Source organism: Mesorhizobium sp. M0189 (assembly GCF_040322135.1).
Taxonomy (GTDB): Bacteria; Pseudomonadota; Alphaproteobacteria; order Rhizobiales; family Rhizobiaceae; genus Mesorhizobium.
Map to the genome: position 1 here is coordinate 114503 of NZ_JAMYSW010000009.1, position 55434 is coordinate 169936.

Annotated in this window: 55 protein-coding genes (1 of these 55 running past the window's edge); 28 read left to right on the top strand and 27 right to left on the bottom strand. The window is 63.1% G+C overall.

Annotated elements, in window-relative coordinates:
• The first annotated feature begins 171 nt into the window (after positions 1-171).
• From NKJ09_RS18235 to NKJ09_RS18245, 3 genes are all read left to right on the top strand, one after another.
• Positions 172-1836 carry a Na/Pi cotransporter family protein gene (locus NKJ09_RS18235; RefSeq protein ID WP_023719342.1) on the top strand — a complete coding sequence of 555 codons (1665 nt, stop codon included), beginning with the start codon at positions 172-174 and terminating at the stop codon, positions 1834-1836.
• A gap of 123 nt (positions 1837-1959) precedes the next feature.
• Positions 1960-2169, top strand: a complete 210-nt coding sequence (locus tag NKJ09_RS18240) for a DUF2061 domain-containing protein (protein WP_023678301.1) — start codon at positions 1960-1962, stop codon at positions 2167-2169.
• Positions 2170-2297: 128 nt separating this feature from the next.
• Positions 2298-3479, top strand: a complete 1182-nt coding sequence (locus tag NKJ09_RS18245) for an MFS transporter (protein ID WP_352494941.1) — start codon at positions 2298-2300, stop codon at positions 3477-3479.
• A gap of 2 nt (positions 3480-3481) precedes the next feature.
• On the opposite strand, the gene NKJ09_RS18250 is transcribed toward NKJ09_RS18245, so the two are convergent.
• The 3 genes from NKJ09_RS18250 to NKJ09_RS18260 all read right to left on the bottom strand — a co-directional run bounded on the left by NKJ09_RS18250 (position 3482) and on the right by NKJ09_RS18260 (position 5879).
• Positions 3482-4039, bottom strand: a complete 558-nt coding sequence (locus NKJ09_RS18250; RefSeq protein ID WP_023719344.1) for a GNAT family N-acetyltransferase — start codon at positions 4037-4039, stop codon at positions 3482-3484.
• 209 nt (positions 4040-4248) lie between these two features.
• Positions 4249-5298, bottom strand: coding sequence for an arginase family protein (locus NKJ09_RS18255; protein ID WP_352763219.1), 1050 nt, complete (start codon positions 5296-5298; stop codon positions 4249-4251).
• Positions 5299-5429: 131 nt separating this feature from the next.
• Entirely contained in the window at positions 5430-5879 is a 450-nt protein-coding gene (locus tag NKJ09_RS18260; RefSeq protein WP_023719346.1) for a GatB/YqeY domain-containing protein, read from the bottom strand.
• A 307-nt stretch (positions 5880-6186) separates the two neighbouring features.
• Here NKJ09_RS18260 and carA point away from each other — a divergent pair, with 307 nt between their 5' ends.
• The 3 genes from carA to NKJ09_RS18275 all read left to right on the top strand — a co-directional run bounded on the left by carA (position 6187) and on the right by NKJ09_RS18275 (position 8052).
• Complete coding sequence (carA, locus tag NKJ09_RS18265; protein WP_352494939.1) at positions 6187-7401, top strand: glutamine-hydrolyzing carbamoyl-phosphate synthase small subunit; 1215 nt, start codon at positions 6187-6189, stop codon at positions 7399-7401.
• A gap of 346 nt (positions 7402-7747) precedes the next feature.
• Complete coding sequence (locus NKJ09_RS18270) at positions 7748-7909, top strand: hypothetical protein (RefSeq protein ID WP_023719348.1); 162 nt, start codon at positions 7748-7750, stop codon at positions 7907-7909.
• Positions 7910-7929: 20 nt separating this feature from the next.
• Positions 7930-8052 (top strand): helix-turn-helix domain-containing protein, encoded by a 123-nt coding sequence (locus NKJ09_RS18275; RefSeq protein ID WP_352483216.1) that lies wholly within the window; start codon positions 7930-7932, stop codon positions 8050-8052.
• A 53-nt stretch (positions 8053-8105) separates the two neighbouring features.
• On the opposite strand, the gene NKJ09_RS18280 is transcribed toward NKJ09_RS18275, so the two are convergent.
• The 3 genes from NKJ09_RS18280 to ypfJ form a co-directional block, all read right to left on the bottom strand.
• The gene (locus NKJ09_RS18280) at positions 8106-9053 is read right to left on the bottom strand and encodes an alpha/beta fold hydrolase (protein WP_352763224.1); all 948 of its coding nucleotides are present in this window, start codon (positions 9051-9053) and stop codon (positions 8106-8108) included.
• A gap of 309 nt (positions 9054-9362) precedes the next feature.
• Positions 9363-10628, bottom strand: coding sequence for a TCR/Tet family MFS transporter (locus NKJ09_RS18285; RefSeq protein ID WP_023719350.1), 1266 nt, complete (start codon positions 10626-10628; stop codon positions 9363-9365).
• A 152-nt stretch (positions 10629-10780) separates the two neighbouring features.
• On the bottom strand, positions 10781-11701 hold the full coding sequence (gene ypfJ / locus NKJ09_RS18290) for a KPN_02809 family neutral zinc metallopeptidase (protein WP_023719351.1): 921 nt from the start codon (positions 11699-11701) through the stop codon (positions 10781-10783).
• Positions 11702-11907: 206 nt separating this feature from the next.
• On the opposite strand from ypfJ, the gene NKJ09_RS18295 reads away from it, so the two are divergent.
• Positions 11908-12855, top strand: a complete 948-nt coding sequence (locus NKJ09_RS18295) for a hypothetical protein (protein ID WP_352516005.1) — start codon at positions 11908-11910, stop codon at positions 12853-12855.
• A 160-nt stretch (positions 12856-13015) separates the two neighbouring features.
• Positions 13016-13954 carry a hypothetical protein gene (locus NKJ09_RS18300; protein ID WP_352763227.1) on the top strand — a complete coding sequence of 313 codons (939 nt, stop codon included), beginning with the start codon at positions 13016-13018 and terminating at the stop codon, positions 13952-13954.
• Between the two features lie 34 nt (positions 13955-13988).
• Here the strand turns inward: NKJ09_RS18300 and mntR are convergent, their stop codons facing one another.
• Positions 13989-14444 carry a manganese-binding transcriptional regulator MntR gene (mntR, locus tag NKJ09_RS18305; RefSeq protein WP_023678308.1) on the bottom strand — a complete coding sequence of 152 codons (456 nt, stop codon included), beginning with the start codon at positions 14442-14444 and terminating at the stop codon, positions 13989-13991.
• 236 nt (positions 14445-14680) lie between these two features.
• Between mntR and NKJ09_RS18310 the strand changes: the two genes are divergently transcribed.
• Together NKJ09_RS18310 and NKJ09_RS18315 are read left to right on the top strand one after the other, a co-directional pair.
• Positions 14681-16048 (top strand): Nramp family divalent metal transporter, encoded by a 1368-nt coding sequence (locus tag NKJ09_RS18310; RefSeq protein ID WP_352483177.1) that lies wholly within the window; start codon positions 14681-14683, stop codon positions 16046-16048.
• Positions 16049-16199: 151 nt separating this feature from the next.
• Entirely contained in the window at positions 16200-16853 is a 654-nt protein-coding gene (locus tag NKJ09_RS18315; protein WP_352494935.1) for a dihydrofolate reductase family protein, read from the top strand.
• Between the two features lie 55 nt (positions 16854-16908).
• Here the strand turns inward: NKJ09_RS18315 and NKJ09_RS18320 are convergent, their stop codons facing one another.
• Entirely contained in the window at positions 16909-17778 is an 870-nt protein-coding gene (locus tag NKJ09_RS18320) for a LysR family transcriptional regulator (RefSeq protein WP_023719355.1), read from the bottom strand.
• Positions 17779-17870: 92 nt separating this feature from the next.
• Between NKJ09_RS18320 and NKJ09_RS18325 the strand changes: the two genes are divergently transcribed.
• Positions 17871-18470 (top strand): LysE family translocator, encoded by a 600-nt coding sequence (locus NKJ09_RS18325; protein WP_352494934.1) that lies wholly within the window; start codon positions 17871-17873, stop codon positions 18468-18470.
• Between the two features lie 11 nt (positions 18471-18481).
• Here the strand turns inward: NKJ09_RS18325 and NKJ09_RS18330 are convergent, their stop codons facing one another.
• Positions 18482-19273, bottom strand: a complete 792-nt coding sequence (locus NKJ09_RS18330) for an SDR family NAD(P)-dependent oxidoreductase (protein ID WP_352494933.1) — start codon at positions 19271-19273, stop codon at positions 18482-18484.
• A 196-nt stretch (positions 19274-19469) separates the two neighbouring features.
• Here NKJ09_RS18330 and NKJ09_RS18335 point away from each other — a divergent pair, with 196 nt between their 5' ends.
• Complete coding sequence (locus tag NKJ09_RS18335) at positions 19470-19928, top strand: MarR family winged helix-turn-helix transcriptional regulator (RefSeq protein WP_352516007.1); 459 nt, start codon at positions 19470-19472, stop codon at positions 19926-19928.
• 38 nt (positions 19929-19966) lie between these two features.
• On the opposite strand, the gene NKJ09_RS18340 is transcribed toward NKJ09_RS18335, so the two are convergent.
• Complete coding sequence (locus tag NKJ09_RS18340; protein ID WP_023719359.1) at positions 19967-21145, bottom strand: MFS transporter; 1179 nt, start codon at positions 21143-21145, stop codon at positions 19967-19969.
• 182 nt (positions 21146-21327) lie between these two features.
• Between NKJ09_RS18340 and NKJ09_RS18345 the strand changes: the two genes are divergently transcribed.
• Together NKJ09_RS18345 and NKJ09_RS18350 are read left to right on the top strand one after the other, a co-directional pair.
• Entirely contained in the window at positions 21328-21684 is a 357-nt protein-coding gene (locus NKJ09_RS18345; protein WP_352763233.1) for an ArsR/SmtB family transcription factor, read from the top strand.
• 91 nt (positions 21685-21775) lie between these two features.
• Complete coding sequence (locus tag NKJ09_RS18350; RefSeq protein WP_352494931.1) at positions 21776-22522, top strand: metallophosphoesterase family protein; 747 nt, start codon at positions 21776-21778, stop codon at positions 22520-22522.
• Between the two features lie 116 nt (positions 22523-22638).
• On the opposite strand, the gene NKJ09_RS18355 is transcribed toward NKJ09_RS18350, so the two are convergent.
• On the bottom strand, positions 22639-25047 hold the full coding sequence (locus tag NKJ09_RS18355; RefSeq protein ID WP_352494930.1) for a DNA/RNA non-specific endonuclease: 2409 nt from the start codon (positions 25045-25047) through the stop codon (positions 22639-22641).
• Between the two features lie 47 nt (positions 25048-25094).
• Here NKJ09_RS18355 and NKJ09_RS18360 point away from each other — a divergent pair, with 47 nt between their 5' ends.
• Positions 25095-26198, top strand: coding sequence for an SH3 domain-containing protein (locus NKJ09_RS18360; RefSeq protein WP_352494929.1), 1104 nt, complete (start codon positions 25095-25097; stop codon positions 26196-26198).
• A gap of 264 nt (positions 26199-26462) precedes the next feature.
• Entirely contained in the window at positions 26463-29966 is a 3504-nt protein-coding gene (carB, locus tag NKJ09_RS18365; protein WP_352494928.1) for a carbamoyl-phosphate synthase large subunit, read from the top strand.
• 118 nt (positions 29967-30084) lie between these two features.
• Here the strand turns inward: carB and NKJ09_RS18370 are convergent, their stop codons facing one another.
• The 5 genes from NKJ09_RS18370 to NKJ09_RS18390 form a co-directional block, all read right to left on the bottom strand.
• Positions 30085-31239, bottom strand: coding sequence for a branched-chain amino acid ABC transporter substrate-binding protein (locus tag NKJ09_RS18370; RefSeq protein ID WP_051409674.1), 1155 nt, complete (start codon positions 31237-31239; stop codon positions 30085-30087).
• Positions 31240-31390: 151 nt separating this feature from the next.
• Complete coding sequence (locus NKJ09_RS18375) at positions 31391-31855, bottom strand: hypothetical protein (protein ID WP_023719365.1); 465 nt, start codon at positions 31853-31855, stop codon at positions 31391-31393.
• Positions 31856-32239, bottom strand: a complete 384-nt coding sequence (locus tag NKJ09_RS18380) for a DUF6152 family protein (protein ID WP_023719366.1) — start codon at positions 32237-32239, stop codon at positions 31856-31858. It lies immediately after the preceding gene.
• Between the two features lie 345 nt (positions 32240-32584).
• Complete coding sequence (locus NKJ09_RS18385; RefSeq protein WP_023719367.1) at positions 32585-33073, bottom strand: GNAT family N-acetyltransferase; 489 nt, start codon at positions 33071-33073, stop codon at positions 32585-32587.
• Complete coding sequence (locus NKJ09_RS18390; RefSeq protein WP_352516008.1) at positions 33066-33887, bottom strand: transglycosylase SLT domain-containing protein; 822 nt, start codon at positions 33885-33887, stop codon at positions 33066-33068. Before NKJ09_RS18390 ends, NKJ09_RS18385 begins: the two co-directional genes overlap by 8 nt.
• 162 nt (positions 33888-34049) lie before the next feature.
• On the opposite strand from NKJ09_RS18390, the gene NKJ09_RS18395 reads away from it, so the two are divergent.
• Positions 34050-34622, top strand: coding sequence for a methylated-DNA--[protein]-cysteine S-methyltransferase (locus NKJ09_RS18395; RefSeq protein WP_352494926.1), 573 nt, complete (start codon positions 34050-34052; stop codon positions 34620-34622).
• A 49-nt stretch (positions 34623-34671) separates the two neighbouring features.
• Here the strand turns inward: NKJ09_RS18395 and NKJ09_RS18400 are convergent, their stop codons facing one another.
• On the bottom strand, positions 34672-34998 hold the full coding sequence (locus NKJ09_RS18400) for a hypothetical protein (RefSeq protein ID WP_352763239.1): 327 nt from the start codon (positions 34996-34998) through the stop codon (positions 34672-34674).
• Between the two features lie 300 nt (positions 34999-35298).
• Here NKJ09_RS18400 and NKJ09_RS18405 point away from each other — a divergent pair, with 300 nt between their 5' ends.
• From NKJ09_RS18405 to NKJ09_RS18415, 3 genes are all read left to right on the top strand, one after another.
• Positions 35299-35511, top strand: coding sequence for a cold-shock protein (locus NKJ09_RS18405; protein ID WP_023678332.1), 213 nt, complete (start codon positions 35299-35301; stop codon positions 35509-35511).
• A gap of 277 nt (positions 35512-35788) precedes the next feature.
• Entirely contained in the window at positions 35789-35989 is a 201-nt protein-coding gene (locus NKJ09_RS18410) for a hypothetical protein (protein WP_352495012.1), read from the top strand.
• Positions 35986-36240 carry a ParE family toxin-like protein gene (locus NKJ09_RS18415; protein ID WP_352494925.1) on the top strand — a complete coding sequence of 85 codons (255 nt, stop codon included), beginning with the start codon at positions 35986-35988 and terminating at the stop codon, positions 36238-36240. Before NKJ09_RS18410 ends, NKJ09_RS18415 begins: the two co-directional genes overlap by 4 nt.
• Positions 36241-36326: 86 nt before the next feature.
• Here the strand turns inward: NKJ09_RS18415 and NKJ09_RS18420 are convergent, their stop codons facing one another.
• From NKJ09_RS18420 to NKJ09_RS18430, 3 genes are all read right to left on the bottom strand, one after another.
• Positions 36327-36935: a glutathione S-transferase family protein gene (locus NKJ09_RS18420; RefSeq protein ID WP_352494924.1), complete on the bottom strand. Its 609-nt coding sequence runs from the start codon at positions 36933-36935 to the stop codon at positions 36327-36329.
• A 124-nt stretch (positions 36936-37059) separates the two neighbouring features.
• Entirely contained in the window at positions 37060-37914 is an 855-nt protein-coding gene (locus tag NKJ09_RS18425) for an EAL domain-containing protein (protein WP_352494923.1), read from the bottom strand.
• Positions 37911-38804, bottom strand: a complete 894-nt coding sequence (locus NKJ09_RS18430; protein WP_023719375.1) for an EAL domain-containing protein — start codon at positions 38802-38804, stop codon at positions 37911-37913. The genes NKJ09_RS18425 and NKJ09_RS18430 overlap by 4 nt, the downstream gene beginning before the upstream one ends.
• 215 nt (positions 38805-39019) lie before the next feature.
• Between NKJ09_RS18430 and NKJ09_RS18435 the strand changes: the two genes are divergently transcribed.
• Positions 39020-40222 carry a pyridoxal phosphate-dependent aminotransferase gene (locus NKJ09_RS18435; protein ID WP_023719377.1) on the top strand — a complete coding sequence of 401 codons (1203 nt, stop codon included), beginning with the start codon at positions 39020-39022 and terminating at the stop codon, positions 40220-40222.
• Positions 40223-40228: 6 nt separating this feature from the next.
• Here NKJ09_RS18435 and NKJ09_RS18440 read toward each other — a convergent pair whose 3' ends face one another.
• Together NKJ09_RS18440 and NKJ09_RS18445 are read right to left on the bottom strand one after the other, a co-directional pair.
• Entirely contained in the window at positions 40229-40624 is a 396-nt protein-coding gene (locus NKJ09_RS18440; RefSeq protein WP_023719378.1) for a (R)-mandelonitrile lyase, read from the bottom strand.
• Positions 40625-40668: 44 nt separating this feature from the next.
• Positions 40669-41262 carry a methyltransferase family protein gene (locus NKJ09_RS18445; protein WP_245278596.1) on the bottom strand — a complete coding sequence of 198 codons (594 nt, stop codon included), beginning with the start codon at positions 41260-41262 and terminating at the stop codon, positions 40669-40671.
• 144 nt (positions 41263-41406) lie between these two features.
• On the opposite strand from NKJ09_RS18445, the gene NKJ09_RS18450 reads away from it, so the two are divergent.
• Positions 41407-42273, top strand: coding sequence for an alpha/beta fold hydrolase (locus NKJ09_RS18450; RefSeq protein ID WP_352763244.1), 867 nt, complete (start codon positions 41407-41409; stop codon positions 42271-42273).
• A gap of 159 nt (positions 42274-42432) precedes the next feature.
• Positions 42433-44484, top strand: a complete 2052-nt coding sequence (locus tag NKJ09_RS18455; RefSeq protein WP_352494921.1) for an elongation factor G — start codon at positions 42433-42435, stop codon at positions 44482-44484.
• Between the two features lie 760 nt (positions 44485-45244).
• Here NKJ09_RS18455 and NKJ09_RS18460 read toward each other — a convergent pair.
• Both NKJ09_RS18460 and trxB read right to left on the bottom strand, forming a co-directional pair.
• On the bottom strand, positions 45245-46141 hold the full coding sequence (locus tag NKJ09_RS18460; RefSeq protein ID WP_023719100.1) for a LysR family transcriptional regulator: 897 nt from the start codon (positions 46139-46141) through the stop codon (positions 45245-45247).
• A 97-nt stretch (positions 46142-46238) separates the two neighbouring features.
• Positions 46239-47213 (bottom strand): thioredoxin-disulfide reductase, encoded by a 975-nt coding sequence (trxB, locus tag NKJ09_RS18465; RefSeq protein WP_023719101.1) that lies wholly within the window; start codon positions 47211-47213, stop codon positions 46239-46241.
• Positions 47214-47481: 268 nt separating this feature from the next.
• Here trxB and NKJ09_RS18470 point away from each other — a divergent pair, with 268 nt between their 5' ends.
• Together NKJ09_RS18470 and NKJ09_RS18475 are read left to right on the top strand one after the other, a co-directional pair.
• On the top strand, positions 47482-47958 hold the full coding sequence (locus NKJ09_RS18470; protein ID WP_352494920.1) for an Lrp/AsnC family transcriptional regulator: 477 nt from the start codon (positions 47482-47484) through the stop codon (positions 47956-47958).
• 210 nt (positions 47959-48168) lie between these two features.
• On the top strand, positions 48169-49065 hold the full coding sequence (locus NKJ09_RS18475) for a DMT family transporter (protein WP_352494919.1): 897 nt from the start codon (positions 48169-48171) through the stop codon (positions 49063-49065).
• A 517-nt stretch (positions 49066-49582) separates the two neighbouring features.
• Here the strand turns inward: NKJ09_RS18475 and NKJ09_RS18480 are convergent.
• The 3 genes from NKJ09_RS18480 to NKJ09_RS18490 all read right to left on the bottom strand — a co-directional run bounded on the left by NKJ09_RS18480 (position 49583) and on the right by NKJ09_RS18490 (position 52416).
• Positions 49583-50158 carry a D-sedoheptulose-7-phosphate isomerase gene (locus NKJ09_RS18480; RefSeq protein WP_023678348.1) on the bottom strand — a complete coding sequence of 192 codons (576 nt, stop codon included), beginning with the start codon at positions 50156-50158 and terminating at the stop codon, positions 49583-49585.
• Positions 50159-50165: 7 nt separating this feature from the next.
• On the bottom strand, positions 50166-51644 hold the full coding sequence (rfaE1, locus tag NKJ09_RS18485; protein WP_352763246.1) for a D-glycero-beta-D-manno-heptose-7-phosphate kinase: 1479 nt from the start codon (positions 51642-51644) through the stop codon (positions 50166-50168).
• Positions 51645-51783: 139 nt separating this feature from the next.
• The gene (locus NKJ09_RS18490; RefSeq protein ID WP_023719109.1) at positions 51784-52416 is read right to left on the bottom strand and encodes a LysE family translocator; all 633 of its coding nucleotides are present in this window, start codon (positions 52414-52416) and stop codon (positions 51784-51786) included.
• A gap of 175 nt (positions 52417-52591) precedes the next feature.
• Here NKJ09_RS18490 and rfaD point away from each other — a divergent pair, with 175 nt between their 5' ends.
• The 3 genes in view from rfaD to waaC are tightly spaced (each overlapping or abutting the next) and all read left to right on the top strand, a layout consistent with a single transcriptional unit that may run on beyond the window.
• The gene (gene rfaD, locus NKJ09_RS18495; protein WP_352494918.1) at positions 52592-53542 is read left to right on the top strand and encodes an ADP-glyceromanno-heptose 6-epimerase; all 951 of its coding nucleotides are present in this window, start codon (positions 52592-52594) and stop codon (positions 53540-53542) included.
• Positions 53515-54522: a lipopolysaccharide heptosyltransferase II gene (gene waaF / locus NKJ09_RS18500; RefSeq protein WP_023719111.1), complete on the top strand. Its 1008-nt coding sequence runs from the start codon at positions 53515-53517 to the stop codon at positions 54520-54522. Before rfaD ends, waaF begins: the two co-directional genes overlap by 28 nt.
• Positions 54519-55434 carry the 5' portion of a lipopolysaccharide heptosyltransferase I gene (gene waaC, locus NKJ09_RS18505; protein ID WP_352483138.1) on the top strand. Its footprint extends 59 nt past the window's final position, so the window shows 916 of its 975 coding nt (coding positions 1-916); the start codon lies at positions 54519-54521; its stop codon lies off the right edge, out of view. The genes waaF and waaC overlap by 4 nt, the downstream gene beginning before the upstream one ends.

The window sequence follows — 55434 nt, forward strand, 5'->3', positions numbered from 1 at the left end:
ACACGCCCCGTCGCGGGGCAACACTCGTCCGAACCGGGCAAAATTTATTATTCGGCTAAAATAAATCGGAGTAATATCAACCTCTGCAATGTCCACGATTCGCGCCCACTGTTGCCCCTTTGACTTCACCGCGCCCGCGTCGCTGGCACCTGTCGCGTTGCGGGGCCTGGCATGAGTGGCTCCGTCGTTTTGCTGCACCTTGCCGGTGCGGTGGCACTGATGCTGTTTGCTACCCGTTTGGTGAAGACCGGCGTCGAGCGCGCCTATGGCGATGTGCTGCGCCACAAACTGCGCGCCACCATGCGCAATCCCTTCATGGCGGTTCTGGCCGGCTGCGGCCTGGCGGTCGCGCTGCAAAGCTCGACCGCCGTTACCTTGCTGGTCGGCTCATTCGCCGGCTCCGGCATTGTCAGCGGCATGTCGGGCCAGCTTGCGGTGCGCGGTGCCGAGATCGGCTCGGCGCTGGTGGTCAAGCTGCTTACCTTCGATCTGTCGCTGCTGGTACCGGTCTGCCTGGTCGCCGGCACCGTCATGTTCATGGCCACCGAGCGGCGCGACTGGCGCCAGTTCGGCCGCATCCTGGTCGGCATCGGCCTGCTGCTTCTGTCGCTGGAGATGATCGGCCAGGCGTCGGAGCCGCTGCGCCAGAGCACGCTGATGCCGCTCATCGTCGATTACTTCTCCGGCGATCCGGTCACCGCCTACCTTCTGGCGGCGTTGGTCACCTGGCTGTTCCATTCCTCGATCGCCGCGGTGCTGCTTATGGTGACGCTCGCCGGCCGCGGTTTCATCCCGCCCGAACTCGGCATCGTGCTGGTGCTCGGCGTCAATCTCGGCTCTTCGATCATCGCGCCGCTTCTAACCCGCAACGCAGAACCCGGCGTTCGCATCGTGCCGATCGGCAATCTCCTGATGCGCGGCATGGGCTCTCTGATCATGCTGATCCTGTTCCTGACGTTCAAGCCGCCAGTCGCCTTCTTGGGCAGCACCGTGCCCGAGCAGATCGTCAATGCCCACATCGTCTTCAACATCCTGATCCTGATCGCCGGCCTGCCGCTGGCGCGCCTGGTCTATCGTGCCTCGGAAAAGATCGTGGCGCTGGGCACCAGGCCCCAGCCCGCCAACGCGCTCGACGTCATCGAGCTTTCGGCGCTCAACGAAAGTGCGCTCGACGTGCCGAGCCAAGCACTCGCCAATGCCACCCGCGAGGTAGTGCGGGTCTGCGAGACGGTCGAGATCATGCTGAAACGGATCATCGAACTCTATGAGAGCGCCGACGCCGACAAGATCAGTGCGCTGGCCGCGCTCGACGACCGTGTCGACAGGAAGCACGCGGCGATCAAGCTCTATCTCGCCAAGGTCACCAAGAACCCGCTGAGCGAGGACGAGGCCCTGCGTTGCCAGGAGTTGATCGGCGCCTGCGTCAAGCTGGAGCAGGTCGGCGACATCATCGTGCGCAACATGCTGGTCCATGTGAAGAAGAAATTCGAGCGCGGACTGGAGTTCACGCCGGAAGGCTGGCGCGAGCTTTGCGCCTTCCATGCCCTGGTGCTTGCCAATGCCAGGCTAGCCTTCAACGTCCTGGTGTCCCGCGATCCGGAGACCGCTCGCCAGTTGGTGCTGGAAAAGGACCGGCTGCGCGACCGCGAGAAGGAAACCAGCCAGAGCCATTTCGTGCGGCTGCGCGACGGCACCGCCAAGAGCGTCGAGACCAGCTCCATCCATCTCGACACCATTCGCGACCTCAAGCAGATCAACTCGCTGCTCGCCTCGATGGCCTATCCCGTGCTTGAGGAACGCGGCCTGCTAACCGGTTCGCGGCTGAAGGCCGGATAGATTGCGTCCACAGGCCGGTAGCTTCAGAAGCTCGCCTATGCTGTGAGCCAATGCGCAAAATTACCTTTGCGCCACCTCCTGTCTGTCGGCTAAAGATCGCCAGATCTACCGGAAGGAAAGTCGATGGACACCCATTCTCGCAGCTTCGCCAAGGCGCTTTCCTGGCGTGTCACCGGTACCATCGACACGATGATCATTTCGCTCGTCGTGACGGGAAGCATCAAGCTCGCTGCGGCCATCGGCCTGACTGAGGTCGTCACCAAGTCGCTGCTCTACTACCTTCATGAGCGGGCGTGGCTGAAAATTCCTTACGGAAGGAAGGCGGCCGCGTAGCTCTTGCCGCCGCGGCCGGCACCTGACCGGTGACAAAGAAAATCTAAAGCGGCGTCGCCAATTTCTGAATTGCCCGGTGCCCTTATCCGTGGTTTGAGGTCACCTTATCCGAGGATCGCCTTCCCGCCATGCTTCCCCTCATTGCCCTGTTCATTGCCGCCTTCGCCTTCGGCACCACCGAATTCGTCATCGCCGGCGTGCTGCCGCAGGTGGCGGATGGCCTTGGCGTCGCGATCCCGACCGCCGGCTATCTCGTTTCCGGCTATGCCGGCGGCATTGCAGTCGGCGGCCCGCTGCTGGCGCTCGCCACCAAAGGGTTCTCCCGCAAGGCCCTGCTGCTTGGACTGACTGCAGCCTTTACCATCGGCCAGGCGGCCTGCGCGCTGGCGCCCGACTTCGCCTCGATGCTGCTGTTGCGGATTGCGGTGGCCGTGGCACACGGCGCCTATTTCGGCGTTGCCATGGTGGTGGCCGTCGGCCTCGTGCGCGAAGACCAGCGCGGCATGGCGGTGGCGCTGATCCTGTCCGGCCTCACCGTATCGAATGTCATCGGCGTTCCGGCCGGCACGGCAATCGGCAACATCTGGGGATGGCGTGCGACATTCTGGGTGATGTGCGCTCTCGGCGTGGTGGCCTTCGCCGCCATCGGCGCCCTGCTGCCGCGCAAGACAGGATCGTCGAGCCCGTCCGTCAGCCTTGGCAGCGAGGTACGCGTGCTCGCACGCCAGCAGGTCTGGACCTCGCTCATCATGATGCTGATGCTGATGATCGGCCAGTTCGGCCTGTTCACCTACATCACGCCGACGCTGCTTGAGGTCACCGGCCTCGACGAGAAATGGATACCTTGGGTGCTCCTGCTCAACGGTGTCGGCGCTACAATCGGCGTCTTCGTCGGCGGGCGCCTCGCCGACTGGAAGCTGATGCCGTCGCTCATCGCAATGCTATTCCTGCAGGCGGCGATGCTCGCCTCGATCTACGCCGTCAGTCCTTACCCACTGCCGATGGTGATGGCGATCTTCGTCTGGGGCGGCCTCAACTTCGCCATCGGCACGCCGATCCAGACCCGCATCCTGACCTGGACCGCGGACGCCTCCAATCTCGCCTCGTCGCTCATTCCGTCAGGCTTCAATGTCGGCATCGCGCTCGCCGCATCGCTCGGCGCGGCGATGCTCAATGCCGGCTATGGCTATCGCAGCTTGCCGGTGGTTGGCGCGATCGCCATGCTGGTCGCGGTCGCGGTTGCGCTTGCCTCGCATGTCTGGGAATGGCGGAGCCGGGCGGCGCCGCCGCTGCCGGCTGCCGCCGAATAGGGCTACAGATCGATCCGGTAACGCAGGCTTTCCGCGCCGCCATAGGAAGCATCCTCGAAGAAACGCCCGACGAGCCCGCCGCCATTGGCCAGAACGACCTTCTGCGAGGGCACATTGTGAGGCTTGCAGGTGATTTCGACGAAGGGCAGGCCAACCGCCCTCGCCTCCTCCAGCATCAGCCGCAGCGCCTCCGTCGCATAGCCGCATCCCCGTTTCCACGGCACCACCGCATAGCCGATGTGGCCGAGCACGTGCGATGGCAGCGCCGCGGTTCCGGGCTGCCAGCGCAAGCCGATCGAGCCTGAGACTTCCCCGTCCCAGATCCAGCGCCGAAATCCAGGCAGCCGCGGCACCGTCGAACCGTCCGGCAAGACGATCGGCGGTCCCTTGCCATCAGGATCGTCGAGATCGGCAAGGAAAGTCGCTGGATCCTTTTCGATAGCCGCAAGCTGCTCGCGCGTCGCGTCGAGCAGCCGCACATTGTCCGGCGACCAGCCGCGCTCGAGGGCCGCCTTGTAGGACGGCAGGTGTTCAAACGCCGGTTTGACGAGTTCGATCATGAGCGCGAGCTTTTGGCTGTCGGCCCTCAAAGGCGGGCTTGCGGCTGTAGCGACTACGACAAAACTGCCCCGCCATCGACCGTAATTCCCAAGTTTTCCGCATTGCGCCCATGTCGCGCAATGATTGCGACCGGGCGCATAAGGCTGGCTCCGCTTGGATGAGGCAAGCCGGCCAATTGCCCGCGAACGACCGTGAGATGGATCTCGAACTATCCAAGGGCGTCTGCAAGCATCTCATTCAAGCGTGCGAATGCTGCGGACTCGTCTGGCGCATGGGCCGGATTAACTTCTGTGATGGTCAGGCCGCGCCATTGCGACAGGGCTGTCAGTTGCTTTAGCACAAAGGCGACTTGCTCCAGTTTGAGACCGTCGCAACGGCGCACATTCTCCGCAATCGGAAAATCGATAAAGGAGAGCACATCGACATCGAAGTGGATAAGCACGCAGTCAAAGCGCGCCGCCCATTCGGCCGCGCGCGCCGACGCCGCCTCGATGTCACTCAAAGCTTCCTCACGCGATATGATCTTGATCGCGTGATTTCCGATCACGGCCGCTTCGGGCGGGGTGATGTTCTCGATGCCGAAATAGAGGAGTTGCTGAGGCACGAGCATCGGGCGGGTCGGGCCGAGCCTCGCGAGCGAAGGCTCGCATCCATGGATATTGAGCAGATGGGCGACGCCGGTCCAGTCCAAGGCGCCGTCGCTCGTGTCAGGTGTGTTGAGATCGGCGTCGAAGTCAATGTAAACGAGTCCGATCCGCGCGCCGGCCGCATTCGCCCCGGCGACCGTCCCCAGTTCCACAGTACAATCGCCACCTAAAACAAGCACGTCTTCCTGCGCTGCGATCGCCGTCGCTACGTGGCTTGCGACCAACTCACAGGCGTCGCGCACGGCTTCCAGGTTCATAGCCTGCGACCGCGAAGGGTCCGGTCGCCATCGGAACGATGCAACATCGCCACGATCCCTGATGGATCTGCCTCGGTTCGTGATCGCTTCTGCGAGCCCATTTCGCCGAAAGGCCGCGGGGGCCTTTTCCTGACCCGGCGAATAGGCGCCGGCACTCGTGGCCGCACCGACAATATTCAACAAACGCGCCGCCAAATCGAAGCTCCATTTTCGCATGATCTTCTCGCAAACGTGTCCGGAAGGGAGGAAGGTTCCTCCTCGACTTGAGAGGTTGCCGCCCGGCATCGGCACGAGGCCTAACAAGCAAAAAGCTCGCCGCATCGATGCCGTCGTGAGACGCCAGACGTCGAACATACAGGTTCATTCGCGCGGCCGTGGCGATGAACATGTCGGTGCGAACTGCCGTCCGCTCCGCCCGCTCCTAGCCTGGCTCCTCGCGATGGTCTCTTCGAGTCTCATGAGCACCGCTAAGGCGGGAAAAATCCCTACTGAAGCAGGCTCTTGACGATGCCGCTCGCCTTGGAGAAATCCATCTGGCCAGCATATTTCTCCTTGAGCGCCGCCATCACCTTGCCCATCTCCTTGACGCCGCTGGCACCTGTCTCGGCGATAGCGGAACGGACGGCGCTTTCCGTCTCGGCCTGGCCCAGTTGCGTCGGCAGGAAGTCGCGGATGATCGCCATCTCGTCGCGCTCCTGCGCGGCAAGTTCCGGCCGCTTGCCGTCATCGAACGCCTTGGCCGATTCCTCGCGCTGCTTCACCATCTTGGCCAGGATCTGCAGGATCTCGTCGTCGCTGGCCGGCTCCTTGCCGGCGCCGCGATTGGCGATGTCGCGATCATGAATGGCCGCCTGGATCAGCCGCAATGTCGGCAGCCGGCGCTTGTCCTGTGCCTTCATCGCGCTCTTCAGGGATTCGGCGATTTTGCCTCGCATGGTGCTTTCTCCTTCGAATGCGGCGGACAATAGCCGTGCCGAAAGCCCAAGGCAAATTCAAGTCTGTCCGGCAAATCCCTGATATTGTTCGACGAAATAAATCCAGGCACGTACGGCGCGGCATCATTGACCGCCTTGGCGCCTTCCCCTATGTACTGTGCCTTGCATGAATTGAATTCTAGTGCACGTCGCCCAAAAGTGCGTAGCGGTTTTGGGGCAACGACATGCAGCGCGCCGAGGCTGTGAGATTGCCGCTTCGCGCTTTTTGTTGCGCCGATTGAGGAGCGCAGCCTTTAGGAGTGCCGCCATGGCAACGATGACCGCCGCATCGACCCCCCCTTGGGCCACCGAGAAGCCGACCGCCCTGCTGGTGCTGGCCGACGGCACCGTCATCGAGGGCCGTGGTCTGGGCGCTTCCGGCTCCGCCGTTGCCGAGGTCTGCTTCAACACCGCGCTGACCGGCTATCAGGAGATCCTCACCGACCCCTCCTATGCCGGCCAGATCGTCACTTTCACCTTTCCGCATATCGGCAATATCGGCACCAATAACGAAGACATCGAGGATCTCAATCCGCTGGCCCGCGCCGGCGCCGTCGGCGCCGTGTTCAAGGCCGATGTCACCAACCCGTCGAATTACCGCGCCGGAACCGGTCTCGACCAGTGGCTGAAGAAGCGCGGCATCGTTGCACTTTCGGGCATCGACACGCGCGCGCTGACCGCGCTGATCCGCGAAAAGGGCATGCCCAATGCCGTTATCGCGCACGCCCCAGACGGTATCTTCGACATCGAAGACCTCAAGCGCCGCGCCGCCGCATGGTCGGGGCTTATCGGGCTTGATCTGGCCAAGGAGGTCACCTCCGGCCAATCCTCGGTCTGGCGCGAGACACCCTGGGCCTGGAACGAGGGCTTTGGCGAACAGGCCGACCCGTCGATGCACGTCGTTGCCATCGATTATGGCGTCAAGCGCAACATATTGCGCCTGCTTGCCGGCCTCGGCGCCAGGGTCACCGTGGTGCCGGCCAAGACCGGCGCCGAGGAGATCCTGGCGATGCGGCCCGATGGCATCTTTCTATCCAACGGCCCCGGCGATCCGGAAGCCACCGGCGACTACGCCGTTCCGGTCATCCAGGATCTGTTGAAGACCGATATCCCGCTGTTCGGCATCTGCCTCGGCCACCAGATGCTGGCGCTGGCGCTGGGCGGCAAGACCGCAAAAATGCATCAGGGCCACCACGGCGCTAATCATCCGGTCAAGGACCACACCACCGGCAAGGTCGAGATCGTCTCGATGAACCACGGCTTTGCCGTCGACGCCGACTCATTGCCGAGCGGCGTCGAGGAAACCCATTTCTCGCTATTCGACGGTTCGAATTGCGGCATCGCGCTCACCGGCAAGCCGGTCTTCTCGGTCCAGCATCATCCGGAAGCCTCGCCCGGCCCGCAGGATTCGCACTATCTGTTCCGCCGCTTCGTCAACCTGATCCGCGAAAAGCGTGGCGAACCGGCACTGGCCGAGCGCTGACCAAGCCGATGCATCAGCTATAACATATCGGCGGCGCGTGATCTGGACAACTTGCCTCCGGACGTCCGCGAGCAGGTCTCAGAAAGTCTGATTTCTTACGCAGTCGGCGGTCGCGGAGATACCAAGCGCCTCGTCGGCAGGGAAGGTTACAGACTTCGGATCGGTCGCTACCGAGTCATGTTTGACGAAGACCGCGCCACGATCCTTGCGGTCTATGTCGGCAAACGCGAAACGACAACCTACCCGTCGGCCATAGTAGGACAGAACACCATGAACGCCCCGCAAATCATCAAGACCCCAACCGGTGAGGAGCTGGTCGCTATCCCAAGGGGACTACGAGATCCTTTTGCGTGCCGCCGAAGAAGCTCTGGAAGACGCTGCCGATGCGGCGATCTACGACGAGCGTAAGGCCGATCTCCGAGCGGAAAAGGCACTGCCCGCGGACGTGACCATGGACATCTTGCGGGCTCCAGCCGGCTCAAGGCGCTGCGCAACCGGCGGCGGCTGACGCAATCCGATTTGGCGGCCATGATCGGCGTCAGCCAGGGTTTTCTGTCGGACCTGGGGTCCAATCGCCGCAAACCATCGGCGCAGACAGGTGCAATGCTGGTCAAGGCGCTCGACATTCCAACCGAATGGATTGAGCACTAGGTGATGCTACACTGGTTTGCGGCTTCTTCTCCCTTGGTTTTAGCTGATCCCGGTCATGGCGCACCGGCGCCGGCGCGCTTCTCAATCAGCTCGGCAACCGCATCAGGATTGTCGGCCAGCACATAGTGGCTCGCATCGGGGATCTCGGCGCGCTCGACATGGCTCATGCCCTTGGCGCGGTAGCCGGCGAGGAAGGTCGGCAGCAGCGCAACAAAGGGGGACTTCTGGCCGAAGGCGATGACGAGCGGAACGGTGCTCGGCGCCGTCTGGGCGGCGTTCCATTCGGCATCGCTGGGGAAGGCGCGGTAGATCTCGAACGCGGCATGCAGTTGAGGCGCTCGATAGATGCGAAAATAGTATTTGCGTTCCTGCCTGGTGAACTTGCCGAAGTCGAGGAACCAGCCAAGCACGGCGGCCTGCCGACCGGGAACCACCTTTTCGGCGAGGCCGCCGGGCGCCTGGATGAAACCGATATGCCACGTGCCCGACATCGCCTTGTCCCAGCCGTCGATGCCGGGCATCGGAACATCGAGGATCATCGCACCGCGCAGCGTGTCGGGAAAGCGCCTGACATAGGCATAGGTGACGATGCCGCCGAGGTCGTGACCCACCACATAGGGTTTTTCCAGATGCAGAGCGTCGGCAAGCCCATGGATCTGCGCCGCAAGATTGGCGGCTTCATAGCCGCCCCTGGCAGGCTCCGAGCGGCCTATGCCCGGCAGGTCGACGGCAACGACGGTGAAGCGTTGCGCCAGTCTCGGCATGACGGCCTGGTATTCGTTCCAATCTTCCGGAAATCCATGCACCAGGATAAGGGCTGGTCCGTGCCCGCCACGCAGGTAGTGCATGCTGCTGCCGTTCACCGCGGCTTTGGCCGAGGTGAACCCGGGCGGCACCTGACCTGCCCGTCCAGCAGGCGCCGCATGAGCCGCCACTACAACGAGCACCGCGCAGACAGCCACAGCCATGAGCGCCGCGCGATGAAGTATCCGGTTCAACATGTTGCTCTCCTCTCGTCTTCGATCCAGGCCCCGCGTTTGTTGCTTCTGACGTAAACTAGGGCGGGAGTTCGAATGGTCAGAGTTACAAAATGCGGCGCGAATGCCTCGAGGCGGACTGCGCGATTACCGGAGTTGCGTTGTTGCCCTCATTCCTATTTTTTTTCAATGAAGCCATTAAAACCGGTCAACCGGTCTGTTTAAGTCGCGCAAAGAGAAGAAGGCTCCCGAAGAACCAGTGTGACGGGCATTTCGTTGGCCGGATCTGTCTCCACAGCCCGTCCTTGGTCAGGGCGATGCGGCCGTCATGGCTCATATCTGTGCTCCGTCTTCAGCAACGCCGGACGTGACGTTTCTGAGCGCCGCCGGCTTGGCTACTTTCGTGACGAAGACGATGAGCGCCAGCGTCAGGAAAATCGCGCCGAGCAGGTAGGGTGCGCCGCCGAAGGTCACGGGCGCGTTCGGCCCCGTGAACCAGGAAAAGATCGCCGTATAAAGCAGCGGCGTGATGATCGAGGTGATCGAGAAGATCGACGTCATCGCGCCCTGGAGTTCGCCTTGTGCCGAAGGCGGCACCTTGGCGGCGGCAAGGCTCCTGAGCGGCGGATCGGCCAACGCCTCGAGGCAGCCGACGACGATCACTGCATAGATCATCCAGCCTTGCGACGCGAATGCGTAGCCGAAGGCGCTGAGTGCCGTAAATGCCAGACCGATTACCGCCGTCTTCCACTCACCGAGCTTGGGGATCACGCGCGGCAGGACCGTCGCCATGACGATAGCCCCGCACAGGCCGAAGGCACCGAGCGAGAAGCCGATCTGTTGTTCGCTCCAGCCATAGCGATAACTGGAGACGAACGACCAGACCGCAGGATACATCATGTGCCCCAGCGTCATCAGAAAGAAGACAAGCCCGATCCAGCCGATGCCTTCGTAGTTGCGCATCTGGACGAGCGTGCCGACCGGGTTCGCGCGTTTCCACTCGAAGCGGCGACGATGCTTGCTATCAAGCGTTTCCGGCAACAGAAACAGCGCGATCAAAAAGTTTACGAAGGCAAGCCCGGCAGCGAAATAGAATGGCACGCGCGGCCCGAACGTGCCGAGCAACCCGCCCAGAACCGGCCCGATGACGAAGCCGACGCCGAAAGCGATGCCAAGCAGGCCGAAATTCTTCGCACGGTTCTCGTCGGTCGAGATATCGGCGATGAATGCCGATGTCGTGGAATAGCTGGCGCCGGAAATGCCGGCCAGCACACGCCCGATGAACAGCATCGGATAGGACCAGGCGATGGCACAGATCAGATTGTCGATGGAAAACGTCAGCACGGAGGCGAGCAGAATCGGCCGTCGTCCGAACCGGTCGCTCAACCCGCCCATCACTGGTGCGAAAATGAACTGCATCGCCGCATAGGCGAAGAACAGCCAGCCGCCCTCGATAGCCGCCTCACTGATGCCGACGCCGGTCAATTCTCTGAGATAGGCCGGCAGCACCGGCATGATGATGCCGAAGCCGATGATGTCGAGCAGCAGGGTGGTGAAAACAAGCGCAAGGCCCCGCCTGGCGGTTTTGGGGTCTATCATGATGGTATCTCCTCGGGCCGCCCGGGGCGAAGGCGAACGCACCTTATAGGCGAACACATCGCTGGGAACAATGAGGGAACGGGCAGGGTGTTTTCATCCTGACATCCCCTGACTGCTATCCAGTCTCTCGGATTCGCGAGAAAACCGTCGGCTCAGATCGGATTGTTGAACGTGTCGCAGTCCGAAAGCTTGCCGTTCTGGAAGCCTCGCGCCAGCCAGGCCTGCCGCTGCTGCGACGTGCCGTGGTTGAAGCTTTCCGGCACGACGTAGCCCTGCATCTTCTTCTGCAGCGTGTCGTCGCCGATCTGCTTTGCGGCGTTCAATGCCTCCGCCATGTCGCCCTGTTCCAAAATGCCCTTCTGGCCGGTGAAATGTGCCCAGATGCCGGCAAAGCAGTCGGCCTGCAGCTCGACCTGCACCGACATGTGGTTGGCGTCGGCCTCGCTCATATTCTGCCGCATCTGGTTGAATTTGGGCAGGATGCCGACGAGGTTCTGCACGTGATGGCCGACCTCATGCGCAATAACATAGGCCTGTGCGAAATCGCCCGAGGCACCGAACTGCTGATCGAGTTGCTGGAAGAAGGTGGTATCGAGATAGACCTTGCGATCGTTGGGACAGTAGAATGGTCCGGCCGCTGACGAGGCCGAACCGCAGGCGGAGCGAATCTGGCCGCTGAACAGGACCAGTTTTGGATCTTGATAGGTCAGGCCCTCGGACTGGAAAATACCAGTCCAGGTATCCTCGGTCTCGGCCAGCACGGTCGACACGAACTGCTTCATCTCGTCGGAGGCCGGCGCACCGGTACCGCCGCCTTGCTCGCCGCTATTGTCGGTGATCTGGCCGCCGCCGCCGGGCTGCAAGCCGCTGTTATCGAGGATCTGACTCGGGTCGAAGCCGAAATACCACCCTGCCAGGAAAATCAATCCTACGATGATGATGCCCGACATGCCGCCGCCGCCGGCGCGACCTCCGATCGGGATGCGAAACTGCCCCGGCCCGCCGCCAAGCCCGCCGCTCTGGCCGCGCTCGTCCTCGACATTGTCACTCTGACGACGGCCCTTCCAGAGCATGGCAACCCCCGTGATGCATGTTTGCAATCAACCCGCCGATGTCCTGGCCGGTTCCAACCCAGCAAACAATTATCCCAATGGTTACGCCAAGTCACAGTATTTTTCGCGCTAATAAGCAATGCCGGCTGACGCGGGTCTGCTCTGGCTTAGACGTCGCAAGGTCTGTAGCATCCACCGTGGCTGTGGAAGCGAGGGGGCGCTTGCGGATGATCGGGCGGGTTCTGTTGCTGTTTGCGGCATTGTCTTGCCTAGGCCCCGTGCCGGCCAGCGCCGTCACTCTCGATTCCAGTGTCGCAATCACCGATCCCGAGACCTTGCAGGCGCTCGAGCGCGGCGGGCTATCGATCAGCCGTCTGCTTGGGCCAGCGCTCGGACTGACACGCGACGTCGACAATCGCGGGCTGTTTTCGGTGCGCGCGCTGAGCCCGGTCCGCAACGCCGTCAAACAGCAGATCGTAGACGAACCAAGGAACAGCCCCGACTCCTATGTAACCGCTCTGGCAAACTCGAAAGACATCACCCAGAAGTTCAATCCGAAATACATCGACGACGACGGTTCGACGCTGGACCTGACCGGCATCGTCAATCGCATGGATCGCGGCTATCTCGGCCACACCGAATGCGGCGAGATCAGGCTGATCTACCGCTTCCACTATTCGGTCGAGGAGAAGCCTGGGCAACGCATCTCGTCGCGCCTGCCGCTGACCCTGAGCCTGGTCTTCAACGCCATACCGGCTTCGGCACAGATTCGCGCCTCGAAGGACCGTCCGCGCTCGGCTAACGGTTCCTGCGCGGACGTGGCGAAGCGCTGGCTTGTCGCCGGGCAGAAGAATCTGGAGCCGGATCAACTGGCGGCCTGGCTGCGCTCGGAAGAAGGCCCGCTTTCCAGCGCGATGTTGAATTCTTCGCAGATCATGCGGCTCGAGCTCAACATGCAGGTCGTGCGCCTATCGGCTTCGAGCCGGCGCGATTTCGGCGGCCACGCTGAGTATCTGTTGAAGATATTCAAGTGGGACCCGGCCAAAGCCATTTTCCAGGAAGCGAAATGGAGAACCAGATCGACCGCAAGCTGGTGCTGGCCGACAGGCAAACCTTCGAAAGATGGCTGCTCACCGATCGCAACATCTATGATCTCGACCGTGGCCGCCTGGTGATCGACGAAAAATTCCTCGCGACCACCGCGGTTTCGGTGGCACCCGGCGGTATGAGCCGGTCGCAAAACAATTTGGCTTTTGGGCTGCTCGACGACGATGCTATCGACAAAGCGCTCAGGACTATGTCGCAAAGGGCAATACGCTTCGCACCGTCAAATCGGTGGCCGGCTTCAATCTGCGCCTCAACGAGATGACCTGCACCGGCTGTCACCAGACGCACGGCATCGCCGGGTTCCATTACACCGGCGCCGACCCGGCCAGCGAACCGCGCCGCAACGCGGTGTTCGTGCCGGGCTCGGCTGTGTTTTTTGCCGACCTGCCGCGCCGCCGCGCCATTGTCGAGTCGTTCGCCGCTGGCAGACACCCGGATTTCAGCCGCGGCTTTGCCGGCCGTCCGGAGGCAAAATACGCCGAAGCGCTGAAAGGCACCGATCTCTACAATGGATGGGGCTCGATCTGCTATCGCGGCGCCGACCCAAGTTTCGTGGACTGGACCTGCGACGAAGGCCTGCGTTGCGCCGGGGTCCACGAGAGCGCCATCCATCCGGGCTTTGGTACCTGCGTCAGCGAGGCCGGCACCGCAGTCGGCGATCCGGTGGAGTTCGGCGAGATCAGGATGTCGAAATGGGGCAACGACCAATATTGCCGTCTGTCACCGGCAACCGCGAAGGCCTGCGCCATCGACCCGGCCAGGGACAGAAAACCGCCGATAAAGCTCGCCGGCTATGGCGCGGCGCGCCAGCGTTACGATAATCCCGAGCAGAAGACTGGCGGCTTTCCCGGCGGCATGCTGCGCAAGGCGACCTGCGAAAAGCTGCCCGACGAGGCAAGCTGCGGCCGCCTCGCCAAGACCGGCTTCAACGACTGCATAGGCTCCGGCAAGGACCACGAATTCTGCACCAGGGAATTCACCAAGACCGCTGGCCTGCGTGCTTGCGACAAGGCCCATCCCTGCCGCGAGGACTATATCTGCACCGCCGGTTTTGACGATCTGCCGGAAGCAAAGCCCGGCAAGGGCACTTGCATCCCACCCTATTTCATCTTCCAGTTTCGCGTCGATGGTCACCCGCGCAACTGGGTGCAGGATACGAACGAGTGAGCAGGTCAGTCGCACTGCATATCGCTTCGATCAATCAGCGGGCGGCGATTATTGCCTTGCGAAAGGCTTCGAGCGTCTCGGCGCTGACATGGTGCTCGATGCCTTCGGCGTCGATGCGCGCCGTCTCGGCGCTGACGCCGAGCGAGCGCAGGAAAGCCTCGACCGTCTGGTGGCGAATGCGGCTCTCTTCCGCAACCTTCCGCCCGGCATCGGTCAGGAACACGCCGCGATAGGGTTTCCGGGAGACCAGCCCGTCTGCGCACAGCCGCGTCAGCATTTTCGCCACCGTCGGCTGGGCGACGCCGAGCCGTGCCGCGATGTCGACCTGGCGCGCCTCGTTGCCGTCCTCGATCAGGTCGGCGATGAGCTCGACATAATCCTCGACCAGCGCGCTGCGGCGCGCTTCACGCGTCTGCCGGAACCCTTCCGAGTGGATTTCTGCGTCAGGCAGCGGCTTTTCGCGAGGAACCGGTCTTTTCTTCAGCGCCAATACGCGCTCCTCCCGGCAGTTTGAATCGGCATTGCAGTCATAACACGGAACCCTATTGGTTCTGGCCGTTTATTTCCATTCGGTGGCCGGCGCAACCGGCGTTCACTGCCGTTCCGGTCGCACCGTCAAGTGGGCACACGAAAAAGCATGAACAATGAAATATAGCATATTGCATAATGTTCAGCCGTGGCATAGATAAGGAGACAACATCGATCGTTCCAGTGGAAAGCCATTTCATGTCGGAAGCCGAAGCCACCTCAGCCCCCCGATCCATGTGGCGATTTGCCCGCCCGGAAGACGACGAGCAGCCCAGCCTTCGCGAAGTCAACGCAACGATCGCGGTGCCGCACTCGGGGATCTGGCTTCGCCGGCTGTTCGCCTTCGTGGGGCCGGGCTACATGGTTTCGGTCGGCTACATGGATCCGGGCAATTGGGCGACCGACCTCGCCGGCGGTGCCCAGTTCGGTTACACGCTGCTATTCATTATCATGTTGTCGAACCTGATGGCGATCCTGCTGCAGGCGCTCGCCGCCCGGCTCGGCATCGCCACCGGCCGTGACCTTGCGCAGGCGTGCCGCGCCTATTACCCGCGGCCGGTCAATTTCATGCTGTGGGTCGCTTGCGAACTGGCCATCATAGCGTGCGACCTGGCCGAGGTCATTGGCACGGCGATCGCCTTGCAACTGCTGTTCGGGATTCCGCTGATCGGCGGCGCCATCATCACCGCGCTCGATGCCTTCCTGCTGTTGTTGCTGATGAACAAGGGCTTCCGTTTCCTCGAGGCCTTCATCATAGCGCTTTTGATTATCATCTTCGGCTGCTTCGCCATTCAGATCTTTGCCGCCGCGCCGCCGGTCGGCTCCATCCTGCACGCCATGTTCGTGCCGTCGTCCGAGATCGTCACCAATCCGGCGATGCTTTACATTGCCATCGGCATCATCGGCGCCACGGTGATGCCGCACAATCTCTATTTGCACTCCTCGATCGTGCAGACCCGCGCCTACGAGCGCACCGATCGCGGCAAGCGCGACGCCATCAAATGGGCGACGACCGACTCGACCATCGCGCTGATACTGGCGCTGTTCGTCAATGCTTCCATCCTGATCGTGTCGGCGGTGGCGTTCCACGGCACTGGTCATCATGACGTCGCCGAGATCGGCCAGGCCTTCGAGCTGCTGTCGCCGCTACTCGGCCTCGGCATTGCTTCCATTCTGTTTGCCGTGGCGCTGCTTGCCTCCGGCCTGAACTCGACGGTGACGGCGACGCTGGCCGGCCAGATCGTGATGGAAGGCTTCTTGCGGCTGCGCATCCCGCAATGGGCGCGCCGCCTGCTGACGCGCGGCATCGCCATCATCCCGGTGGTGGTCGTCACCGCCCTCTATGGCGAGAAGGGCACCGGCCAGTTGCTGGTCTTCAGCCAGGTGATCCTGTCGATGCAGCTTCCCTTCGCGGTCGTCCCGCTGGTGCAGTTCGTCTCGGACAAGCGCAAAATGGGCAATTTCGCCATTTCCCGCGCCGTCGCCGTGCTGGCGTGGGTGGTTGCCGCCCTCATCCTGGTGCTCAACTTCAAGCTGCTCTACGATACGGTCGTCGGTCTGGGCTGAGCGTCTGCTCCAAACTGACGCAACTAAGGTCGGCAGTCATCCGCCCTTCCAGCCCTGGAAATTTGCCGGCCGCTGTCGGACAAATGTCCGTTCGCCCGTCCTTGGCTCGAAGTCCGGCCATGACGGCACGGATCAGGGAAAGGGAGCTCCAATGAGGAAGATCATCGCCGCAACATTCGTCAGCCTCGACGGCGTCATGCAAGCGCCCGGCGGCCCGCACGAGGACCCGGTCGGCGGCTTCAAGTTCGGCGGCTGGACGTTCCACTACTGGGACGATGTGATGGGCGCCGCCATGGGCGAGACGTTTTCAAAACCGTTCGCGCTGCTTCTCGGCCGCAAAACCTACGACATCTTCGCCGCCCACTGGCCTTATCAGAAGAATGACCCGATCGCCGACAGCTTCAACGCCGTCACCAAATATGTGGCGACGCACAGGCCAGATACGCTGTCCTGGCAAAACAGCCAGCCGCTCGGCAGCGACGTCGTGGCGACATTGCGCCGGATGAAGCAGGAGGACGGCCCGGACCTGCTCATTCAGGGATCGAGCGAGCTGATCCAGACCTTGCTCGCCAATGACCTGATCGACGAGATCAGCCTGCTGATTTTCCCGCTGGTGCTGGGCAAGGGCAAAAAACTGTTCGGCAGCGGCACAATACCTGCCGCCTTCAAGCTGACCCGCTCGCAGGCATCGACCACCGGTGTCATCATGGCGAGCTATGAACGCTCCGGCGAGATCAAGACCGGGTCCTTTGCCACGGAGCAGCCGTCCGAAGCCGAGATCGAGCGGCGCAAGAACTGGAAATAGAGGCTGCCGAGGCGATCAAGGACGGCTGAACACTGGCCGTCCTTTTTGCTGTTTTCTAAGCCGCCTCCCGTCGCCGTGCCAACCCATCGCGGAGGTGGCCTGCGAACGCCAGTGCAGCCGGCGCAAGGCCGTGCTTCGGCAAATGCAGATTGATCGAAAAATTCGGCAATGACGGCAGTTCCGGATCGTTGGCCAAAATATCAAGGTCGGCAGGCACGGTCGATGCCAACCAGGTGGTGACGGCCAAGTCCGAACGCACCGTCGCTGTCGTCGCGTCGATGCTGCCGTTTTCGAATACGGTGCGCCATTCCAGCCCGTGCTCGTTAAGCGCCTCCAGCACCACCGGGCGGAACGCACAGGTCTCGGCCACCATCGAAACCGGCAAGGGGCGCTTGCTGCGAGCCCCGCCGCCTTTGGCGCCGACCCAAACCAGCCGGTCGACAACAAGGCATTCGCCGGCCGACCGACCGATCGGCTCCTCGATCACCGCGAGCTCTATCGTGCCGGCCGCCAAGGCCGCAGCCAACTCCGGCGACGAAGCACAGATCAGCGAAATCTCGACCTGCGGATACGCCTCGGCATAGGCCTTGAGCACCGGCGCAAGCAAGGTGCCGACAAGGTCATACGGCACGCCAAGCCGCACCTGACCGGCAACCGCATCGCCCGCCATCTCCGCCAGGATCTCGTCATTGAGGGAAAGCAGGCGCTTGCCCTTGCCGAATAATCGCTCGCCGGATCGGGTCAACCGCAATCCACGCCGGTCGCGCTCGAACAGCCTGCAGCCGAGAACCTCTTCCAAACGCTTGATCTGCTGGCTGACGGCACCTTGCGTCAAATGCAGCGCATTCGCTGCTGCCGTCATGCTGGCCTTATCGGCAACGGTGACGAAGGTTCGGATCAAGGCGGTATCGAGATTGCGAGCCATCTGACTATTATGCTTCTTAATAGCGACCATCGCAAACATTGCATTTACTGATGAACCAAAAGACCTACCGTGCAGGCTTCAAAGGAAGCAGCATGCTTGAAACCGTCCTTCCCCTCGTGCTGTTCGCGCTGGTCTCAACCTCAACGCCCGGCATGGCCACGACCTTGTCGACGGCGTCCGGCGCGCAGTTCGGCTTTCGCCGCTCTATACCGCTGATGGCCGGAAGTGCGGCCGGCCTGGCCACGGTGGCTGCGGCAGGTGCTGCCGGGCTCGCCGGTCTGCTGGCCGCCGCCCCTTCTTTGCAACTGGCAATGAAAATAGCCGGCACCCTCTATCTGGTATGGCTTGCCCTCAAGATCGGCCGCAGCGGCCCGCCCAATCTGAACGTGACCATGGCAAAGCCGAACAGCTTTTTGGGCGGCGCCGGCCTGCAATGGATGAACCCAAAGGGCTGGGCCATGGGGCTGGGAGCGGCGGCATCTTTTGCCGCGCTCGCCAGCGGGCCACTGCAGCTCGCCTTGCTGCTCGGCACGGTCTTCGGCCTTGCCGCGGCGCTATCGCTGGCGGCGTGGTGCGTGGCGGGCACGCTGCTCGCCCGGTTGCTGCGAACCGAGCGGCAGTGGCGCATCCTCAACGCCGTGCTTGGCTTGCTGCTGGCCGCCTCGATCATTCCGATGTGGCGGACAGCGTAAGACCAGTTATTTCAGGCAGCGTAGCGTGCCGCCGGCTTGCCGGCCAGCAGGCTACCGAAGAAGCCTTGTCGGACGCCAAGAAAGGCATCCACCCCGGCAACGTCGGCAAGACCCGGTGCCGTGAACGCTTCACCCTTGGCCAGGCCGGCAAGCGCGGCATCGACCAGATCGTCCGCAGTCATGACAATCTCTTGGGGCACATTGGCAATATCGCTTCCGGCGACTTCCCAGAACTCGGTCCGCGTGGCCCCCGGCAGCACGACCTGTACGGCTACACTGCTGTCGGCGACTTCCCGCTGCAGGGCCTCGGTGAAGTTGACGACATAGGCCTTGGTGCCGCTATAGATGCCGCCGAACGAGGTGTCGAAGGCCAGCACCGAGGCGATGTTGACGATGGCGCCGCGGTTGCGCGCCAATAGTCCCTGCAGCACCGCGCGCGTCAGCCGGGTCAGCGCCACCACATTGACTTTGATCATGCGCTCGGCGACATCGGCGTCGGCCGTTGCCACCACCTGCGCGCCGCCAAGGCCGGCATTGTTGACCAGCAGCGTCACGCTGTCGTCGGTTGATATCGCCTGTTCGACCCGTCGCAGATCGGCGTCGTCGGCCAGGTCGGCGCTGATGACGCTGACCTTGATGCCATACGCGTAGCGGAGCCTCTCCGCCAATTCCTCCAGCCGGTCGGCGCGCCGCGCCACCAGCACCAGATCATACCCTTGGCCGGCGAGCCGGTCGGCATAGACCGCCCCGATGCCGGAAGAGGCGCCGGTGACGACCGCCGTGCCTTTGTCCTGATTGCTCATTGTCTTGTTCCTTCTGGTTCGATCCCAAATGCCGGTGCCGCAGCGCAACACCCTTGCTTCGACTGGCAGATCGATTAATGGCATATGCCACTATCGATACGTAGGCATATGCCACCATCTTGTCAATCCGCGGAGCAAGGACTATTTCTGGTTTGCATCGAGGGTCCCTTCCGGTCCCCTCATCGGAAATCCGCCAATGTCCCAAACCACCCTGCCCGGCCTGGTGTTTTGCAACAACGCCATGCTACGCCGCGCAACGCGGAAACTCGGCCAGTTCTATGACGATGTGCTCGCGCCCTCCGGCATTAAGGCCACGCAGCAGGGCCTGCTCTATCAAATCCACGTCGGCAATGAACCGACCATGGGTGCCATTGCCGCAGCCCTCGTCATGGACCTGTCGGCCCTCGGTCATACGCTGAAGCCGCTGATCCGGGACGGTTATGTCGAGGCCTTCGCCGACCCTGCCGACCGCCGCATCAGGCGCGTCAGGCTGACACCGCAGGGCTGGACCAAGCTCGAAGAAGCTCTGAAGCTGTGGCAAGTCGCCCAGCAGCGCTTCGAGGAGATGTTTGGAAAAGAGCAGGCGGCAAGCCTGCGAGCGGCGCTGGACGAAATCGCCGCGTTGGATTTTGACGCAGCGCCGGCCGCGAGTTGAATTATCGGCGGCCGGCAGCCAAGCTTTGCTAACAAGCCTTATTCGGCCGGCATCGCCACCGGACGTGCGGCCAGGTGTCCCGCCAGCATCACGCCCAAACCAATGATCGGGAATGCCGCCGCGACCACGCCGAGGTCGGCCGGTGCGCCATAGCGCAGCACCGCGGCGCCGACCACGGCCCCCAGTGCGACGCCGAGATAGAGCGCCGAAGCGTTCAGCGACAGCACGATGGGCGCGGCATCGGGCGCCAGCTTGATGATGCGGCTGGCCTGCGCCGGTGGGAACGCCCAGCCGACGATACCCCACGGCACCATCATGGCCATCAGTGCCGGCCCGGCGATCTCGCGCGGCAGGAATGTCGGGATCAGCGAAAACGTGACCAGCATGGCAGCACTCAGCGCCAGCGACCAGCAGACGGTGCGCGTCGCGCCGAAACGGTCGGCGGCCTGCCCACCGCCGATATTGCCGATGACCGCGCCGACGCCGAAGGCGAGCAGCATTCCAGGTAGCGCGATCGGGCTCAGGCCGCCGCCTTCGATGGCGAGCGGCGCGACAAAGGCAAAGACAGTGAAGGCGCCGATCAGTGCCAGGATCGTCGTCACCAGGATGGGCATGACGCCGGGGCGAAGTGCCGCTGCCAATCGCATCCGGAGCGGCAGCCTGGTGCCGACGATGCCGCGCGGCAGCCGGTACCACAGGATCGCGCCGGCGAGCGCGCCAAGGCCGGCAATGGCAAAGAAGGTGCCGCGCCAGCCGGCAACCGTCGCAACAAGCGCGCCAAGCGGCGCGCCGACCGCCACCGCAACCGTGGTGCCGCCGACGACCACGGCAATGGCGCGGGCGCGGTGATGATCGTCGACAAGCGCAACGGCCGTTCCCTGCGCGGTCGCCGCGAACAGGCCTGACGACAGCGCCATGACGATGCGCGCGATCAACAGCAATTCGAAGGAGGAACTCAGCGCCGCGGCGACGTTGCCCAACACGAAGAACACCAGCGTCCACAGGATGACGCGGCGCCGGTCCCATTCGCCAGTCAGCGTTGCCAGGATCGGCGTGCCGATCGCATAGGCGAGCGCAAACGCCGTGATCAGCGTGCCGGCGAGCGGAACGGAGATGGCCGCATCCTTTGCAATGTCGGGCAAAAGGCTGGAGATGACGAAACCTTCGGTCGAAATCGTGAACGATCCGAGCGCAAGCCAGATGAGGCGCTTATCCATGGCAATTTCCTTAGTTCAAAGGTTATTGAACAATTGGACATAACAGGGCATGATGTCAATGAGCTTGTGCAGACTAATCGAACCCTACTGACAGCCCTGTGTCAGGACAGGCCCGAATACTACCAGAACCGCGAAGGATCAGATGCGTTGAAATCGGCCCCGAATGTGCTTAATTCCTGGTCATGACCTTGCCCCATCCCACCGCCGACCAGATCAGCCTGCCGAACGTGCTTGCCGTGCTCGGCGACCCGACGCGACTGGCCATCGTGCGCTATCTCGCGAGCAAGGAGGGCGTGCCGCTGAATTGCAGCCGGTTCCTCGACCTCTGCTCGAAGACCAATCTGAGCTACCATTTGGCCAAGCTGCGTGAGGCCGGCGTTACCCGCACCGAGGCGGTTGGCACCAGCCGGCTGATCACGCTGCGCCGTGACGATCTCGACCGCCGCTTCCCGGGTCTGCTCGACAGCGTCATTGCCGCGGCCGGCGACGACGCATCGTTGCGGGCGGTCGGCGGCCACGAGATCGAGGTCCGCGCCTAGAGCGACCCCGAAACTGGGTTTCGCTCTCGCCCGCTTCGCGACGACGAGCAAAATAGCTTCACCTGCTCTCCAGCCATTAACGGAGCCTGCCATGCGCATTGCCGTCCTCGCCGACATCCACGGCAATGTCCTGGCGCTCGACGCCGTGCTCGACGATCTGCGGCGACGCGGCGGCGCCGACCTCATTGTCAATCTCGGCGATTGCGTTTCCGGCCCGCTCTGGCCGCGCGAGACCATGGAGCGGCTCGAGGCGCTCGACCTGCCGACGGTGCGCGGCAACCACGACCGCCGCGTTGCCTACGACACCGCCGACGAGACCATGTGGCCTTCCGACCGCTACGCGCATGAACGGCTGGCGGCAGCCCAGCGCGAGGCGCTGTTCGCGCTGCCCGTCACGCTGGAGGTGGCGCCTGGCGTGCTCGCCTTCCATGCCCGGCCCGACCACGATGAAAAATACCTGGCTGACGCGATAGTCGACGGCCGGCTGGTGCGCGCCCCACTGGCCGCCATCGAACGGCGACTCGGCGCGATCGATCCCGCCTGCCGCATCATGCTTTGCGGTCACAGCCACCGCAGCGAGCTGGTCCGCATTCCCGGCGGTCCGGTCATTTTCAATCCAGGCAGCATCGGCTGCCCGGCCTATCACGACGACACGCCGCCGGCGCATGTCTCCCAACAAGGCTCGCCGCACGCCCGCTATGGCATCGTCGACCTGCATCCCGATCGCTTCGAGGCCATCGCCGTCGATTACGACCATGAGGCGGCAGCGCGTCAGGCCGATCAGGCGGGACGGCCGGAATGGGCTCACGCGCTACGCACCGGCTTCATGCCGGGTTGACCGCGTTCATACCGGGCCGAACGAGGAACAGGCTGAGCTTGCCCATGCCAGGCTGAACGGATGACCGCCTTCGAGCGGCAGGCAAGCAGCCTCAATGGCCGCGACCGGTCCAATCTTCACTTGTCGGACGCGGATCGCTTCGATCGCCTGGCAGGACGTCGGGTGCTGGCCGCCGAAGTCTTGGTCACTGAAGTCTTGGGCGATGAAGCCTTTGGCCGTGAGGTCTTGGGCGCCAGTTGCGTTGGGTTGAAAGTCTGTGCGGGGGCCGATTCGGATCCGGCCCGAATGTCGGCGTCGCGCACCTGCTGGCCAAAGTTCAGGCCAGTCAGTTCTTCAATCTCGGCCACCGTCGAAAGGAACTCCGATACCCTGGCAATTTCAAGCGGGTCGTCGAATGCCTCGGCACGCCCACCGAACGCTTCGGGCATCACTTCCAAAACCGGCTTCTGGTCCGCCAGCAGCGCGATGGCGCGCAGGCCAGCTTGATCGGACCACAGCGCGATCTTCCAGAATTTCAGCGGAACATGGCTGTTGAAGCGGTAAGGAGGATCGTCCTCGCGGAACACTGGGCCGGCGAACACCGTGACACGGCCTCGCGTCGTATAGGCGTTGCGCAGCACATAGGTTTCCACCGCGCGCCATCTCAGTTTCCCCTTGGAGCCGGGATGGTCAAGCGAGCTTCCCTGATTGAAGAAGCCGACTTGCGGCGCAGCATTGGGATAGAAAAACGTGTCCCGCTCTGCCGCGACCGCCTCCTGATCCACTCCCCATGCAGGGTCGCCGCGAAGCGTAATATGGCCCTTCTGGAACATTCGAGCTATTCGTTCCTTGGATTTTAGGACGGGAAATCCAGGCACATTCTGGCTCGAATAGAATTCCTGGGTCATCTGCTCGCCAGGGTCGATGCGACGGTCGGGCCGGAAAGCGTCGCTGGCTTCCGCACCGGAAATCGACTCCACTCCCAACTCGACAAGCGACGGATTGTCGATGACGGTCTTGTCGTCACGATTGACCGCCTTGGTGCGAGATCCATCGATATTGCAAGCGGTGACGAAGGCAAGCCTGCGATCGGCGTTCATCAAGATCGAAAAATGATGATAGCGCAATTCGTGTGGATCCTCGCCCGGTTTGGCAAGAAGGTTCTTGGCCAACCGGTAGGGTGAATTGGCAACCGTCGGCATTGGCAGGACAAAGCCCGGTATGAAGCCGGGTTCATACCCTCCGCGATCGTCGAAATCCTCTGTTTTCCAAGCCGCTGCCTCGGCGATTGCTAACTTTGCGGGTTCGCTTGCCGGGCCTTCGTCGCTTCGTCTCGCATCGCCTCCGTCGCGGTCGATCAAGGGCGCCCGGACATTTATCTCGACGGGAAAAGTCCAGGTGACCGAGCCATCGGCGTTGTGTCTCGTCGCCGGTGGATTGTCATCCGGTTCCGGCCGCTGCACCGGCTTGTCCAGCACATCTTCGCGAATGTCGGCGTTCAGCCGAACTGTCTCGTCCATCATGCGCGGCGTGCCGGCCCAAATCGCCAGAGCTTGCGAAACCGCCGATGCCGAGGAGCCCGGCAGCCTGGACTTTCTAGCGCCCAGATCGTCAACGATGGCGCTGATCCTTATGCCTTCGTTGATCTCGCGCGTCAGCGCATAGCCACCTATGCCCGTCACCTCGTGGAATGGCCCTGCCCAATGGTGCAGGGCAATTGGCTCCCATTCATTGTTGAAAACCGGTGAACCGGACGAACCCTGTTCGGTATCGGCAACATAGTGCAGCACTTGAACCGTTTCGTCGCGGGCCACCAGCCGGTTTTCACGCAGCACCAGTTCCTTGAAGCGGCCATCGGGGTGCTGAACGATGTTGGCGATTTCGCCAAGCATATGCTTGTCGCGCGCGTCCGACAGCGAGATAAAACCGAACTCCCCCAGTTCCTTTGGGCCGGAACGCCGCTCGCCGACCCCGATCAGCGTATAGTCCAGACCCTCTATGCTATCGGTCACGAAACAGGATTCAGGATCGAGCAGGAACGTCGTCGGCGTGCGCACGGCATTCGCACCGTCCTGCTCATAATCGAACTGGACCTGGAAGCGCCGGGAATCTGCCGGCGACGAAATCACATGGTTGTTTGTGAGGAACAGCCTTGGCCCGACCAGGAAACCCGATCCTTGTGGATTGCCGTTGAGAAAGGCAACGCGGCCGACCGCATCGGCCACACGGCGCCCACGCTCCAGAAATGCGACACCGATGAAATCGAGCGTTGGGCCGAGAATTGCCTCCGGTCCTGGCTGTTTGGCGGCGGCCTTTCTCTCCCCGGCAGACCTCATGTCGATTGCTGCCGATATCATCTCCGCTTCGGTGCGGCTGAGCGACGCTTTTACCTGCAACCTGTCGAGTCGCCTGGAGAGGGTCTGTTCGGCGGCCAGCGGATTGCCGTTGGCGATGTGACCAAGTGAAGCCTCAATTTCCGCGCGCGTTTTCTTGATACGCTGGCGAACTATGTTTTCCACTTGCGCGAATATTTCAAGGTCGACCATCTTTCCCTCCCAAACCTTACTTGAGAGAGTGCATATTTACATGAAATGTGCAATATTTTGCCGGCTTTCAGCTCACGGAAGTGGCCTGCTCCGCGATTCAACACGCGGCACCTTACTCATTTTCGGGGCTTACACAGCGCCGCCTCGTCGCCTATAAAAACCGGCTGGCGTGCGATGGCGTTTCCGTGCCTGGCCGCGCCTTCGGCAATGCAACCTACCGCCCATGGCAGATGATTAGGCGCACAGTAACACTCCCGACGACGCTGCTTGCGGTGATTGCCGCTCCGCTGATGCTGGCGGGCCCGCCGGCCAGTGCCCAGGAGCCGGAGCCCATCATCTCGATTGTGACTGGTCTCGCTCCGGGTGATCTCCTGAACGTGCGCGCCACGGCATCGGCGATGGGCAAGATCGAGGCGCGGCTGCCGATTGGTTCGAGCTTGAAAAATCTCGGCTGCGGCGACGTCAGCGGCCATCGGTGGTGCAAGGTTGAAGACATTGACGACCCCAAGCTGAGCGGATGGGCGCCCGCGCGCTACCTCGACCCTATCAATCCCCAGCAAGTGACACCCCAGGCGGCGGCCAATACGGAGAGCCCTGCCTCTCAACCGCTGCCCGATCTGACAACGCGCCTCGGCGCGACCGCTCCCGAAACGGAGCTGAACTCCGCTGACGCAATCGGCAGGGTGGCGATCGAGGATGCTTACCGCCTGGCCCTGGCCGCTGGAAACCCCTCGACCGGACAGGTTGATGGATCGGCGCCCGCGGCAATGGGTCCCGTCCAAAATTTCGGCGCGGCCAACGCGGCGCCTCCGCCCGACGCACAGACCGTTGCGCGGCTTCAGCCGCCGGGGACACCGGTCCCTGGTGCTGGCAACGCCATCCCTTGCGCGCGCTATCTCGGCCAGCCGATGACCAACTGCAAGGCGGCGGTCGTGCGCACCGGCGACAAGACCGACGTGACCGTGACATGGCCCGATGGCGGCACGCGCATCATCAGCTTCAAGGCCGGCAAGCCGGCCGGCTCAAACGGGCCCGGCGAATTCCGCTTCACGCGCGAAGGCAGCCTGAACATGATCCGCATCGGTGCTTCCGAGCGGTTCGAGATCACGGATCAGTTGGCTGGGTTAGGGAATAAGGCAGTAGGGCAGTAGGGCAGTATGTTTAAAAGGGCGCTCGAACCTCTGCCTACTCCCCTACTCCCCTACTCCCCTACTCCCCTACTGCCCTACTCCCCTACTGCCCTACTGCCCTACTGCCCTACTGCCCTACTCCCCTACTCGCATTTTAGGGGGTTACATCCGGCAAAACTCTTCCCTATAAGGCCCTCCTAGCCTGATACCAGAATCGCGAGCACAACCGGCCGGGTCATCCCGTCCGGCTTTTTGTGCAAGCCGCCCGCCGAACGGACCCTCGACATGCCAAGACGCACCGACATCAAGTCGATCCTGATCATCGGGGCCGGCCCCATCGTCATCGGCCAGGCCTGCGAGTTCGACTATTCCGGCACCCAGGCCTGCAAGGCGCTGAAGGAAGAGGGCTTTCGCGTCATCCTGGTCAATTCCAACCCGGCCACCATCATGACCGACCCGGAACTGGCCGACGCCACCTATATCGAGCCGATCACGCCCGAAGTGGTGGCCAAGATCATCGCCAAGGAGCGGCCGGACGCGCTGCTGCCGACCATGGGCGGTCAGACCGCGCTCAACACCGCTCTGTCGCTGCGCCGCATGGGCGTGCTCGACCGCTATAATGTCGAGATGATCGGCGCCGACGCCACGGCCATCGACAAGGCCGAGGACCGCGCTTTGTTTCGCGAGGCGATGAACAAGATCGGCCTGGAAACGCCGAAGTCGATGCTGGCCAACGCCACCGACGTCAAGAACGCCGACCGCAAGACGCACGAGGCCGAGCGCGCCGCGCTGAAGGCCGAGAAGCCCGAAAACCTCGACGCCGCGCTCGACGCGCTGGAGACCAGCTGGAATCTCGGCGAAGGCGACCGCAAGCAGCGCTACATCAGCCACGGCATGGCGATTGCAGCACAAGCGCTCGACCATGTCGGCCTGCCCGCCATCATTCGCCCGTCCTTCACCATGGGCGGCACCGGCGGCGGCATCGCCTACAACCGCGCCGAATTCTACGAGATCGTCCAGTCCGGCCTCGACGCCTCGCCGACCACCGAAGTGCTGATCGAGGAGAGCGTGCTCGGCTGGAAGGAGTATGAGATGGAGGTCGTCCGCGACAAGGCCGACAATTGCATCATCGTCTGCTCGATCGAGAATATCGACCCGATGGGCGTGCATACGGGAGACTCGATCACCGTCGCCCCGGCGCTGACGCTGACCGATAAGGAATACCAGATGATGCGCAACGCCTCGATCGCGGTGCTGCGCGAGATCGGCGTCGAGACCGGCGGCTCCAACGTCCAGTTCGCCGTCAACCCGGCCGACGGCCGCCTGGTAGTCATCGAGATGAACCCGCGCGTCTCGCGCTCGTCTGCGCTGGCCTCCAAGGCGACCGGCTTCCCGATCGCCAAGATCGCGGCCAAGCTCGCCGTCGGCTACACGCTGGACGAGCTGGAGAACGACATCACCGGCGGCGCGACGCCGGCCTCGTTCGAGCCGAGCATCGATTATGTCGTGACCAAGATCCCGCGCTTTGCCTTCGAGAAGTTTCCCGGCGCCGAGCCGGTGCTGACCACCTCGATGAAATCGGTCGGCGAGGTCATGGCCATCGGCCGCACCTTCCAGGAATCGCTGCAGAAGGCATTGCGTGGACTGGAAACCGGCCTCACCGGCCTCGACGAGATAGAGATCCCCGGCATCGGCCATGGGAACGCGCCGGCCAGCCATGTCGATGACCGGAACGCTATCCGCGCCGCTCTGGGCACGCCAACGCCCGACCGGCTGCGCATGGTGGCGCAGGCGATCCGCATGGGCACCTCGCTGGAAGACGTGCACGCAATGTGCAAGATCGACCCGTGGTTCCTCGAGCAGATCGCCGGCATCCTCGACATGGAGGCGCGCATCCGCGAGCACGGCATCCCGCAGGACGCCGCCAATCTGCGTATGCTGAAGGCGATGGGTTTTTCCGACGCCCGCCTCGCATCCCTGGTGAGGAAGGACGTCGAAGAGATCCAAAAAATTCGCGAAAAACTCGACGTTCATCCGGTTTACAAGCGCATCGACACTTGCGCCGCCGAGTTCGCTTCGCCCACCGCCTATATGTACTCGACCTATGAGGTGCCGTTCGCCGGCGCGCTCGCCAACGAGGCTCAGGTATCGTCGCGCAAAAAGGTCGTTATCCTCGGCGGCGGCCCCAATCGCATCGGCCAGGGCATCGAGTTCGACTACTGCTGCTGCCATGCCGCCTTTGCGCTGCGCGACGCCGGTTTCGAGGCGATCATGGTCAACTGCAACCCCGAGACCGTGTCGACCGACTACGACACTTCCGACCGGCTCTATTTCGAGCCGCTGACGCCGGAAGACGTGTTGGAGATCCTGCGCGCCGAACAGGCCTCGGGCGAACTCGTCGGCGTCATCGTCCAGTTCGGCGGCCAGACGCCGCTGAAGCTCGCCGACGCGCTGGAAAAGGCCGGAATCCCGATCCTCGGCACTTCGCCCGACATGATCGATCTGGCCGAGGACCGCGACCGCTTCCAGAAGCTCTTGCACAAGCTCGGCCTCAGCCAGCCGAAGAACGGCATCGCCTACTCGGTCGAGCAGGCCCGCCTAGTCGCCGGCGAGCTCGGCTTCCCGCTGGTGGTGCGCCCGTCCTATGTGCTCGGCGGCCGCGCCATGCAGATCATCCACGACGAGAGCATGCTGCAATCCTATCTGCTCGACACCGTGCCCGGCCTGGTTCCGGAGGACATCAAGCAGAAATACCCCAACGACAAGACCGGCCAGATCAACACGCTGCTCGGCAAGAACCCGCTGCTGTTCGACACCTATCTGTCAGGCGCCATCGAGGTCGATGTCGATTGCCTCTGCGACGGCAAGTCGACCTACGTCTCCGGCATCCTGGAGCACATCGAGGAGGCCGGCATCCATTCCGGCGACAGTGCCTGCTCCCTGCCGGTGCACTCGCTGCCCTCGGAACTGGTCGACGAGCTCGAGCGCCAGACGGCAGCCCTTGCCCGCGCGCTCAATGTCGGCGGCCTGATGAACGTGCAATATGCGATCAAGGACGGCACCGTCTATGTGCTGGAGGTCAACCCGCGCGCGTCGCGCACCGTGCCGTTCGTCGCCAAGACCATCGGGCGGCCGATCGCCAAAATTGCCGCCCGCATCATGGCCGGCGAAAGCCTGGAAGACGCCTTCGCCCATTACGGCGCCATGCCCGACCCGCGCAATCCCGGCCACATCGCGGTCAAGGAAGCGGTGTTCCCCTTCGCCCGCTTCCCCGGCGTCGACATCTTGCTCGGCCCGGAAATGCGCTCGACCGGCGAGGTCATGGGCCTCGACCGCGATTTCGCGCTTGCCTTCGCCAAGAGCCAGCTCGGCGCGGGTGTTGATCTCCCCCGCGCGGGCACGCTGTTCGTCTCGGTGCGCGATGAGGACAAGAAGGGCATCCTGCCGGCGGTCAAGCGCCTTGCCGGCCAGGGCTTCAAGGTGCTCGCCACGTCAGGCACCGCCCGCTTCCTCGCCGAAAACGGCGTCGCCGCCGAGAAAATCAACAAGGTGCTGGAAGGCCGCCCGCACATCGAGGACGCCATCCGCAACCGCCAGGTGCAGATCGTCTTCAACACCACGGACGGCCAGAAGGCGGTCTCGGACTCGAAGTCGCTCCGCCGCGCCACGCTGATGCAGAAGGTGCCGTATTACACGACGCTGTCGGGCGCGGCTGCGGTGGCTGAGGCGATTGCGGCGCTGCGGGCGGGAAGCCTCGAGGTGAGACCGCTGCAGGAGTATTTTGCCTAGGGCGATTAGCCAATCTCCCTCCTTGTGGGGGAGATGGCCGGCAGGCCAGAGGGGGGCGCTGTCCCGCCGGCGCTTGTGAACCTGCCACTATCCGCTCAGCGCTGATACCGACAAACGATTAATCCGCCGCATCCAGCATGAAACGGCGGTCGGCTTGCTTCCTCCAAACATACATCCTCACGTCACGCTCACGCCGATCGCCTTTTGCATCGAAGGTCAGATCGCCAACCACGGTAGGGATCGGCTGGCCTGATCTTATGGAAGCGGCAACAGCCCTTGGTGCCTGGACTCCAGCCATTTTGATACCATTGGCGATCACTTGAACAGCCGCGTAAGTCTTCAACGTATAGGCTTCCGGCTCGAAACCTTGCGATCGAAAGCGCCTGACGACGTCCTGTGCGGCTGGGTTATCACGGTCCTCGAATGAAAACATGATCAGGGTGCCTTCAACTGCCGGCCCCGCTATTGCCGACAGATCTTTGACCATAGCCCCGTCCCCGGAAATGAACTGGACTTTCAATCCGGCCTCGCTGGTTTCCCGAATAAGCCGCCCGAAATCATCGGCGAGCCCCGCGAAAAAGACCGCTCCGATCTTTGCGGCCTCGATCTTGGCGACGAGTCTGGAGAAGTTGGCTTGTCCAGGCTCAATCCTACTGAACAGCTTTTCGGGTCGGCGCTTGGCCAACAATGCCTTTCTCGCTTTTGCGGCTAAGCCATCGCCATAGGGTGTGCCGTCGCTCACAATCGCCAGATTTCTTGCGGAAAAGTGTCCTGCCATATACTCGCCAGCAAATGTGCCCTGCACATCGTCTCGTCCCGCCGTACGGATGGTGTTCCATAGCTTGGCGTCGGTGAGTGCAGGATTCGTCGATGCCGGACTCACCATCAACGTGTTGTTCTTCGCGTAGATGATCGACGCCGGGATTGAAGCGCCGGAATTGTAGTGGCCAATGACGAAGCGAACACCGCCTTTTGCCAGCTTCCTAGCGACGGAAATTGCCGCGTCCGGCCTGCCCTCGTCATCAAGAAATGTGAGTGTTATCTTCCGCCCACCGATGCCGCCCTCACCGTTGATATCGTCCGCTGCCAGTTGGGCACCACGCCGCATCTCCTCGCCATAGACGGCCCAATCTCCGGTCATCGGCCCGACCACCGCCATAGGGATGTCGGATGATTCCGCGACGGCAAGGCGGGGTGCAATTGTCGCCAGCAAGGCAAACACCGCCAATCCAAGCAAGCGCAAAAGGACAAATCTCTTCGGCAATTTGCTCAATGACTCACCCTCCGTATCCCCGGGCGAGATCTGAGGAGGAATTCACTTGAAACACAAGCAGAAATTGCCGCTTTTCTCTAGGCACCATATGATCCCAGCGCGTAAATAAAAACAGCTCAGCCGCCTGCTTGTCCCACCCCGATCAGTTGGACTAGCCGAGAAAACCAATAAACCGCCCCGCAAACAGCACGGACGTCCACAACACCAGCGAAAGCGCCGCCAGGACGATGGCGACCCCACCAGCCGGCTCGTCACCGCCTTTTGCGCGGCGCATGAAGACGAGGAAATTGGCGCCGGCGAGGAGGATGAGTGTCATCTTGGCGAGGAAGATCGGCATCGCCGCATATTCGCTCGCCCTGACTGAAAACAGCAGCGAGCCCGTGACCAGCGCACCGCCGAACGCGCCCAATGCGGTGCGGCGCAGCAGCGCCACGAACGCCGGCTGCGGCAGTGAGCGGAAGGCGCCCAGGATCCTGAGGTCCATCAGCCAGACGCTGGTCAGCAGCGCGCCGATCGACATGATGTGCAGCGCGTTGACAATGGGGTAGGCGACGAAGGAGGCCTTCAGTCCCCGCACAAGCGCGAGTTGCTCGATGCCGGCGAAAAACCCGTCCATTCAGGCCGGCGGCACGCGGTCGGGATAGACATCATAGGTCTTGCCGCCGACGATGATGCGGACTGCCTTCATGCGCTTTTCGCTCTCGTCGCGCGAGCGGTGGCCGATCGCGGTCACCTCGTCGCCGACCTTGGCAACACCTTCCGTGAAGCCGGCGGCAATGGTGCGGGAGGGCGGAGCCATCTCCACCCGCCAGACCGCTCCCTCGGCGTCGACATCCAGCGTGGCGTGCGGATTGCCGATATAGATGGCCGTGATCCGGCCCTTGAGTTCGAAAAACCCGTCCTGCGTCCACGACCAGCCATGATGGGCATAGGCTGCGGTGGCGGCGGCCAAGATCACCGCCGCGGCCAGCGCGACGCTCCGATTGAAAGGTGACTGCATCGCTCGTCTCCTCGGTTCCGGCATTAGAGGGTAGGTCAGCGCGCGGCAGCGTCAAATCACATGAGGGCCTTTTGGGGCGCTGCGCTCCACAGCCATGGTAACGGCATGGATCCTAGGGTCTGCGCTCCGCTTCGCGTTCGCTCCGCCCTAGGATGACGAAGCGAGGGGAGGTTTCCAGCCAATCTCCAACGTCCGCGATTGGCCTTATGCACTGTACCTTCGTCATCCTAGGGCGGAGCAGGAGCGAAGCGACGTCGCGGAGACCCTAGGATCCATGCCGTTACCTTCGAGCGTCGGAGCCTCTGCTGAACATCGCCGCACTTACCGAGGCGCTTGCCCCGAACCTCACCCCGCCCAATCCACCTCGACCATTCCCAGCCGCTGATAGAGCCTGACGGCGGCGGCGTTCTCGACCGTGTTGGTCTTGAGGTCGACATGCACCGCGCCCCTTGCCTGAAACACCGCAAAGGCGTGCCGCATCAGCGCCTCGGCGATGCCCTTGCCGCGCGCCTCGGGATGGACGGCAAGGTCCTTGACGAAAGCCCGCGTCCAGCAGAGTGCCGCGCCCGCCAGCCGGCCCTTGCGGTCGATGACCAGGAAACACAAAGCGGGATCGAATTCGGCGTCGCCCGAAATGCGCGGCCACCATTCGTCGAACGGCCCGTCGGCGCCGTCGTCGAACACCGCGGTCAACAGCGCATGCAGAGCAAGCGCATCGGCGGCTTCGAAGCCGCGCATGAAAAAACCTTCTGGCCAGCGCGGCGCCAGAAGCGTGTCGTCGAGGACCTTGCGCAGTCTTATTTCGTTTGGCGCCGGCGGACGCGGCTCAGGCATCGGGCTGCATGCGGCGGCGCAGGCGGTCGCTGCCGAGGCCGGTTTCGCTCAGCATCCCCCTGCGTTTGGCGTCGTAATAATAGCCGCTCTGGTAGAGCCGGTCGGCGCGCTTGGGGTTGCCGCCTGAGACCAGCCAGGCGCCGCGCAGATATTTCACCGCATATTTCAGATTGGTCTCGGCGTCGAACAGGCCGCTCGCCGGCCCGTCATAGCCCATGCCGCGCGCCGTCGCGTGCTTGATCTGCATCAGCCCCCAATGGCCGCGATTGTAGGCTTTCGGGTTGAAGGTGCTCTCGCGGTTGACGACGCTGCGCACCAGATCGACCGGCACCTGGTAAAGCGCGGAATATTTCTCGATCAGCCGCTCGATCTCGCTGCGGCCGCCGGCGTTCGACTGGCCCTCTGCCAGGTCGGTCGCGGCCAGAGCGGCCGGGTTCTGCGGCACGGTGTAGGAAACCGGCTGAACGCCGGGCATGGCGGCGGTCTGTTCGGTGACCGGCATGGCGACAGCGGCCGTTGCGATGGCTGGCTGGGCATTGGCCGTCATGACGGCGGGCGCAGAAGCCGCCAGCGGCGTCGCCCCGGCAAAGGCGGCGGCCGGCTCGACCGGCAGCGCTGCCGTCTGGGCGAGGCCGGACGGTTCCGGCAGGACCGAAACCGTGTCGGGCAGCGCCAGCGTGAAGCCGGCATCGGTGTTGGCAGAGTTTTCCGTGAAGGCGGGCGCCGAGGTCACCGGCGAAGTCGAGGTGCAACCGCTGAGAGCGGCCACGGCCAACACCGCCGCAAGGACGGGAAAGAGGAATTTTGCTGGCAAGCGGCGCTCGGGTCCGGTTCGTCGGGTGTTAAGAAGTCCTTACACCAGCATCTTTCCCCCGGCAATCCGCGGTAGACGGTGGTTTTCGGGTGGCGAGCCGGGCCGGGAAATGCGATATTGTTCTGGATTTGTACTTCGAAGGATTCCGGAAAGGAGCACGCCATGGACGCCTCTCATGCCACCGCCGGCCACGCGGTATTCGAAACCGTGCTCGGCTTCATGGGCATCGCCTGGAGCGATGCCGGGCTGACCCGGCTCTGCCTGCCGCAGCGCAGTCGCGACGCGGTGGAGCGCCGGTTGCTGCGCCATGCCTCAGACATCGACCAGGCAGCCAAGCCCGAGCCGCAATGGGTTACGGAGCTGATCGCCTCGATCAAGGCCTATGCCGCCGGCGAGGATATCGATTTCTCCGGCGTGCCGGTCGATCTCAGCGGCGTCGACGAGTTCCGCCTGGCGATTTATGACGCGGCACGAAAGCTCGCCTTCGGCGAAACCACCACCTATGGCGAACTGGCCAAACGCGCCGGCCATGCCGGGCTGGCGCGTGAGACGGGCGCCGCACTCGGCGCCAACCCGGTGCCGCTGGTCATCCCTTGCCATCGCATCCTTGCCGCCGGCGGCAAGATCGGCGGATTTTCCGCGCCCGGCGGCTCGGCCACCAAGGAAAAGATGCTGGCAATGGAAGGCGTACGCGTCGGCCCGCCGCCGCCGTCACAAGTGTCGTTCGGGTTCTAGGTGTGCTGATATTCAGGTGACGCCCGCACCCCTGGGACGTCAACCGCCCCTAATCCGGAAGCAGGCGCCGGCGGAAACGCCGGTCGATCTCCACCCGCTTGCATTTGTAGACGGTGCAGGAATTCGTGTCGGCACTCGGCACCGAGGCCCGCGCCCTGACCTCGCCGATGTCGCAGAATTGCTGGCTCCGCACATAGCAGTCGTAGAGCGCCAGCCCCGGCACGCGCGCCGATCTGTAACGCAGGATGACGGCGCCCTCGCGCGCGATCGTCGCCTGCACCTTGCCGCAGCTCATGCGCGTCGGGTCGTAGCGCGAGACCGCCTGCGCCTCGGCGGCCACCAGCGTCAGGCAAGCGGCAAGCAGAACGATTTTCATGGCCCTCTCCCCCAAAACCCGGTCGCGCCCGAAGCCGGCGCGGTCCTCCCGCGTCAGGCGCGCAACGACGACGCTCTCACGCGATTGGGGCGGCCGTTGGGCAGCGTTGCCGCCGCGCCATTTTCCGCCCCGTCTTGTTTTTCGCGCGAAAGCATATTATATGCGGTCCATTGATATTTCGGCCGATCGATCCGGGCCTCGCGATATTCGCGTTTGCTGACGTTCTATCTCCAAAATCTCGATACAAACCGGCTGGGTTTCGGTCCAGTCAAACTAAAGCAAACGTAAAGGACTATCGAAATGGCAACAGGTACGGTCAAGTGGTTTAATTCCACCAAGGGTTTCGGCTTCATCCAGCCTGACAGCGGCGGCGCGGACGTTTTCGTTCACATCTCCGCAGTCGAGCGCGCTGGACTGTCGACCCTGGTCGAAGGCCAGAAGATCAACTTCGAGATCGAGCAGGACCGCCGCACTGGCAAGTCGTCCGCTGGATCTCTGAGCAAGGCAGCCTGATTTTGCGAATGGTGCGCGCCGGGCGATAGCCCGGGGCGCGCGGCAAGTCACGGATGTACTGGCGGTCGCGCGAGAAGCGCGCCGGAGCGAAAGACCCCGACAAGTCGAAGCAGCAGATTGCTGCCGGCCCGGCCAAAACGCTCCCGATCAGGCTACCAAGCATGGGAAGGCGGGATTTTGTCCCGCCTTTTTGCTGTCTGGATTCCGATGAACCACCGCCTTGGTCCTGTGGGACCACTTTGTGGTGTTTTTACCCCGGTCATGGTACCATCAACCCATGAGCAAGCTTGAACAGATTGAGAAATCCGTCGCCGAACTAAGCCCCGAAGAGCTCAAGGCGTTCGCCGCATGGTTCGAGGCGCTGCAGGCCGACATGTGGGACCAGCAGTTTGAAGGCGATGCCAAGGCCGGCAGGCTGGACAGGCTTGCCGAGCAGGCCTTGGCTGATCATCGCGCCGGCCGGACTCGGCCTCTGTGAAGCATTTTGCCGCTCCCTCGTTTTGGGAGGCTTACGCAAAACTGCCCTCGTTGATCAAAGCAAAGGCGAACAGACGTTTCGCCAAACTGAATTCTGGGCCGTTCCACCCGTCGTTGCTTTTCAAACAGGTCGGGCGCTGTTGGTCGGCGCGGGTTGATGTCAATTACCGCGCCGTAGCTGTTCGCGACCACGATGACGTGGTCTGGTTCTGGATAGGCACCCATTCCGAATATGATCGCCTGCTGAAATAGCCGCGCGACCATTCACGCCACGGGCCGAAGCCACAAGCGCGACGTCCGGAGCGAGCCGCGAAGCGGCGACAAGCGTGAGCACAGAACTAAGGCAACCACTCCAGCGGCACATGCCCCGGGTCGGCCTCGACCCGTTGCAGCCAGGCGGCGACCGCCGGATAGGCGTCGAGCTGAAAGCCGCCCGTCTCGGCCGTATGCGTATAGGCATAGAGCGCAATGTCGGCGACGCTGAGCGCACTGCCGGCGAAGAAGCTGCTCCCGGCCAGGTGCTTATCCATGACGCCGAGCGCCTTGTTGCCGCGCTCCAGCGTCAGCGCCAGCCGCTCGGGCGTCGCGTCCTTGGCTCTTTCAGGGAAGGTCAGCAGCGCTCTGCGCACGGCGATATAAGGCTCGTGGCTGTATTGCTCGAAGAACAGCCACTGATAGGCCAGCGCGCGTTCGTATCTGTCCGCCGGCAGGAACCGCGTGCCTTCGGCGAGGTAGAGCAGGATGGCATTGGATTCGGCCAGCCGGCGGCCGTCGTCGAGTTCGAGCAGCGGCACCATGGCGTTCGGGTTTTTCGCGACATAGTCGGGCTTGCGCGTGTCGCCGGCATGCGAGCTGACCTCGACATTGGTGAAAGCGATGCCGAGCTTGGCCATCAACAGGCGCGGCTTGTAGCAATTGCCGCTGTCGATCATTCCATAGAGTATCATCGGTGCTCCCCCTTGCTCGCAACCACCCGTCTCAGGGCTTGATCCAGCCTCCAGCCTCTATCGCGGCAGCGGCGGCTTCATCCAGTGATTTGTTTTGGCGTAACCATCAGCGCCGCTGATGCATTCATCCGAACAAAGGGATGACGTTGCTATCCCTGCCAAGCAGTCTGTCGCTCGACAGCGGCTCCTCATCGAACATCGTACCGGCCAGCGCCGGCCGGGCAAGATAAAAGCCCTGCAGCAGGTCGACGCCGCCATCCAGCGCGACGCGCAGATGCGTGGCGTTCTCGATGCCTTCGACCAGCACCTTGGCGCCACGGTCGTGCAGCGTCGAAACCAACGGCCGGAAAAACCGCTCGGCGGCGGCATGGCGGCAGAATTCGGCGAACCAGGTGCCGTCGATCTTGACGATGTCGGGCTGCACCAGCGCGACCCTTTCTTCCGTCGAATGCCCGGTGCCGAAATCGTCGATGGCGATACGGACGCCGTCGCGCCGCATCTCGCGCGCCAGGCTGACAAGCACCTTGTCGCCGGCAGCCTGCTCGGTGATCTCGCAGACCAGCATGCCGGGATGCAGGCCGAAATCCGCCAGATGCCTGGTCATCAGCCTGATTTCGGCCAGCGCCCGTGCGGGGTCATCGTTGATCAGCGGATTGTAGTTGAAGAACAGGTCGAGCCCGTCGACGCCGATGTTGCGGAAGTTGCGCAAATGCAGCACCCGACATATGGTTTCGACAAATAGCCGATCCGCTGCCGGCACGCCTTCGAAGAACATTTGCGGCGCCACCGGCCTGCCTGCACGATGCGGCTCGATCAGTCCCTCGACCGCGACGGCGGCGAGAAATCTGCCGCGCGGCGCGAAGACCGGCTGGTAGGCGCTCCTCAGCCGGAATGCGCCGTAGACGCCATATTCGATGCCGACCTCGTCGGCAAAGATCGCTTCGCCGACCTTGCGCCGCATATCGGCTTGCCCGGTCACGATGCCACCCTGCGGCCAAAGGGCCGCATCGGCCGTCGCGATGGCGGAACCGCCGCAGGCACCTTCTCCGCATCGGCCGACACCGCGGCCGCCTGCCCGCTCGTGTCGAAGACGCGGAAGCTGGTCGGCGCGAGCTCAGGGCGTGCCAGCACGTAGCCCTGCACCATCGAGGCGCCCGACTTTTCGGCAAGCTCGAGCTGCCAGCCCGTCTCGATGCCCTCGAACACCGTACGGATGCCTTGCTCTTCGAAGCTGGTCACCATGGCGGTCAGCAAGGCGAAGCCGGCACCGGATTCCATCAGCGTCATGATCCAGTCGGCATCGAACTTGACGATGTCCGGCCTGAGTTCCTTGATGCGATTGATGTCGGATTCGTCGGCGCCGTAATCGTCGACGGCAATGCGCAAACCGTTGCCCCTGAGCGCCTCGACGAAATTGTAGAGCGTTTCCTGCGACGCCGATTTCTGCTCGGTGACCTCGCAGACGACGCGGCGCGGATCGATGTCGGCCTCGTGCAGCACCAGCCGCATGTCGCGCAGCGCCTTGTCGGCGATGCCGCGATCGGTGAACACCGACGGATCGAAATTGATGAAGATGGAGGCGTCTCGCGGCAGGCAGGCGCCGGCGTTCAGAAGGTGCAGCGTCCGTGTCAGCGCCTCGATATGCAGGCGGTCGACCGCCGGACAGCTGTTGAAGAAACTCATCGGCTGCTGCGGCTCGCCGTCGCGGAACGGCCGGATCAGCCCTTCGAAGGCGACGACGGAAAGCTTGCCCTTGTTGAAGGCGAAGATCGGCTGGAAAGCGCTTTGCAGCGTATAGAGCCCCCAGACACCGCTGGCGGTGCCGTCATCATGGCGGATGATATGGGCAAGCTCGATGCTGCGCGTCACGGTTCCTCGCTGTACGAGACTGGCAGACCGGCCACGGTCCTGCCGTTCAAGCTTTTACCGATCGTTGATGAATTTATTGTTGCCAGCATTGCGCGTTGGCTCATTCGACAATGCCTGCGCTGGGCTTGCGCCGGGGCTTGCGCTTGACCAGATGATGCGACATGAGAGGCGCCGCGGCGCCTTCGCCGCGCCGGTGCTTTCTGGAGATATCTCTCATGGCCTTTCTTGCCGACGCCCTTTCCCGCGTAAAGCCTTCCGCGACCATCGCGGTGACGCAGAAAGCGCGCGAGCTGAAAAACGCCGGCCGGGACGTGATCGGGCTGGGCGCCGGCGAACCGGACTTCGACACCCCCGACAACATCAAGAACGCCGCAATCGAGGCGATCCGCCGCGGCGAGACGAAATATCCGCCGGTCTCCGGCATCGTGCCGCTGCGCGAAGCAATCGCGAAAAAGTTCAAGCGTGAGAACAATCTCGACTACCGGACGGAGCAGACCATCGTCGGCACCGGCGGCAAGCAGATCCTGTTCAACGCCTTCATGGCGACACTGAACCCCGGCGACGAGGTGATCATCCCGCGGCCCTATTGGGTGAGCTATCCCGAAATGGTAGCGATCTGCGGCGGCACCTCGGCCTTTGTCGAGACCTCGATCGACAACGGCTTCAAGCTGACGGCGGCCGTGCTGGAGAAGGCGATCACGCCGCGCACCAAATGGCTGTTGATGAACTCGCCGTCCAACCCCTCGGGCGCCGCCTATACCGAAGCGGAGCTCAAGAGCCTGGCCGACGTGCTGTTGAAGCACCCGCATGTCTGGGTGCTGACCGACGACATGTACGAGCATCTGACCTATGGCGACTTCGTCTTCAAGACGATCGCCGAGGTCGAGCCTAAGCTTTATGAGCGCACGCTGACCATGAACGGCGTGTCGAAGGCCTATGCCATGACCGGCTGGCGCATCGGCTATGCGGCAGGCCCGGTGCCGCTGATCAAGGCGATGGACATGATCCAGGGCCAGCAGACCTCCGGCGCCTGCACCATCGCCCAATGGGCGGCGGTCGAAGCGCTGAACGGCCCGCAGGATTTCATCCCGAAGAACAAGGCGATCTTCCAGGGCCGGCGCGATCTCGTCGTCTCGATGCTCAACCAGGCGCGCGGCATCACCTGCCCGTCGCCGGAGGGTGCTTTCTACGTCTATCCCTCCTGTGCCCAGCTGATCGGCAAGAAGACCAAGAGCGGCAAGGTGATCGACAGCGACGAAACCTTCTGCTCGGAACTGCTCGAGGCCGAGGGCGTGGCGGTTGTTTTCGGCTCGGCCTTTGGCCTCGGCCCGAACTTCCGCATCTCCTACGCCACATCGGAGACACTGCTCGAAGAGGCCTGCACGCGCATCCAGCGCTTTACTGCCTCGCTGGCCTGAGACGTTTCAGCCGCCATACTGCTCGTCGCTGACCTTCTCCAGCCAGTCGACATGCAAGCCGTCGAGCGCCTCCTGCATGGCGATGTGGGTCATCGCCGATTTGGCCGCGGCGCCGTGCCAGTGCTTTTCGCCGGCCGCAAAGGAGACGACGTCGCCGGCCCTGATCTCCTGGATCGGCCCGCCCCAGCTTTGCGCGAGGCCGGCACCGGACGTGACATAGAGCGTCTGGCCGAGCGGATGCGTGTGCCAGTGGGTGCGGGCGCCGGGCTCGAAGCTGACCAGCGTGGCCCTGAGCCGCGCCGGCGCCTCTTTCTCGATGATCGGCGTCTGCAAAACCCGGCCGGTGAAATATGTCTCCGGCGCAACGATCGTCGGCACGCTGCCGCAGGCAATGATCTTCATCGTCGCAATCCTCGATTTGATTCCTCGGTGTGCGGACTTAGACCCTACCACTTTCGTCCGATGCCGGCTGCATGTCCTGCCCGGCTACGGGCAAGGCGAGGCCAGAACAGGCCGGTGCGCGTGCGGTAGGCGTTGTAGGCATCGGCCAGCCTTGTCCGCGAAAATTTTCGCTCTTCGTCCAAGGCCGCGATCACATAGATCGTAACGATGCCGGCGACCGGCACCACCGCCCACACCGACCAGGTCGCGATGCCCCATCCGATCCAGAAGATGATGTAGGACGTGTAGAACGGATGGCGGACATGGAGATAAGGGCCTTCGGTCACCAGGCTGTCGGGATTGTCCGGATCGAACGCGAAACGCAGCCGCGCCTTGCGCGAGACCGAGATCGCCCACCAGAAAAGCGCCGAGCTTGCCAGTTCGATGGCGAGCCCGACGATCTTCGCTGCAACCGGCTGCCGCTCGATCCACAGCAGTGCAAGAAAGAACAGCGCCGTGCCGACGACGACGGCCGAAATGATCATGGCGCCTTGAGACATGCTCGATGACTGGAAATGCGCGCGCATCGACCAGGCATATTGGCCGAGCGTGGCGATGCTGCTGATCGAGAGGAGAAGGTCGAGTGTGGATTCCATCATCAGGGTCCCGGGGTTAGCTGTGGTGGATTCGCTGCATCATACCCGGCGCAAGCCGAGAAATCATTTCTTAACCACCGTTCTAAACAACATGGTGATCTCGGCATGCGATGTTGACCTCGAGACAATCCGAAGGTCCAACCAGATATGGCCGTTTCCCACCGCACGATCCGCACGCCGCAAGCGGATTTGCGCCTCAGCCAGTCGTCGGGACGCGGCATCCCGCTTGTCCTGATCCACGGCTCGGGCAGTTCGCGCGCCGTATTCGCCCGCCAGTTCGACAGCCCGTTGGCCGCTGCCCATCGATTGATTGCTTTCGACCTGCCCGGCCATGGCGAATCGTCTGACGCCCGCGATCCGGCGACGGACTACACCATCGCCGGCCTTGCCCAGTCGGCGGCTCAGCTCCTCGATGCCTTGGGGATCGGCCGCGCCGTCGTCTTCGGCTGGTCGCTTGGCGGGCACGTGGCAATCGAGCTCGCGAGTTTCCACCGCGCCGTCGGCGGGCTGATGCTAACCGGCGCGCCGCCGGTATCCAAGGGCCCTTTCGGCATGCTGCGCGGCTTCCATGCGCATTGGGACATGCTGCTGGCGTCCAAAAAGACGTATTCCGAACGCGATGCCGAGCGCTTCGAAACGCTCTGCTTCGGCGACACCGCCGACCCGTCCTTCCGCAAAACCATCCTGCGCACCGACGGCCGGCTGCGCGCCGCGGTGACGCGCGGCATGCTCACAGGCAAGGGCGCCGACCAGCGACAGGTGGTCGAGCAAGCCGCATTTCCGGTCGCCATAGTCAATGGCGAGAACGACCCCTTCGTCCGGCTCGGCTATTTTGAGACGCTGGCCTACGGCTCGCTGTGGGAGCATTGCCACATCATCCCCGGCGCCGGGCATGCGCCTTTCTGGGAGCGTGCGGACCTGTTCAATCCGTTGCTCGCGCGCTTTGCCGAGACGGCGGCAGTGCAGCGCGTGGACGCAATCCCGCTGGCGTCGCGGCGCACCGGCACCGGCTGAACGTCAACTTCCAATCCCTTCAACTTCAAATCCCTTGCCCTCCCGGCCTGCCCGTGGGACGATGCCCTTTGGGTAGGTGGCAAATTGAAAAAAGCCTCGCCCGCGACGGCCGACAGGCCGGCCGCCGCTCACAGGGAAACGCCTGAGTGGAGGTCAGCCATGGGTACTCGCGCCGGAGGACGACGCACGGGACCGAAATGCATTGCCATAGTCGGTCCCTTCGCAAGCGGTAAGACGACACTTCTCGAAGCCATACTCGCCCGTACAGGCGCCATTCCCCGCCAGAATCCCGTTTCGTCGGGAAATACCGTTTCCGATCATTCGCCCGAGGCGCGTGCCCATGCGATGAGCGTCGAGGCGACCTTCGCTACCACCGAATTCATGGGCGAGCCGTTCACCTTCGTCGATTGTCCCGGTTCCATCGAATTCTCCTTCGAAGCCGAGCCGGTGCTGGCCGCCTGCGACGTCGCCGTGGTCGTCGCCGAAGCCGACGAGAAGAAGATCCCTGCCCTGCAGCTGATCATGCGCAAGCTCGATGATCTCGGCGTGCCGCGCATCCTTTTCCTGAACAAGGTCGACAAGGCGATAGCAGGCGTGCGCGACACGCTGAAGATGCTGCAGCCTGCAAGCTCGGTGCCTCTGCTGCTGCGCCAGATCCCGCTGCGCAAGGACGGTGTCGTCATCGGCTCGATCGACCTCGCCCTGGAGCGAGCCTACATCTATCGCGAATATGCCGAGAGCGAGGTCGCGCAGATCCCGAGCGACGACAAGGCGCGCGAGCTCGAGGCGCGTTTTTCCATGCTGGAGACGCTCGCCGACCATGACGACCGGCTGATGGAGCAATTGCTGGACGAGATCGAACCGCCAAAGGATGCGATCTTCGACGATCTTGCCGCCGACCTGCGCGACGGCATAGTGACGCCGGTGCTGATCGGCACCGCCGAGAAGGGCAATGGCGTGCTGCGCCTGTTGAAGACAATCCGTCACGACGCACCCGACATCGAGGCGACGCGCCGGCGTCTCGGCGCGCCCGATGGCAATGCCACCGTGGTCCAGGTGATGAAGACCGTCCACACCCCGCATGGCGGCAAGCTGTCGGTGTCGCGCATCCTGTCCGGCCAGGTCGCCGACGCCGCCGAGCTGTTCCTTTCCAATGGCGAAACGGCAAAGGTCTCCGGCATCTACAAGATGCTCGGCAAGGACCAGTTCAAGCTGACTTCGGCCAAGGCCGGCGACACGGTCGCGCTCGGCAAGCTCGACGCCGTCAGGACGGGCCAGACGCTGAGCTCGACCAAGGGCGGCATCAAGCCGCTGGTCACGCTGGCGCCGCCCCAACCGGTCTTCGCCTTCGCTCTGCGGCCGAAAGAGCGCAAGGACGAGGTCAAGATGTCGGCGGCCATCCAGCGCCTGGCCGAGGAAGATCCCTCGCTCAACCTGCATCACAACCAGGATTCGGCCGAAACCGTGCTGTCTGGCCATGGCGAGATGCATCTGCGCGTCGTGCGCGAGCGGCTGGAAGGCAAGAACCAGATCCCGGTCGAAGGCCATGTGCCGGCCGTGCCCTACCGCGAGACGATCCGCAAAGCGACGCAGCAGCGCGGCCGCCACAAGAAGCAATCGGGTGGCCACGGCCAGTTCGGTGACGTGGTGATCGAGATCAAACCGCTGCCGCGCGGGTCAGGCTTCCAGTTCACCGATACGATCACCGGCGGCGTCGTGCCGAAGACCTACATCCAGTCGGTCGAGACCGGCGTGCGCGATTACCTGAAATCCGGGCCGCTCGGCTTCCCGGTCGTCGATGTTGCCGTCAACCTTTCCGACGGCTCCTACCATGCCGTCGATTCCTCCGATATGGCCTTCCAGATGGCGGCGAAGCTGGCGATGAAGGAAGGTATGGCCGCGTGCTCGCCGGTGCTGCTCGAACCGGTGATGAAGGTCGAGATCGTCACGCCGTCGGATGCGACGTCGAAGATCATCGCGCTGATCCCGCAGCGGCGCGGCCAGATCCTCGGCTACGACGCGCGGCCTGATTGGCCGGGATGGGACGTTGTCGAGGCGACCATGCCGCAGGCCGAGATCGGCGACCTCATCATCGAGCTGCGCTCTGCCACTGCGGGTGTCGCCAGCTACCGGGCCGTCTTCGACCACATGGCCGAACTCACTGGCCGGCTGGCCGACGAAGCGCTGAACGCCAACGGCAAGGCCGCCTGAAACAACAGCTTGCGGCCAGAACACAAGGAAACGGCGCCCGGATCATCCGGGCGCCGTTTCGTTGCGGACCGTCTTCGTGGGAGGCGAAACGGCAGGTCCGCCGCATGCTTGCCGCCGGTGCCTGGCGGCGGAGGAAGGTTCGGACGCGGTAGCCGCCTGAGCCCGGGTCGTCCGAGTGATGCCCCCATCCCCCGGACGAGCCACACCGCGTCCTATGCTCTGCTTAATCGATTTGGCGCGCCCGCGGCATGTTACCCGAGGTTACATGTCACTGTTACGCGCCAGTTCCGGCCGATTTTCTGGCGATGTGTTGGTTTCGGGCAACAAAAAAGCCGGATCAATGAAGACCCGGCTGAGTTTGATTGGAAGTGCCTGTTAAGGCTAACCTCCAGAGGGGAACACTCGAGAGCGCTAATGGGAGGAGAACGCGCTCAGGAGATGATCTATATATGTGCTCTTCATGCCCAAGAAACAAGCATCTATTTTGCAACACACACATGCAAAAAGGCGCCGGCTGTGGTCCAATCCGGCCCGAAGCGCAATAGGACCAGTTGAATCGCTGAAATGCAGCCTGCGGCAAGGCAAAAATCGATCTGCAGCCGCGAATCGGCAGCGATTCTTGCTCGGAAAGTCGAAAAACGCAGGATGACGTGGAATCGTGCAGCACGCGTTTGTTTTTTCGGCAGCCAGACCTTGCTGGGTGCATGTCGCCCAAAAGCCCGCCATCGGCGTCGCAACCTAGGCTGACTATCGACGCACTCTAAAACGACCAGCTGCGCGCCTTGGCGATGATGAAATCGCGGAAGACATGCAGCTTCGCCTGGTTCTTCATCGCGTCGGGATAGGCGAAATAGGTGTCGAAGGACGGCACCTCGGTCTCGGGCAGCAACTGCACCAGCCCGGAATCCTTGCTGACCACGTAATCCGGCAGCATGGCGATGCCGGCGCCGCCCTGCACCGCCCGTTTGATCGACAGGATGTCATTGATCTGCAGCGTCGGCACCCTTTGCCCGCCTTCGAAATCGCCGACCGTTTCCAGCCAGTTCAGTTCCGACAAATGCGCCGGCACCGGCACGCCGAAGGTGACGATGCGATGGGCCTTCAGCTCGGCGATCGAATTCGGCTTGCCGTATTTGTTCACATAGGAGGGCGCCGCGTAGAGATGGAAATGCACGGTGAACAGGCGGCGCTGGATGAGGTCGGGCTGCTGCGGCTGGCGCAGCCGGATGGCGCAATCGGCCTGGCGCATTGTGAGGTCGAGCTCCTCATTGGCGAGGATAAGCTGCAGGCTGACCTCAGGATAGAGCTCGATGAATTCCTGCACGCGCTCGGTCAGCCAGCCGGCGCCGAGGCCGACCGTGGTCGTCACCCTGAGCACGCCGGAGGGCCGGTCCTTAGTCTCGGTCAGCCGCGACTTGATGGTTTCGAGCTTCATCAGCACGTCGTGCGCCGTGCGGAACAGCATCTCGCCCTGTTCGGTCAGCACCAGGCCGCGGGCGTGGCGATTGAACAGCGGCACGCCGACGTCATGCTCGAGCGCGCTGACCTGCCGCGAGATCGCCGATTGCGACAAATGCAGTGTTTCCGCGGCATGGGTGAACGACCCCGCTTCTGCTGCGGCGTGAAACACGCGTAGCTTGTCCCAATCCAACGCCATGATTTCCCCTCGTCCTGTTTTCTGGCGTCCGCCTGTTTTGGCGTCTGAATGAAAAATCAGGCTTTTGCGCGGCTTTTCTCAGCCGCTTGTTCAACAATCACTCCGCCGCTTCGCGGTGAACCTCGATCCCCGCCAAATATTTTTCCGCCTCGAGCGCGGCCATGCAGCCAAGCCCGGCCGCCGTCACCGCCTGGCGGTAGATATCGTCGGTCACGTCGCCGGCGGCGAACACGCCCGGCATGTCGGTGCGGGTCGAATCCGGTGCCGTCCACAGATAACCGTTCGGCTTCTGCTTCAGCTTGCCGGCAAACAGCTCGACCGCCGGTGCGTGGCCGATCGCCACAAACACGCCGTCGACCACGAGATGCATCTCCTGCCCGGTCACCACATTGCGCAGCTTCAGCCCTTCGACCGAAGGCGGCATCGGCGCCTTGCCGGGCCGGCCGGTGATCTCGTCGACGACCGTATCCCAGATGACGCGGACATTGTCCTTCTGCAGCAGCCGCTCGCGCAGGATGCGCTCGGCGCGGAAATCGCTGCGCCTGTGGATGACGGTGACGCTCTTGGCCAGGTTGGAGAGATAGAGCGCTTCCTCCACCGCCGAATTGCCGCCGCCGATCACCGCGACATCCTTGCCGCGATAGAAGAAGCCGTCGCAGGTGGCGCAGGCCGAGACGCCAAAGCCCATGAAGGTGTGTTCGCTCGGGATGCCCAGCCACTTCGCCTGCGCGCCGGTGGCGATGATCAGCGCGTCGGCGGTATAGGTCGTACCGGAATCGCCCTTGGCGCGGAACGGCCGCACATTGAGGTCGACCTCGGTGATGATGTCGTTGACGATGTCGGTGCCGACATGCTCGGCCTGCTTGAGCATTTCGCTCATCAGCCATGGGCCCTGGATCGGGTCGGCGAAGCCCGGATAGTTTTCGACATCGGTGGTGATCATCAGTTGCCCGCCCTGCTGCAGGCCGGCGACCAGCATTGGCTTGAGCATGGCGCGGGCGGCATAGATCGCCGCCGTATAGCCGGCAGGGCCGGAGCCGATGATGAGAACAGGCGCGTGCTTGGTGATCATGAAAAGCCTCTGCGGGGGAGCAGCCATGGATTGTGGCATGAACTCTCGTCGATTGTTGCGCGTAATGTAAGTGTTGCCTGCGACGCCAGCAAGGCAAGTTGCCGTTCGTCCCCGGAAAGCTTCCGCACCGGCGACGGCGACAAGCAACCGGTAGCAAGATGATGCGAAAATCCTCGATCCACCGGATGGAATAGACAGCAAAGTCGTTTAACTACAAAGTCGCGAAAGATTCTTTCGCGTCACCACGGAAGCCCGCACGGAAGCCGCCATGCCGATCAAGGCCGATCTCGATGCCATCGACTGGAAGATCCTGCGCGAGCTTCAGCAGGACGGGCGCATGACCAATGTCGAACTGTCGAGCCGCGTCGGCATTTCGGCGCCGCCATGCCTGCGCCGCGTCAGGCGGCTGGAAGAAGCCGGCATCATCCGCGGCTACCGCGCCTTGCTCAACGCGCCGGCGCTCGGCCTTGACGTCGTCGCCTTCTGCCTGATCGGCCTGCATCACCAGGCCGACGCCGAGCTCAAGACCTTCGCCGAGCGCACCCGCGGCTGGCCGATCGTGCGCGATGCCTGGATGGTGTCGGGCGAGTCCGACTTCCTGCTGCATTGCGTGGCGAGCGACCTCGGCACCTTCCAGACCTTTGTCATCGAGGAACTGGCCTCGGCAGCCAATGTCGATACGGTGCGAACCGCGCTGACCATCCGCCGGGTCAAGGATGAAGGGCTAGTGGCGTTCCACGCCTGATCCGGACCGCAGCAACGGAAGCTTTGATATTCGACAATAGGAATTCTAAAACACTTTAGAATATTAATTCCAATATTAATATTCTAATAAATCTCGTCGATTCAGGCAAAACTTCCAATATAATCGCCAGTTTAATTCGTATTATCGTCTGCACTTACACTCCGAAATTAGACAGGCGAAGCGTTGAGCACGACAGCACCGACACGCTCAATGTCGGCAAGCGACTGGGGGCAGTTGCTGCTTCTGGGTTTTCTGTGGGGCGGCACCTTCTTCTTCGCGCGTATCGCGGTAGCCGAGATTCCGCCACTGGCCCTTGTCCTTTATCGGGTGTCGATCGCCGCCTTGGTTCTGCATTTATGGCTGAGGACATGTGGCATTTCGTTCGCTCCCGCACTGGCGAGGTCCGGCTCCTTCCTGTGCCTGGCTTTGCTCAACAACGTGATTCCGTTCTCTCTGATCTTCACAGGACAAACCGAGATTGGTGCGGGTCTTGCCTCTATCTTCTACGCAACAACACCTCTGTGGACGATCCTCATTGCAAACCTGCTGACGGCGGATGAGAAATTGTCGGCAACCAAGCTTGCGGGAGTGGGGCTCGGAATCGCCGGAGCCGCCATCATGATCGGCCCCGGGCTGCTGTCCAATCTTGGTGGCCCTGCCTGGGCGAAGCTCGCCGTGATCGGGGCGGCCATCTCATACGGCTTCGGCGTCGTCTACGCCAAGCGGTTCAAGAACATGAAGCCATCGGTGGTGGCGACCGGCCAACTCACTGCCTCCACCATAGTCATGTTACCGATCGTTTTCCTTCTCTACAGTCCGGCGGCGATCGTGACGTCAAGCGTCCCCATATGGGCGGCAGTGGCTGTTCTTGCGGTCTTCACGACGGCGCTGGCATTCATCCTCTATTTCAACCTGATCGCCTCGGCCGGAGCGACAAACGCTTCCCTCGTGACGCTTCTGGTGCCTGCCAGCGCGATCCTGCTTGGCACAGTGTTTCTCGGGGAAAGGCTGGAGCCGTTCGAGTTCGCGGGGATGACATCGATCATTGCAAGCCTGCTCATCATAGATGGCCGGCTTTTTCGCCGCTGGATGACGCAAAAATCCTAAACTTCGCGACATTGGCAGAAGCCAACTAATTGTGCTCTGACCCAAGCGCCTCGGTCGATACGGTGCGAACCGCGCTGACCATCCGCCGGGTCAAGGACAAAGGGCTGGTGGCACTTTCAGCTTGAGAGACCAGGCAAAGCGCCTGCGAAACAAAAACCCGGAAACAAAAAACCCGCCTCGGCGGGCGGGTCGTTGGTGGAAATCATCACCATACCCAAATTAATAGCATAGCTGCCGGCACAAAGCAAGAACAAAATTGTCTTCAGCGTTGAAGATTGGCGAAAACCGAGGCTACATCCAATCTCCCCCCTCGTGGGGGAGATGTCCGGCAGGACAGAGCGGGCGTGAAGGAACGCCAACCTCGTTCACCTGCGACCAGCCGATAACATGTCTGAGGGCATGATTGAAAATCCATCGACAGGTCGGCGGGACAGCGCCCCCCTCTGCCCTGCCGGGCATCTCCCCCACAAGGGGGGAGATCGGCAGCTTCAGCGCTGGCGCCTAATCGAATACCCAATCACCCCGCGTCGCAGAGGCGCGTTTCGACCATTTCGCAGAGATGGTGGTAGAGGCACAAATGCCCCTGCTGGATGATCGGCGTCGAGGTCGAGGGTACGTTGAGCAGGATGTCGGATAGCGGCTTCAGCTTGCCGCCGGTGTCGCCGGTCAGGCTGATGACCGTCATGCCCATCATGCGCGCCTGCTGGGCGGCGGCGAGAATGCTTGGCGAATTGCCGCTGGTCGAGATGGCGAGCAGCACGGCGCCCGCCGAGCCATGCGCCTCGACCTGGCGCGCAAACACCGTGTCGAAGCCGTAGTCGTTCCCCCAGGCTGTCAGCACCGCCGCATTGGCGGGCAGCGCGATGACGTTGTAGGCCTTGCGCTCCCTGAGGAAGCGGCCGACCAGCTCGCCGGCAATGTGGATGGCATCGCTGGCCGAGCCGCCATTGCCGGCGATCAGCAACGCCTTGCCCTGCGAAAGCGCGGCGACGACGGCGCTGACCGCCCGCTCCATCTCGCTGGTCAGGTCGCGCTCGACCATCGCCGAAATGGCGGCCGCCGAGCGGGCCAGGTAATCGTTCAGTTCGGACATGAAATCCTCAGTTTCCGGCGCGTAATCTGCCAATGGTGCCGGTGGTGCTCTTGCCGGCGACGAGGTCGACCAGCACGACGCGCCCGCCGGCCTTCTGCACGACATCGGCGCCAACCACCTGATCGACCGTATAGTCGGCGCCCTTGACCAGTATGTCGGGGCTCAGCGCCTCGATCAGCGAAAGCGGCGTATCCTCCTCGAAGATGACGACGGCGTCGACGGAGGCAAGTGCTGCCAGCACGCAGGCCCGGTCATGCTGGTCGTTGACCGGGCGCCCCGGCCCTTTCAGCCGGCGCACCGAGGCATCGCTGTTGAGGCCGAGCACCAGCCGGTCGCACAGGCTGCGCGCCGCGTGCAACAGACTGACATGGCCGGCATGCAGGATATCGAAACAGCCATTGGTGAAGCCCACGCTCAAGCCCTCGTCCTTCCAGCCCGCCACCAGCCGCGCGGCGGCGGCGGCATCGAGGATGGCATCCTTGTGGGCAACCGGACCATGCGAGCGAAACAGCGCGCCGGTGAGTTCCTCGATCGTCAGCCGCGCCGTGCCGCGCTTGCCGACGACAACGCCGCCGGCGGCGTTGGCGATCGATCCGGCCATGACGCGATCCGCCCCTGCAGCAAGCGCCAGTGCAAACGTCGCGATCACCGTGTCGCCGGCGCCTGAAACGTCGAACACTTCGCGCGCCTGCGTGGCGATATGCCGGGCGTCGTCCGCACCGATGACGCTCATGCCCTTTTCGCTGCGCGTCGCGACGACGAAATCGAAACCGTGCGCCGCAATCAGCTGGCGCGCCGCCGCCTCGATCTCGTCGTCGGCGAACACCGCGCGGCCGACCGCCTCGCCGAGCTCCTTACGGTTGGGCGTGATTGCCGTCGCGCCGGCATAACGCGCATAGTCGCTGCCCTTCGGATCGACCAGCACCGGCTTGCCCGCTTCCCGACAGATCGAGATCAGCTCGCCGGCGACGCCGTCGAGCAGCACGCCCTTGCCATAGTCGGACAGGATGACGATGTCGGCGCGCGCCAGCGCGTCGCGGAAAGGCCCGACCATCATCGCCCGCTCGGCATCGCCCAGCGGCTTGATTTCCTCTTCGTCGAAACGCAGCACCTGCTGGTTGAGCGCGCTGAAGCGGCTTTTCGACGACGTCATGCGATCGGCATCCTGCGCCAGCCCGCCGGTGTCGACGCCAAACTCGTCGAGCATGCGCATGAGGTTCTTGCCGGCCTCGTCAGCACCGATCACTGAGACCGGTATGGCGGCGGCGCCGAGCGAAACGATATTGGCGACGACATTGCCGGCGCCACCCATCGCCAGCGTTTCGCCGCGCCCGTGCAGCACGGGGATCGGCGCTTCCGGCGAAATGCGCTCGATTACGCCATTGACGAAACGGTCGAGGATGAAATCGCCGACCACCAGCACAGTGGCGCTGCCGAAGCGCGAGATGGCGCGGTGAAGAGGTTCGGGTGAAGGCAGCTTGATCATGTCAACGCGCGGGAGAGCCGATTTCAGTGACAGGGAAATTCGATTGGCAGGGCCGGCCGTTCATGGCGATGCCGATATACCGCAATTCCAGCCAACGCAACGGCAGGCCTTCGACCGATCGCGGCAGCGCGACGGTGCGTCAGCTTTTCTGCAACGCGACATGCACGCCCAGCCCGACGAGCACCGCACCGCCGGCGCGCCGCATCAGTCGTTGCGCCCGGCTCGAGCGCCGCAGCCTGGCGGTCACCGCGCCGGCCAGCATCACGCAAACAATGTCGGCCGACGAGAACATCAAATTGACGATCGTTCCAAGCACGACGAACTGCAGCCAGACCGGAAACCCTGCCGAGGCATCGATGAATTGCGGCAGGAACGCCATGAAGAAAATCGCCGTCTTGGGATTGAGCACCTCGACGGCAACGCTCTCGAAAAAGGCGCGGCGGGCGGATTTCGGCTGAATTCCCGGCAAAACCGCATCGCCTTGGGCCTTGGCGCGAAACAGCGAAACACCGAGCCAGATCAGATACAGTGCACCGACCAGCTTGACCGCCATGTAAAGCACCGGCACGGCATGGAAAAGCACCGACAGGCCGACAGCGGCGGCGAAGACATGGACATAGCCGCCGAGATGGATGCCGAGCGCCGCCATCAGGCCGGACCAGCGGCCGCGCGCCATGGTTTGCGCGGCGGCATAGAGCATCGCCGGACCGGGGATATAGGCGAAGATCGCCGTGGTGGCGAAAAAGGCGACAAGCAGTTCGGTTGACGGCATTACCTTGCTCCTGTCGCCGGTCGGCCGGCAGGCCGACCGAAACGAGACCTTTGCGGCGCCACTATGACGCTCATCCTGCCGCCCGCCACCTGCTTTGTCGACAGCCCGGCCCGGCTCCCCTATAAGGCCAAAATCCCACAAGGGCTACAACCGGCACAAGGTACCAGAGGCTTTCATGATCATCGTCACGGGCGGCGCCGGCATGATCGGTTCCAACATCGTCGCCGCGCTCAACGCCGACGGTTTCAGCGACATCCTCGTCGTCGACGACCTCACCGACGGCCACAAGATCGCCAATCTCGCCGATCTCGAGATCGCCGATTATCTCGACAAGGACGATTTTCTGGCGCGGATGGAGGCCGGGGACCTCGGCCGCATCGAGGCCGTCTTCCACCAGGGTGCCTGCTCGACCACCACCGAATGGAACGGCAAGTTCATGATGGAGGTCAACTACACCTATTCGAAGCACTTGCTGCACGCCTGCCTGGCCCTGCGCGTACCCTTCCTCTATGCCTCGTCCGCTTCGGTCTACGGCGGCGGCGCCGAGTTCCGCGAGGATCCGCAATACGAACGCCCGCTCAACGTCTATGCCTATTCGAAAAAGCTGTTCGACGACTATGTACGCCGCACCGTGTTCGATACCGATTATTCCCCGGTGGCGGGCCTGCGTTATTTCAACGTCTACGGACCGCGCGAGGCGCATAAGGGCGCCATGGCCTCGGTCGCCTTCCATTTGTTCAACCAGGTCGAACGCGGCGAAAACCCCAAGCTGTTCGGCGCCTATGACGGTTTCGGGCCCGGCGAGCAGAGCCGCGATTTCATCCATGTCGGCGATGTCGCCGACGTCAATCTGTGGCTGTGGAAACGCGGCTCGAGCGGCATCTTCAACTGCGGCACCGGCAAGGCCCAGCCGTTCCGCGCCATTGCCGAAACGGTGATCGATACGCTCGGCCAAGGCCAGATCGAATTCATCGAATTTCCCGACCACCTCAAGGGCAGCTACCAGAGCTTTACGCAAGCTGATATGTCCCGCTTGCGCGCAGCCGGTTACAATGGCCAGTTCCGCACAGTGGAAACCGGCGTCAGAGACTATGTCGAATGGCTGAAAGCCCAACGATCCTCGTGATCGGCCCACGCTGGGTGGGCGACATGGTGATGGCGCAGTGCCTGTTCCAGGCGCTGAGGGAGCTTCATCCGAGCGCCGCCATCGACGTGCTGGCGCCGGCCTGGGCAGCCCCCCTGGTCAAGCGCATGCCCGAAATACGCCAGCAGATCGATCTGCCGCTGAAATCCGGCGCGTTCGAATTCCGCGTCCGCAGGCGCTTCGGCCGCCTGCTGCGCGGCCGCTACGACATGGCCTATATCCTGCCGGGCAGCTGGAAGTCGGCGCTGATCCCGTTCTTTGCCGGCATTCCGCGCCGCGTCGGCCATCTCAAGGAAATGCGCTATGGGCTGCTGACCGACATCGTGCCCTTGCCCGATCGCCTGAAACGGCGCACCGCGCAGGCCTATTTCGGCCTTGCCCAGGGCGGCGGCTTCCGGGCTCCCAAGCTTGCCGTCGATCAGGATAACCAGGCGGCACTGCTCGGCCGTTTCGGGCTGACGGCGAGGAAATTCGTGGCACTTATGCCCGGCGCCGAATTCGGCCCGGCCAAGCGCTGGCCGAGCGAACACTATGCCGGCCTCGCCCGCGAGATGATGGCGAAGGGGTTTGGCGTGGCGCTGTTCGGATCGAAGAACGACGCCGAGGTGACGGCTGAAATCGCCGCGCTTGCGCCGGGCGCCGTCGATCTCGCCGGCCAGACGCGGCTGGAGGATGCCATCGACCTGATCGCCGCGGCGAGGCTCGCCGTCTCCAACGACAGCGGGCTGATGCATGTCGCCGCCGCGGTCGGCACGCCGGTTGTCGCCGTCTACGGCTCGACCTCGCCGCAGAACACGCCGCCGCTCGCAGAGCGTCGCGAACTGGTCTGGCTCGGCCTGTCCTGTTCGCCGTGCCACAGGAAGACCTGCCCACTCGGTCATCTCAACTGCCTGAAGACGCTGGACGTCGAACGCGTCGTGGTGGCGGCGGAGCGGCTGCTGGAAATGCCGGCCGCCGCATGAAGGTGCTGATCGTCAAGACGTCGTCGATGGGCGACGTCATCCACACCTTTCCCGCGATCGAGGATGCGCGCCGCGCCCGGCCCGGCCTGTCGTTCGACTGGTGCGTGGAAGAGGCCTTTGCCGGCATCGTGGCGCTGCATCCCGCCATCCAAACCATCCACAGCGTGGCGATCCGGCGCTGGCGCAGGAAGCTGCTCGAGCCCGGCACATGGCGGGAAGTGGTCGGCTTGTGCCGCGCCTTGCGCGATTGCCGCTACGACCTCGTTCTCGATGCGCAAGGCTTGTTGAAATCGGCGCTGGTGGCGCGGCTGGCGGCAGGACCGATCGCCGGGTTCGACCGCTCGAGCGCCCGCGAGCCTTCGGCGAGCCTGTTTTATGGCCATCGCTACGCCGTGCCGCGCGACCTGCATGCCATCGAGCGCACGAGACGGCTGTTCGGGCTGGCGCTCGGCTACGAGCCGGATTTTTCCCGGCTTGACTCCGGCATCGTGCCGCCAGCCGGAAGATCGACTTTTGTCGGCGAAAAGACCGCCTTCCTGCTGCACGGCACCAGCCGCGAGGACAAGAAATGGCCGGTCGCGGACTGGATCGAAACCGCCCGCCTGCTGGTGGATAAGGGGATGACGCCGGTCACCACCTGGTCGAACGACCGGGAAAAGGCAGTTGCCGAGGCGATCGCCGGCGCCGTTTCGCAAACCGTGGTGGTTCCCAGGTCGCCGCTTGCCGAGATCGCCGCTGTCATCGGCGGCTCAGCGCTGGTGATCGGCGCCGACACCGGCCTGACCCATCTCGCCAGCGCCTTCGGCCTGCCGACGGTGGCGGTATTCCTCGCCACCGAGCCCGGCCTGACCGGCCCGCGCGGCCCATTCTCATCGACGCTGCTGGCCAGACCCGGCCGCAGCATCACGCCGC

What these genes read in the sequence shown, in the direction of transcription:
- NKJ09_RS18235 (WP_023719342.1), top strand. Translation starts at nt 172, where the DNA reads ATGAGTGGCTCCGTCGTTTTGCTGCACCTTGCCGGTGCGGTGGCACTG.
- NKJ09_RS18240 (WP_023678301.1), top strand. Translation starts at nt 1,960, where the DNA reads ATGGACACCCATTCTCGCAGCTTCGCCAAGGCGCTTTCCTGGCGTGTC.
- NKJ09_RS18245 (WP_352494941.1), top strand. Translation starts at nt 2,298, where the DNA reads ATGCTTCCCCTCATTGCCCTGTTCATTGCCGCCTTCGCCTTCGGCACC.
- NKJ09_RS18250 (WP_023719344.1), bottom strand. Translation starts at nt 4,039, where the DNA reads ATGATCGAACTCGTCAAACCGGCGTTTGAACACCTGCCGTCCTACAAG.
- NKJ09_RS18255 (WP_352763219.1), bottom strand. Translation starts at nt 5,298, where the DNA reads ATGTTCGACGTCTGGCGTCTCACGACGGCATCGATGCGGCGAGCTTTT.
- NKJ09_RS18260 (WP_023719346.1), bottom strand. Translation starts at nt 5,879, where the DNA reads ATGCGAGGCAAAATCGCCGAATCCCTGAAGAGCGCGATGAAGGCACAG.
- carA (WP_352494939.1), top strand. Translation starts at nt 6,187, where the DNA reads ATGGCAACGATGACCGCCGCATCGACCCCCCCTTGGGCCACCGAGAAG.
- NKJ09_RS18275 (WP_352483216.1), top strand. Translation starts at nt 7,930, where the DNA reads ATGATCGGCGTCAGCCAGGGTTTTCTGTCGGACCTGGGGTCCAATCGC.
- NKJ09_RS18280 (WP_352763224.1), bottom strand. Translation starts at nt 9,053, where the DNA reads ATGTTGAACCGGATACTTCATCGCGCGGCGCTCATGGCTGTGGCTGTC.
- NKJ09_RS18285 (WP_023719350.1), bottom strand. Translation starts at nt 10,628, where the DNA reads ATGATAGACCCCAAAACCGCCAGGCGGGGCCTTGCGCTTGTTTTCACC.
- ypfJ (WP_023719351.1), bottom strand. Translation starts at nt 11,701, where the DNA reads ATGCTCTGGAAGGGCCGTCGTCAGAGTGACAATGTCGAGGACGAGCGC.
- NKJ09_RS18295 (WP_352516005.1), top strand. Translation starts at nt 11,908, where the DNA reads ATGATCGGGCGGGTTCTGTTGCTGTTTGCGGCATTGTCTTGCCTAGGC.
- NKJ09_RS18310 (WP_352483177.1), top strand. Translation starts at nt 14,681, where the DNA reads ATGTCGGAAGCCGAAGCCACCTCAGCCCCCCGATCCATGTGGCGATTT.
- NKJ09_RS18315 (WP_352494935.1), top strand. Translation starts at nt 16,200, where the DNA reads ATGAGGAAGATCATCGCCGCAACATTCGTCAGCCTCGACGGCGTCATG.
- NKJ09_RS18320 (WP_023719355.1), bottom strand. Translation starts at nt 17,778, where the DNA reads ATGGCTCGCAATCTCGATACCGCCTTGATCCGAACCTTCGTCACCGTT.
- NKJ09_RS18325 (WP_352494934.1), top strand. Translation starts at nt 17,871, where the DNA reads ATGCTTGAAACCGTCCTTCCCCTCGTGCTGTTCGCGCTGGTCTCAACC.
- NKJ09_RS18330 (WP_352494933.1), bottom strand. Translation starts at nt 19,273, where the DNA reads ATGAGCAATCAGGACAAAGGCACGGCGGTCGTCACCGGCGCCTCTTCC.
- NKJ09_RS18335 (WP_352516007.1), top strand. Translation starts at nt 19,470, where the DNA reads ATGTCCCAAACCACCCTGCCCGGCCTGGTGTTTTGCAACAACGCCATG.
- NKJ09_RS18340 (WP_023719359.1), bottom strand. Translation starts at nt 21,145, where the DNA reads ATGGATAAGCGCCTCATCTGGCTTGCGCTCGGATCGTTCACGATTTCG.
- NKJ09_RS18345 (WP_352763233.1), top strand. Translation starts at nt 21,328, where the DNA reads ATGACCTTGCCCCATCCCACCGCCGACCAGATCAGCCTGCCGAACGTG.
- NKJ09_RS18350 (WP_352494931.1), top strand. Translation starts at nt 21,776, where the DNA reads ATGCGCATTGCCGTCCTCGCCGACATCCACGGCAATGTCCTGGCGCTC.
- NKJ09_RS18355 (WP_352494930.1), bottom strand. Translation starts at nt 25,047, where the DNA reads ATGGTCGACCTTGAAATATTCGCGCAAGTGGAAAACATAGTTCGCCAG.
- carB (WP_352494928.1), top strand. Translation starts at nt 26,463, where the DNA reads ATGCCAAGACGCACCGACATCAAGTCGATCCTGATCATCGGGGCCGGC.
- NKJ09_RS18375 (WP_023719365.1), bottom strand. Translation starts at nt 31,855, where the DNA reads ATGGACGGGTTTTTCGCCGGCATCGAGCAACTCGCGCTTGTGCGGGGA.
- NKJ09_RS18380 (WP_023719366.1), bottom strand. Translation starts at nt 32,239, where the DNA reads ATGCAGTCACCTTTCAATCGGAGCGTCGCGCTGGCCGCGGCGGTGATC.
- NKJ09_RS18385 (WP_023719367.1), bottom strand. Translation starts at nt 33,073, where the DNA reads ATGCCTGAGCCGCGTCCGCCGGCGCCAAACGAAATAAGACTGCGCAAG.
- NKJ09_RS18395 (WP_352494926.1), top strand. Translation starts at nt 34,050, where the DNA reads ATGGACGCCTCTCATGCCACCGCCGGCCACGCGGTATTCGAAACCGTG.
- NKJ09_RS18400 (WP_352763239.1), bottom strand. Translation starts at nt 34,998, where the DNA reads ATGAAAATCGTTCTGCTTGCCGCTTGCCTGACGCTGGTGGCCGCCGAG.
- NKJ09_RS18405 (WP_023678332.1), top strand. Translation starts at nt 35,299, where the DNA reads ATGGCAACAGGTACGGTCAAGTGGTTTAATTCCACCAAGGGTTTCGGC.
- NKJ09_RS18410 (WP_352495012.1), top strand. Translation starts at nt 35,789, where the DNA reads ATGAGCAAGCTTGAACAGATTGAGAAATCCGTCGCCGAACTAAGCCCC.
- NKJ09_RS18420 (WP_352494924.1), bottom strand. Translation starts at nt 36,935, where the DNA reads ATGATACTCTATGGAATGATCGACAGCGGCAATTGCTACAAGCCGCGC.
- NKJ09_RS18435 (WP_023719377.1), top strand. Translation starts at nt 39,020, where the DNA reads ATGGCCTTTCTTGCCGACGCCCTTTCCCGCGTAAAGCCTTCCGCGACC.
- NKJ09_RS18440 (WP_023719378.1), bottom strand. Translation starts at nt 40,624, where the DNA reads ATGAAGATCATTGCCTGCGGCAGCGTGCCGACGATCGTTGCGCCGGAG.
- NKJ09_RS18445 (WP_245278596.1), bottom strand. Translation starts at nt 41,262, where the DNA reads ATGATGGAATCCACACTCGACCTTCTCCTCTCGATCAGCAGCATCGCC.
- NKJ09_RS18450 (WP_352763244.1), top strand. Translation starts at nt 41,407, where the DNA reads ATGGCCGTTTCCCACCGCACGATCCGCACGCCGCAAGCGGATTTGCGC.
- NKJ09_RS18455 (WP_352494921.1), top strand. Translation starts at nt 42,433, where the DNA reads ATGGGTACTCGCGCCGGAGGACGACGCACGGGACCGAAATGCATTGCC.
- NKJ09_RS18460 (WP_023719100.1), bottom strand. Translation starts at nt 46,141, where the DNA reads ATGGCGTTGGATTGGGACAAGCTACGCGTGTTTCACGCCGCAGCAGAA.
- trxB (WP_023719101.1), bottom strand. Translation starts at nt 47,213, where the DNA reads ATGATCACCAAGCACGCGCCTGTTCTCATCATCGGCTCCGGCCCTGCC.
- NKJ09_RS18470 (WP_352494920.1), top strand. Translation starts at nt 47,482, where the DNA reads ATGCCGATCAAGGCCGATCTCGATGCCATCGACTGGAAGATCCTGCGC.
- NKJ09_RS18475 (WP_352494919.1), top strand. Translation starts at nt 48,169, where the DNA reads ATGTCGGCAAGCGACTGGGGGCAGTTGCTGCTTCTGGGTTTTCTGTGG.
- NKJ09_RS18480 (WP_023678348.1), bottom strand. Translation starts at nt 50,158, where the DNA reads ATGTCCGAACTGAACGATTACCTGGCCCGCTCGGCGGCCGCCATTTCG.
- rfaE1 (WP_352763246.1), bottom strand. Translation starts at nt 51,644, where the DNA reads ATGATCAAGCTGCCTTCACCCGAACCTCTTCACCGCGCCATCTCGCGC.
- NKJ09_RS18490 (WP_023719109.1), bottom strand. Translation starts at nt 52,416, where the DNA reads ATGCCGTCAACCGAACTGCTTGTCGCCTTTTTCGCCACCACGGCGATC.
- rfaD (WP_352494918.1), top strand. Translation starts at nt 52,592, where the DNA reads ATGATCATCGTCACGGGCGGCGCCGGCATGATCGGTTCCAACATCGTC.
- waaF (WP_023719111.1), top strand. Translation starts at nt 53,515, where the DNA reads ATGGCTGAAAGCCCAACGATCCTCGTGATCGGCCCACGCTGGGTGGGC.